44 protein-coding genes, 1 tRNA gene and 2 pseudogenes are annotated in these 57,671 nt (G+C 40.5%); 22 read left to right on the plus strand and 25 right to left on the minus strand.

What is annotated here, in order from left to right:
• Window positions 1-169 precede the first annotated feature (169 nt).
• From FTT72_RS05185 to FTT72_RS05200, 4 genes are all read right to left on the minus strand, one after another.
• Window positions 170-1,390, minus strand: coding sequence for an OmpP1/FadL family transporter (locus tag FTT72_RS05185; RefSeq protein WP_180177974.1), 1,221 nt, complete (start codon window positions 1,388-1,390; stop codon window positions 170-172).
• Window positions 1,391-1,695: 305 nt separating this feature from the next.
• Window positions 1,696-2,955: an OmpP1/FadL family transporter gene (locus FTT72_RS05190; RefSeq protein WP_180004314.1), complete on the minus strand. Its 1,260-nt coding sequence runs from the start codon at window positions 2,953-2,955 to the stop codon at window positions 1,696-1,698.
• A gap of 538 nt (window positions 2,956-3,493) precedes the next feature.
• Window positions 3,494-3,566, minus strand: a tRNA-Arg gene (locus FTT72_RS05195).
• Between the two features lie 73 nt (window positions 3,567-3,639).
• Window positions 3,640-5,028, minus strand: coding sequence for an amino acid permease (locus tag FTT72_RS05200; protein ID WP_078189974.1), 1,389 nt, complete (start codon window positions 5,026-5,028; stop codon window positions 3,640-3,642).
• A 330-nt stretch (window positions 5,029-5,358) separates the two neighbouring features.
• On the opposite strand from FTT72_RS05200, the gene prpF reads away from it, so the two are divergent.
• From prpF to FTT72_RS05215, 3 genes are all read left to right on the plus strand, one after another.
• Entirely contained in the window at window positions 5,359-6,549 is a 1,191-nt protein-coding gene (gene prpF / locus FTT72_RS05205) for a 2-methylaconitate cis-trans isomerase PrpF (protein ID WP_180004315.1), read from the plus strand.
• A gap of 206 nt (window positions 6,550-6,755) precedes the next feature.
• Window positions 6,756-7,733, plus strand: a complete 978-nt coding sequence (locus tag FTT72_RS05210) for a GGDEF domain-containing protein (RefSeq protein WP_180177975.1) — start codon at window positions 6,756-6,758, stop codon at window positions 7,731-7,733.
• A 130-nt stretch (window positions 7,734-7,863) separates the two neighbouring features.
• Window positions 7,864-8,772: a polyprenyl synthetase family protein gene (locus FTT72_RS05215; RefSeq protein ID WP_078193048.1), complete on the plus strand. Its 909-nt coding sequence runs from the start codon at window positions 7,864-7,866 to the stop codon at window positions 8,770-8,772.
• A 196-nt stretch (window positions 8,773-8,968) separates the two neighbouring features.
• Here FTT72_RS05215 and putP read toward each other — a convergent pair whose 3' ends face one another.
• The 5 genes and pseudogenes from putP to FTT72_RS05240 all read right to left on the minus strand — a co-directional run bounded on the left by putP (window position 8,969) and on the right by FTT72_RS05240 (window position 13,740).
• A complete protein-coding gene (putP, locus tag FTT72_RS05220) occupies window positions 8,969-10,459 on the minus strand; it encodes a sodium/proline symporter PutP (protein ID WP_180177976.1) in 1,491 nt (496 codons plus the stop codon).
• A 211-nt stretch (window positions 10,460-10,670) separates the two neighbouring features.
• On the minus strand, window positions 10,671-11,525 hold the full coding sequence (locus FTT72_RS05225; RefSeq protein ID WP_078189969.1) for an SPFH domain-containing protein: 855 nt from the start codon (window positions 11,523-11,525) through the stop codon (window positions 10,671-10,673).
• 16 nt (window positions 11,526-11,541) lie between these two features.
• Window positions 11,542-12,021, minus strand: coding sequence for an NfeD family protein (locus FTT72_RS05230; RefSeq protein WP_078189968.1), 480 nt, complete (start codon window positions 12,019-12,021; stop codon window positions 11,542-11,544).
• A gap of 99 nt (window positions 12,022-12,120) precedes the next feature.
• A complete protein-coding gene (locus FTT72_RS05235; protein WP_180024072.1) occupies window positions 12,121-13,044 on the minus strand; it encodes a patatin-like phospholipase family protein in 924 nt (307 codons plus the stop codon).
• A 61-nt stretch (window positions 13,045-13,105) separates the two neighbouring features.
• Window positions 13,106-13,740, minus strand: a pseudogene (locus FTT72_RS05240) (1-acyl-sn-glycerol-3-phosphate acyltransferase).
• Between the two features lie 167 nt (window positions 13,741-13,907).
• On the opposite strand from FTT72_RS05240, the gene FTT72_RS05245 reads away from it, so the two are divergent.
• The 5 genes from FTT72_RS05245 to FTT72_RS05265 all read left to right on the plus strand — a co-directional run bounded on the left by FTT72_RS05245 (window position 13,908) and on the right by FTT72_RS05265 (window position 20,310).
• On the plus strand, window positions 13,908-15,194 hold the full coding sequence (locus FTT72_RS05245) for an MFS transporter (protein ID WP_180065314.1): 1,287 nt from the start codon (window positions 13,908-13,910) through the stop codon (window positions 15,192-15,194).
• Between the two features lie 127 nt (window positions 15,195-15,321).
• Complete coding sequence (locus FTT72_RS05250; protein WP_180177977.1) at window positions 15,322-16,482, plus strand: porin; 1,161 nt, start codon at window positions 15,322-15,324, stop codon at window positions 16,480-16,482.
• A gap of 140 nt (window positions 16,483-16,622) precedes the next feature.
• Window positions 16,623-18,293 (plus strand): phosphoethanolamine transferase, encoded by a 1,671-nt coding sequence (locus FTT72_RS05255; protein WP_180177978.1) that lies wholly within the window; start codon window positions 16,623-16,625, stop codon window positions 18,291-18,293.
• Between the two features lie 3 nt (window positions 18,294-18,296).
• Window positions 18,297-18,965: a response regulator transcription factor gene (locus FTT72_RS05260; RefSeq protein WP_078189962.1), complete on the plus strand. Its 669-nt coding sequence runs from the start codon at window positions 18,297-18,299 to the stop codon at window positions 18,963-18,965.
• 19 nt (window positions 18,966-18,984) lie between these two features.
• The gene (locus tag FTT72_RS05265) at window positions 18,985-20,310 is read left to right on the plus strand and encodes an ATP-binding protein (protein WP_180177979.1); all 1,326 of its coding nucleotides are present in this window, start codon (window positions 18,985-18,987) and stop codon (window positions 20,308-20,310) included.
• A gap of 30 nt (window positions 20,311-20,340) precedes the next feature.
• Here the strand turns inward: FTT72_RS05265 and FTT72_RS05270 are convergent, their stop codons facing one another.
• Window positions 20,341-21,048: a phosphatase PAP2 family protein gene (locus FTT72_RS05270; RefSeq protein WP_180022305.1), complete on the minus strand. Its 708-nt coding sequence runs from the start codon at window positions 21,046-21,048 to the stop codon at window positions 20,341-20,343.
• Window positions 21,049-21,220: 172 nt separating this feature from the next.
• Between FTT72_RS05270 and FTT72_RS05275 the strand changes: the two are divergent.
• Window positions 21,221-21,919 (plus strand): annotated as a pseudogene (locus FTT72_RS05275) (HAD family hydrolase).
• A 75-nt stretch (window positions 21,920-21,994) separates the two neighbouring features.
• Here the strand turns inward: FTT72_RS05275 and FTT72_RS05280 are convergent.
• Window positions 21,995-23,182 (minus strand): ammonium transporter, encoded by a 1,188-nt coding sequence (locus FTT72_RS05280; RefSeq protein ID WP_180177980.1) that lies wholly within the window; start codon window positions 23,180-23,182, stop codon window positions 21,995-21,997.
• Between the two features lie 591 nt (window positions 23,183-23,773).
• Here FTT72_RS05280 and FTT72_RS05285 point away from each other — a divergent pair.
• From FTT72_RS05285 to FTT72_RS05295, 3 genes are all read left to right on the plus strand, one after another.
• Window positions 23,774-23,896 carry a DUF559 domain-containing protein gene (locus FTT72_RS05285; protein ID WP_180177981.1) on the plus strand — a complete coding sequence of 41 codons (123 nt, stop codon included), beginning with the start codon at window positions 23,774-23,776 and terminating at the stop codon, window positions 23,894-23,896.
• 96 nt (window positions 23,897-23,992) lie between these two features.
• Window positions 23,993-24,352: an endonuclease domain-containing protein gene (locus FTT72_RS05290; protein ID WP_180177982.1), complete on the plus strand. Its 360-nt coding sequence runs from the start codon at window positions 23,993-23,995 to the stop codon at window positions 24,350-24,352.
• A gap of 89 nt (window positions 24,353-24,441) precedes the next feature.
• A complete protein-coding gene (locus FTT72_RS05295) occupies window positions 24,442-25,695 on the plus strand; it encodes an RES domain-containing protein (protein WP_257233401.1) in 1,254 nt (417 codons plus the stop codon).
• Window positions 25,696-25,841: 146 nt separating this feature from the next.
• Here FTT72_RS05295 and metH read toward each other — a convergent pair whose 3' ends face one another.
• Window positions 25,842-29,531, minus strand: a complete 3,690-nt coding sequence (metH, locus tag FTT72_RS05300; RefSeq protein ID WP_180177984.1) for a methionine synthase — start codon at window positions 29,529-29,531, stop codon at window positions 25,842-25,844.
• Between the two features lie 479 nt (window positions 29,532-30,010).
• Here metH and FTT72_RS05305 point away from each other — a divergent pair, with 479 nt between their 5' ends.
• Window positions 30,011-31,630, plus strand: a complete 1,620-nt coding sequence (locus FTT72_RS05305; RefSeq protein ID WP_180035527.1) for an inorganic phosphate transporter — start codon at window positions 30,011-30,013, stop codon at window positions 31,628-31,630.
• 165 nt (window positions 31,631-31,795) lie between these two features.
• On the opposite strand, the gene FTT72_RS05310 is transcribed toward FTT72_RS05305, so the two are convergent.
• The 3 genes from FTT72_RS05310 to FTT72_RS05320 all read right to left on the minus strand — a co-directional run bounded on the left by FTT72_RS05310 (window position 31,796) and on the right by FTT72_RS05320 (window position 34,608).
• Entirely contained in the window at window positions 31,796-33,346 is a 1,551-nt protein-coding gene (locus FTT72_RS05310) for a hypothetical protein (protein WP_180177985.1), read from the minus strand.
• Between the two features lie 219 nt (window positions 33,347-33,565).
• Window positions 33,566-33,745 carry a hypothetical protein gene (locus tag FTT72_RS05315; RefSeq protein ID WP_180005268.1) on the minus strand — a complete coding sequence of 60 codons (180 nt, stop codon included), beginning with the start codon at window positions 33,743-33,745 and terminating at the stop codon, window positions 33,566-33,568.
• Between the two features lie 245 nt (window positions 33,746-33,990).
• Window positions 33,991-34,608, minus strand: a complete 618-nt coding sequence (locus tag FTT72_RS05320; protein WP_111884441.1) for a rhomboid family intramembrane serine protease — start codon at window positions 34,606-34,608, stop codon at window positions 33,991-33,993.
• 158 nt (window positions 34,609-34,766) lie between these two features.
• Here FTT72_RS05320 and nfuA point away from each other — a divergent pair, with 158 nt between their 5' ends.
• Window positions 34,767-35,405, plus strand: coding sequence for a Fe-S biogenesis protein NfuA (nfuA, locus tag FTT72_RS05325; RefSeq protein ID WP_180164106.1), 639 nt, complete (start codon window positions 34,767-34,769; stop codon window positions 35,403-35,405).
• Between the two features lie 232 nt (window positions 35,406-35,637).
• Window positions 35,638-37,833, plus strand: a complete 2,196-nt coding sequence (locus tag FTT72_RS05330; protein WP_180177986.1) for a TonB-dependent siderophore receptor — start codon at window positions 35,638-35,640, stop codon at window positions 37,831-37,833.
• A gap of 37 nt (window positions 37,834-37,870) precedes the next feature.
• On the opposite strand, the gene FTT72_RS05335 is transcribed toward FTT72_RS05330, so the two are convergent.
• Together FTT72_RS05335 and FTT72_RS05340 are read right to left on the minus strand one after the other, a co-directional pair.
• The gene (locus FTT72_RS05335; protein WP_180010102.1) at window positions 37,871-38,878 is read right to left on the minus strand and encodes a hypothetical protein; all 1,008 of its coding nucleotides are present in this window, start codon (window positions 38,876-38,878) and stop codon (window positions 37,871-37,873) included.
• Between the two features lie 46 nt (window positions 38,879-38,924).
• Window positions 38,925-39,965 carry an alpha/beta fold hydrolase gene (locus tag FTT72_RS05340; RefSeq protein WP_373686889.1) on the minus strand — a complete coding sequence of 347 codons (1,041 nt, stop codon included), beginning with the start codon at window positions 39,963-39,965 and terminating at the stop codon, window positions 38,925-38,927.
• A 334-nt stretch (window positions 39,966-40,299) separates the two neighbouring features.
• Between FTT72_RS05340 and FTT72_RS05345 the strand changes: the two genes are divergently transcribed.
• On the plus strand, window positions 40,300-40,914 hold the full coding sequence (locus FTT72_RS05345; RefSeq protein WP_078189941.1) for a carbonic anhydrase: 615 nt from the start codon (window positions 40,300-40,302) through the stop codon (window positions 40,912-40,914).
• A gap of 83 nt (window positions 40,915-40,997) precedes the next feature.
• Here FTT72_RS05345 and FTT72_RS05350 read toward each other — a convergent pair whose 3' ends face one another.
• A complete protein-coding gene (locus tag FTT72_RS05350; protein WP_180055371.1) occupies window positions 40,998-41,627 on the minus strand; it encodes an arylesterase in 630 nt (209 codons plus the stop codon).
• 11 nt (window positions 41,628-41,638) lie between these two features.
• On the opposite strand from FTT72_RS05350, the gene FTT72_RS05355 reads away from it, so the two are divergent.
• Window positions 41,639-42,370, plus strand: coding sequence for an ABC transporter ATP-binding protein (locus tag FTT72_RS05355; protein WP_180177987.1), 732 nt, complete (start codon window positions 41,639-41,641; stop codon window positions 42,368-42,370).
• The gene (locus FTT72_RS05360; RefSeq protein ID WP_180177988.1) at window positions 42,367-44,868 is read left to right on the plus strand and encodes an ABC transporter permease; all 2,502 of its coding nucleotides are present in this window, start codon (window positions 42,367-42,369) and stop codon (window positions 44,866-44,868) included. Before FTT72_RS05355 ends, FTT72_RS05360 begins: the two co-directional genes overlap by 4 nt.
• Before the next feature lie 129 nt (window positions 44,869-44,997).
• Here the strand turns inward: FTT72_RS05360 and FTT72_RS05365 are convergent, their stop codons facing one another.
• Entirely contained in the window at window positions 44,998-45,822 is an 825-nt protein-coding gene (locus FTT72_RS05365; protein ID WP_180177989.1) for a rhomboid family intramembrane serine protease, read from the minus strand.
• 78 nt (window positions 45,823-45,900) lie between these two features.
• Here FTT72_RS05365 and mtgA point away from each other — a divergent pair, with 78 nt between their 5' ends.
• Together mtgA and ppk1 are read left to right on the plus strand one after the other, a co-directional pair.
• Entirely contained in the window at window positions 45,901-46,578 is a 678-nt protein-coding gene (gene mtgA / locus FTT72_RS05370; RefSeq protein ID WP_078193019.1) for a monofunctional biosynthetic peptidoglycan transglycosylase, read from the plus strand.
• Between the two features lie 147 nt (window positions 46,579-46,725).
• Window positions 46,726-48,807: a polyphosphate kinase 1 gene (gene ppk1, locus FTT72_RS05375; protein WP_078189935.1), complete on the plus strand. Its 2,082-nt coding sequence runs from the start codon at window positions 46,726-46,728 to the stop codon at window positions 48,805-48,807.
• Window positions 48,808-48,894: 87 nt separating this feature from the next.
• On the opposite strand, the gene FTT72_RS05380 is transcribed toward ppk1, so the two are convergent.
• From FTT72_RS05380 to rubA, 5 genes are all read right to left on the minus strand, one after another.
• The gene (locus FTT72_RS05380; protein WP_078189934.1) at window positions 48,895-49,506 is read right to left on the minus strand and encodes a response regulator transcription factor; all 612 of its coding nucleotides are present in this window, start codon (window positions 49,504-49,506) and stop codon (window positions 48,895-48,897) included.
• A gap of 1,052 nt (window positions 49,507-50,558) precedes the next feature.
• Complete coding sequence (gene oxyR, locus FTT72_RS05385) at window positions 50,559-51,464, minus strand: LysR family transcriptional regulator OxyR (protein ID WP_180007453.1); 906 nt, start codon at window positions 51,462-51,464, stop codon at window positions 50,559-50,561.
• Window positions 51,465-51,475: 11 nt separating this feature from the next.
• Window positions 51,476-52,414: an alpha/beta fold hydrolase gene (locus tag FTT72_RS05390; RefSeq protein ID WP_218947575.1), complete on the minus strand. Its 939-nt coding sequence runs from the start codon at window positions 52,412-52,414 to the stop codon at window positions 51,476-51,478.
• A 58-nt stretch (window positions 52,415-52,472) separates the two neighbouring features.
• The gene (locus FTT72_RS05395) at window positions 52,473-53,651 is read right to left on the minus strand and encodes an NAD(P)/FAD-dependent oxidoreductase (RefSeq protein WP_180111533.1); all 1,179 of its coding nucleotides are present in this window, start codon (window positions 53,649-53,651) and stop codon (window positions 52,473-52,475) included.
• Between the two features lie 77 nt (window positions 53,652-53,728).
• Window positions 53,729-53,893 (minus strand): rubredoxin RubA, encoded by a 165-nt coding sequence (gene rubA / locus FTT72_RS05400; RefSeq protein ID WP_005179369.1) that lies wholly within the window; start codon window positions 53,891-53,893, stop codon window positions 53,729-53,731.
• Between the two features lie 527 nt (window positions 53,894-54,420).
• On the opposite strand from rubA, the gene FTT72_RS05405 reads away from it, so the two are divergent.
• Window positions 54,421-54,966 (plus strand): adenine phosphoribosyltransferase, encoded by a 546-nt coding sequence (locus tag FTT72_RS05405; RefSeq protein WP_078189930.1) that lies wholly within the window; start codon window positions 54,421-54,423, stop codon window positions 54,964-54,966.
• A 99-nt stretch (window positions 54,967-55,065) separates the two neighbouring features.
• Here FTT72_RS05405 and FTT72_RS05410 read toward each other — a convergent pair whose 3' ends face one another.
• The gene (locus FTT72_RS05410; protein ID WP_180177990.1) at window positions 55,066-55,572 is read right to left on the minus strand and encodes a YqiA/YcfP family alpha/beta fold hydrolase; all 507 of its coding nucleotides are present in this window, start codon (window positions 55,570-55,572) and stop codon (window positions 55,066-55,068) included.
• A gap of 461 nt (window positions 55,573-56,033) precedes the next feature.
• On the opposite strand from FTT72_RS05410, the gene lysS reads away from it, so the two are divergent.
• Window positions 56,034-57,560, plus strand: coding sequence for a lysine--tRNA ligase (gene lysS / locus FTT72_RS05415; protein WP_180020646.1), 1,527 nt, complete (start codon window positions 56,034-56,036; stop codon window positions 57,558-57,560).
• Window positions 57,561-57,671: the final 111 nt, after the last annotated feature.

Genomic DNA, 57,671 nt, shown 5'->3' on the forward strand with positions numbered 1-57,671 from the left:
GAATAATTCAAGTGAATTTGTTTGAAAGAAGAACTTTAAAAGCTTTATTTTCACCCGATAAAATACCCATAAAACAAGAGGAAGCTCAAATGAGCTTCCTCTTGTGAAAAATTGTGGGACAGCAGTGACCAAAGGGTGCCTTTTTTTATTAGAGAAAACTCTTTATTGCTTAGAAACGGTAGCCGATTTTTAGGCCATAACCCATGGCATGGTTGTTTTCAAAGCTACCTTTTACTTCACCACCTGTTTGTGCTTGTGCATCTCCTAGCCAGAAGTATTTAACCCCAGCCTGGATAAAATAGTTTTCTGCAGGGCTGTATTGGCCGCCTAGACCGACACTCCAATAACCTTCAGTTGGACCCAAGGTGGTTACCGGGTTTCCTGCACCAGAGTCATAACCTACAGCAGCAGAGCCTGACCATTTAACGTTAAATTTATGACCTAAACCCACATTTGCAGACCATTGATCATCTGAATAATCGACAAGATTCTGCTGTTTTCCGGTGAGTGCGCCAGTTAGCTGAGATAAATAAGCAGGTTTTACTGCAAACTGATCCCAATGTACCCAGCGAATATTAGCAAAGGCTAAGGTATTTTTTGCAATGCCTGACTGTAAGTCAATGTTGACTGATTGTGGTGTAGTAATTTCCACTTTATGGTAAGTTGGAATTACTGGTTTACCCAATAATGTGCCAGTTAATCCAGGAATATATAAAGCCCCATCTGTACCAAAACCGAAGGTTTCTGTGGTATCTAATTCATGTTTAATTTCAGAGCGATAAGTCACAGCAGCTTTTAAGGCAATTTCAGGAATAGAATATGCAAAACCAGCTAACCAACCGTAAGCTTCACTTTCTTTAAGGTCAATATCATAACCGCCAAGAACTCGCGGGCCTTTATAAGCTGTACCACGTAGGGAGACTTTCGCCTTTACGCTTTGATAGACAGGTCCGGCATAAACATTCCAGTTCTCATTTGGCTGATACCCTATAAGTGCTGTAATGCTATTGGTTTTTACTTCAACAGAAGTGCCCTCCAATACACCAGTATTGGTATTTACTGTAGCAAAAGCATTAGATTCAGGCGCATATTGAGCGTCAGCTCCAAATGGCTGGTCATAAAGTAAACCCATAGATATTTTATCAGTTGCCTGAATTTTTATAGCAGCAGTAGGGAAGTAGTAATCTTCAGCCATATCGCTGACTTTATTGCCGGGATTGTCTTTACCTTGAACTTCTGGATCTAAAACAGAAATACCCGCTTCCGCATAGTTACCAGGTTGTAAAAAAGCCTGAATAGACTGGCCTGAACGGTCTAGACCCGCTGCAAATAATGATGCTGTTGGTAAAGCGGTAAGTAAAATTGCGTAGCTAAGGTGATTTAAGCGCATACTTTTCCCTGTTTGTAACTTTTGATGTTATTTCAATGTGTGGAAAGTAACATAAATAGAAAAACAGTAAATAAGAGTTGCTACTCTAAAATTGAACTAGGGAAGTTAAAAAATGAGCATGACTAGAGTATTTATTCTAGTGATTGATAATTATCTTTATGATTTTTAAATGAAAAATTAGAGTAAAAAGCTTAGTTTTTGATAAATGTTTTAGTAAATTTAAATGTTTATTGTTTGATCAAACAAGATAGGGAAAGAATAAAAAGTTAGGGCCATAGCGAACTATGGCCCGAATCATATTTAAATTAGAAGCGGTAACCGATTTTTAAACCGTATGCCCAAGCATCGTTATCTTCAAATGATGCTACTGATTCATTTGTACCAAACATTGATGCAGGTTGTGCTTCAGCATCACCTAACATGAAGTATTTAACACCACCTGCGATAAAGTAGTTAGGCGCTGGGCTGAATTGTAAACCTAAGCCAACGTTCCAGTAGCCTTCAGTAGGACCAAGTGTTGATACAGGGTTGCCTGCACCAGAATCCCAACCTACAGAAACGTTACCAGCCCATTGTTCACTCAATTTACGACCTATACCAACTGTAGCATTGATTTGATCGTCAGAATAAGCAACAAGGTCAAATCCACCAACAGGACCACGACCAAGGGCACCTAATGTTTCAGATGCTTTACCAAAAGCGGTTGGGCGAATTGCAAAATTTGACCAATCTACCCAACGTACATTTGCAAATGCGACAGTGTCGGCCATGATACCAGTTTGAAAATCAAGGTTAACAGACTGCGGTGTGGTGATCTTAGTGTCAGCACGCGTTGAAAAAGCACCGCCTAGTAGAGCACTGCTTCCAGTTTCAGTGGTTGCAGCTTCGTGATCAATCTCAGAACGGTAAGTAATAGATGCTTTTAAAGCAATTTCTGGGATTTGGTACGCTACTCCTGCTAACCAACCAACGGCACTATCTTCTTTCATATTTGCATTATATAAACCGAGAGCTTGGTTTGCTCCATATGCAATACCGCGTAGTTGAACATCACCTTTTACTGTTTGATAAACACCACCGCCGTATATGTTAAAATTTTCAATTGGTTGAAAACCTAATATCATCGAGATATTTTGAGTGTTAACTTCGACTTCCGTTGTTTCGCCCATTAATTGGAATGCGCCAGGGTTACCTGCAACTGGTAGTGTTTGATCTGTTGCACTATATTTAGCTTCTGCACCAAAAGGTTGATCATATAGTAAACCAAAAGAAAAATTATCAGTTAGCTGTAATTTTAATGCTGCGTGTGGAAAATAGTAATCACCCGCCATGTCATCTAGTGATGTATTAGCAAGAGCTCCTAATGTTGGGTTGCTAGCAGGTGCAGTGCTGTTCATCTTCCCTGAAACATTCGGATCTAAAACCGAAATACCTGCTTCAAAATAGTTCCCTGGTTGTAAAAATGCAGAAATAGATTGTCCTGAACGATCTAGTGCTGCTGCAAAAGCACCTGTCATTGGAACTGAAGCAAGAATCATGGCTGTAGCTAAAGTTTTTAATTTCATTCTTCGTCATTCCTTGAGATACGAATTTGATTTTTATGGTTACTGCATATATTCGTTATGGAAAACTTCTTAATACTCTTAGGCTTAATTGTTACTCCATGTGACAAAAATAGCACAATTAAAATAAGAGTAAATGCTCTAGATTGAAAAATATGGCTAAAAGTTGCTATTTTTAGAGTAAAAGTACTAATTAGTATATATAACATTTTGATTATTATTTAATATTTTCATTTAGCGCATTATTTTCTAAACCTAGAAAAAAATTGAAAAAATTTTGATATGTGCAGTCATAAATTGATTTTTTGGCCTTATGGACCATACTATGTGTCGTTTTTTGCATTGAGAGGTAGGTGGCTAGCACATTTTAAAGCGCTATTTAACTGTTCTTAAAAATAGTCTTTGAACAGTAATCTTTGTAAAAACAATAACTAAGTTAAAAACTGTAATTGATGGGTTTTTAGTGTGAAAGGTTCTTTCTTTATATTTATTGGTATATGGGGGATTACAAATACAGGGAGGAGGGATATCTCAGAAATTGTGCGCTCTGCGGGACTCGAACCCACGTCGGTCGCTTAGGAGGCAACTGCTCTATCCAGTTAAGCTAAGAGCGCAAGACGGAGGCTAATGTACTCCTATTTTAGCTAAAAAAAAAGTTATTGCCGAAACAATAACTTTTTAAATTACTTAGTCTTTATGAACTTCATTGGGGTCAATGTCGCTCAAATCTTTAGGATTAAGATAGTTAAACATTAATAACATGACTGTAATCCAAACAGGGATCATTAGAACAGATTCCATAAAGCCCTGAGTCCACATAATAAAGAGAACTAAAGCAATAAAGATCAGAACGATGTAGTTGCTGACTGGTGCCCAAAGTGCAGGATAAGACGTTGTAAAATTCAAAATACGTTTTGCACGACGGAACTGTAAGTGAGTCATGGTAATCATCGCCCAGTTAAGGACAAGTGCACCAACCACCACATACATTAAGTGACCCAGCGCATCTTCAGGTACGAAGTAGTTTAAGAGTACGCAACCGAAAATCAGGACTGCAGAAAGTAATACCGCTGGAATTGGCACGCCACTTTTGTTGGTTTTTGCGAAAACTTTTGGTGCATTACCTTGCTTCGCCAAGCTGTAAAGCATACGGCTATTGGCATACATACCGCTGTTATAAACAGACAGTGCTGCAGTTAAAATAATGAAGTTCAGTAAATGTGCAGCCCAATCAATACCCAGTTGGCTAAAGATCATCACAAATGGACTTTTGTCTAAACCACCTAGTTCAAGCTGATTCCATGGCACAAGTGATAATAGAATAGTCAAAGAACCCACGTAGAAAATCAAAATACGAAAAACAACTTGGTTAATCGCTTTAGGAATAGTTTCTTTTGGATTTTCAGCTTCCGCTGCCGCCATACCAATCAGTTCAATACCACCGAAGGCGAACATCAAGAAAGCCAGCATGAAGAATAAGCCTTCAAAACCATTTGGGAAGAAGCCGCCCTGACTCCATAAGTTGGTAAATGATGCGGTTGAGTTGGCATCTGCAGTCAGTAGCAAATACAAACCAAATACGATCATCGAAATAACTGCAGTGACTTTAATAATCGACAGCCAAAACTCAGATTCACCATAAAACTTCACATTACCTAAGTTTACTAAAGTAATGATCACGAAGAAAAACAGTACAGATGCCCACGCTGGAATATGAGGCCACCAATAATTGATGTATTTCGCAACAGCGGTGAGTTCTGTCATTGCCACTAAAATATAGAGAATCCAGTAGTTCCAACCTGTTAAGAAACCTGGAAATTTCCCCCAATATTTATATGCAAAATGGCTAAATGAACCCGCTACAGGCTCATGGACGATCATTTCACCCAACTGACGCATAATTAGAAAGGCGATCAGACCGCCAATGGCGTAGCCGAGAATGATGGATGGTCCAGCAGATTGAATCACATGCGCTGAGCCCAAGAATAAGCCTGTACCAATTGCACCACCCATGGCAATCAATTGAATATGACGATTCTTTAAGCCACGCTTGAGTTCGGAGGAATTGGTAGTCAAGTTACTCTTCCCGAGAATGGTTTAATTTTGGTAATTGTAATGTATAGAGAATGAATAGCCTAGTAGCTCAAAATTTATGAAAAATATTTATAGGTTTAATAACCTATTTTTCGTTTTAAATGCTGAATTAAAAATTTATGAATCAATAGATTAATTTTATTTTAATTGAAATTCTGATGCTTGGCTTTATATGGAAAAGGTATCGAATGTTGTTTTTTTATACTTAAGTCATGTGATTGTTAAAACTTCAATTAAACATTGTATGATGCAAAAGCGCAGAAAAGAACGCTCTGCCAAAACACAATGATAAAGATTAAGGATTCAATAAAAATGAGTTTTGCTCCCCAAATTAAAATTGCAGCGACTTATATGCGTGGTGGTACAAGTAAAGGTGTATTTTTCAAGCTAGATGATTTGCCCCTTGCAGCACAACAAGCTGGAAAAGTTCGCGACCAACTTTTATTACGTGTGATTGGCAGTCCAGATCCTTATGGCAAACAAATTGATGGGATGGGTGGAGCGACTTCAAGTACCAGTAAAACCGTGATTTTGGCAAAAAGTTCACAGCCTGAGCATGATGTAGACTATCTATTTGGACAAGTGTCGATAGATAAAGCATTTGTCGACTGGAGTGGTAACTGCGGAAACTTAACGGCAGCGGTTGGTGCATTTGCCATTTCAAATGGTTTGGTTGAGGCATCACGTATTCCTGAAAATGGTTTGTGTACGGTTCGCATTTGGCAAGCCAATATTCAAAAAACCATTATTGCGCATGTACCTATTACTGATGGTGCAGTACAAGAAACCGGTGATTTTGAACTAGATGGTGTGACCTTCCCAGCAGCCGAAGTTCAAATTGAATTTTTAGACCCCGCAGATGATGGTGAAGATGGCGGCGCTATGTTCCCTACAGGGAATTTGGTCGATACCTTAACCGTACCCGATGAAGGCAGTTTCCCTGCAACATTCATTAATGCAGGTATTCCAACAATTTTCTTAAATGCAGAAGATATTGGTTATGTCGGCACTGAACTGCAAGATGCGATCAACGGTGATGCTAAGGCATTGGCCCGTTTTGAAAAAATCCGTGCTTATGGTGCGCAGCAAATGGGTTTGATTTCAGATATTGCTGAAGCAGAGCAACGTCAACATACACCAAAGATTGCATTTGTTTCAAAACCGAAAGCTTATACATCTTCGAGTTCTAAACAAATTTCAGAACACGATACGGACTTATTGGTTCGTGCCTTGTCGATGGGGAAACTGCATCATGCCATGATGGGCACAGCGGCAGTTGCCATTGGTACAGCAGCTGCGATACCGGGGACACTTGTGAACTTAGCCGCGGGTGGTGGGGAGCGAGAAGCCGTGCGTTTCGGACATCCATCTGGGACGTTACGTGTAGGTGCGCAAGCGATTTATGAAAATGGTCAGTGGGTCGTTAAAAAAGCCGTAATGAGCCGAAGTGCGCGTGTCTTAATGGAAGGCTGGGTGCGCATACCTGCGGATAGTTTAGATTAAGCATTTAACATCTCATTTGAAATCAGCCTCTGCTTTGCAGGGGCTTTTTTTTGCCTTTATCTTTTATATGAATAAGCAAATCATGAATTGGTATATATTTTTATATAATATGAACTGCATTTAATATTAGAAAGTTTCTGTGATTTATGTCAGATTAATTTTGTTAGCATTTTGCGTAGCTTTGCCCTGAAAAAAGTAGCGAAACCATGCTTAAAAAAGACTTAATAAAATCGGAAATACCTACTGAACAATTGGCTGTATTAGAAGCGTTGCCAATGCCTGCTGCGTTATTTTCTGCGACAGCTGAGCTGATATGCGCCAATCAAATATTTAAACATCGATTTCAGTCAGACTTACAAGAGATCGTATTAAATCACGTGTCTGTGATGCAGCAAAAAACCAAAGCCACAAGTTCTGAGTTTGATTTACGCTGTTTAGAGAACGATAGCATTGAACCCTTTATGTATAGTGAAAATGAACGGCATTATTGGTTCACGCTCAAACCAAAGTTTCAACAAAGTGGCGATTTGGAACATGTACTGTTGTGCTGTGCGGACATTACAAATTTAAAGCAATTCGAATTATCGCTGTTGAAACATAACCAACAACTCGAACAACAAGTTTATTTTGATTATCTGACAGGGATAAAAAATCGACGTGGATTTGATTTAGACCTTTCTCAGTGGCAAAAAAGCTTCGCGGTTGAACAAGCCGATGAAATATGTTTGATGATGCTCGACTTAGACAATTTTAAGCAAATCAATGATAGCTACGGTCATGCGTTTGGCGATGAAGTTTTAAGAAAAAGTGCGCAGCTTTTAAGGGTGCAAATTAGTCAACACGCAGATGCACAAATATATCGCATGGGTGGGGAAGAGTTTGCAATGATTTTGCCACGCACGGCTATATCGACTGCATGTTCGATTGCACAACAATGTTGTGAGCAAATCTATGCTTCTTCGATGAATTATGCGGATAAGGCTCTACAACTGAGTATCTCATGCGGAGTGGCCTTGTGGGATGGAACAGAGTCATTTTTTGAAACATTGGCACGTGCCGATCAGGCTTTGTATCAAGCCAAGAAAGGCTCGAAAAATTGTACCTGTTTTAATGATGGACAAAATGTGGCGCTATTTGAGGAAACGACATTTAAAAAACCATCAGACTGTAGGAAAAACACATAGATTTAGGCCGTAACATAGAGAAAGATTTGAGAAAGCAGTATGATGCAACAGGTCAAAATTGACAGAAAACATTAGCAGTCGATTTGCTAATGAACGAAGCAGTTAAATATTTAAAGTATTTGAGGTGAATGTGTCTTCTTTAACAGACGTTTCCACACATGCCCTGACAGAAGCGCAGCAGCGTATTCAGCAGGATTTACTGACAGCGCTTGATGCATTTTCAATTCCAGAACCCTTAAAAGGGGCGGTGTATCATGCTGTGATGTTGGGTGGAAAACGCGTTCGACCGGCACTTTGTTATGCAACAGCAGCGTTAAAACCCAATACCAATTTTGCAGCCGTACGCCGTGCTGCTGTGGCGATTGAATTTATTCATTGCTATTCATTGGCACACGATGATTTGCCGTGTATGGACAACGATTTACTCCGTCGTGGTCAACCAACTTGTCATGTGGCTTTTGGTGAAGATACGGCTTTACTTGCTGGCGATATTTTACAATCGATGGCTTTTGAAGTTTTAGGCAGCCGTCTCTTTGATCAAGGCCCAGCCGTTGAAGCGCCGATCATCTTGAAGCAAATGCAAATTTTAGCGACTGCAACTTCAAAAATGGTCAATGGACAAGTTCTAGACTTACAAGCGGAAGGCAAGCATGTCAGTCAGGATGAACTGGAAAATATTCATCGAAATAAAACCGGCGCTTTAATTTCTGCCGCAATCATGATGGCGGCAGTGACAATATTTAATGGCACAGATCAAGCCATTCCTAAACTCCGTGAATTTGGTCTTGCGATTGGTTTAGCCTTTCAGGTGCAAGATGATATTTTAGATATTATTGCTGACACTGAAGCATTGGGTAAAACTGCAGGTAAAGATCAACAAGTGGATAAATCCACATACCCTGCGTTGATGGGTCTCGAGCAAGCGCAAGCTTATGCAGAAGAATTACATGCTCAAGCGCTTCAAGCTTTGGATTATTTTGCAGAAGATGCGGCAGAATTACACAAGATCACGCAGTTTTTATTAAAACGTCAAAGTTAATATGACGCAGTAAAAGACCTCAGCCCACACATGTAACATGTTGTGGGCTTTTTTATATTTTGTATATTTGGAACAGAAGTCAATAAACCATCTACGGAATAGCTAAATGGATGAAATGATAAAAACAAAAAAGGACGCTAGGCGTCCTTTTTTGCAGATATTAAAAATTAGAGCTTAAATTTAAGTGCTATTGGTCTTAAATACTTTCTTTATAGATACGATCTGCTTCTTCAAATTTTTCAGTGACTTCAGCAGATGGTGCTTTGCCCATTAAGCTCACAATGATGATTGCAAGTAGTGAGCAGATGAAGCCCGGAATAATTTCATAAACGCCTGTATCGCCCCAGAGGTTTTTCCATAGAATGACCATGACTGCTCCAACCACCATACCGGCTAAAGCACCGTTCAATGTCATACGTTTCCAGAACAATGACATGATAATCAGTGGGCCAAATGCAGCACCAAAGCCTGCCCATGCATATGCGACGAGACCAAGAACTTTAGAGTCTGGATTACCCGCCATATAGATCGCAAGCAACGCAATCATTAACACCATAATACGGCCGACCCAAACCAATTCTTTTTGTGAAGCATTTTTGCGTAAGAATGATTTATAAAAGTCTTCAGTTAATGTACTTGAGCAGACTAAAAGCTGACAGCTGAGGGTACTCATGATTGCAGCTAAAATCGCAGCCAATACGATACCTGCAACCCATGGGTTAAATAGAATTTTAGTCAATTCCATAAAGACCGTTTCAGGGTTTGCTGTAACGACACCTGCCAGTTCTGGATGCTGTTGGAAATAAGCAATACCGAAGAAGCCTGCTGCAACTGCGCCACCGAGGCAGAGCGTCATCCATGTCATACCAATACGACGTGCATTGGGAATCGATTTAACAGAATCTGCTGCCATGAAGCGGACTAAGATATGCGGTTGACCAAAATAGCCTAAGCCCCATGCTAATAAAGATATGATTGCGACAAAACTTAAGTCTGCAAATACATCCATGGCTTGAGGGCGTGCTGCTTCTAGTGCCAGAGTGAACTGGGTTAAATCAGAAAACGACAACATGACCACGATAGGTGTCAGCAGCAAGGCAAAAATCATAAAGCCCGCTTGAATGGTATCGGTCCAACTCACAGCAAGAAAGCCACCAATAAACACATAGCTCACCGTTGCAATGGCACTGATCCAAAGCGCAGTGCTATATGACATACCAAACATACTTTCAAATAATCGAGCGCCTGCAACCATGCCTGAAGCACAGTAAATTGCGAAGAAAATCAAAATAATAACAGCAGATACGATACGTAAGATTTTCTTTTGATCGTTAAAACGATTTGAGAAATAGTCAGGTAGGGTCAAGGCATTATTTTGAACTTCGGTATGTACACGAAGACGACCTGCCACAAGTAGCCAGTTGAGCCAAGCACCGATGATCAGACCAATTGCAATCCACATTTCAGATAAACCTGAAAGGTAAATCGCCCCCGGAAGACCCATGAGCAACCAACCACTCATATCCGATGCACCTGCAGAAAGGGCAGTGACAAAGCTCCCTAATCGGCGGCCACCTAAAATGTAGTCAGAAAAGTTACTGGTCGCACGGTATGCAAGTAAACCGATCACGACCATGGCGACAATATAAAAGAGAAAGGTAATTAGGGTGGGATTCAGGGAGCTCATACGGTATCCGCTTTGGCGTTGGACAATTGCGTTTAATTAGGGGACTCAATGGGATTTGCCTAAGCCAAGTAGGTGAAATCGAACGATAAGTCCTAAAACGTCAAAAAAATAACGTGAAATTTAAACATAAATTCACAAACTTTGCCTTCTTTTTTGTTTTGGGCATAAAAATGGGCCGTATGTCACGACCCATTTTTATTAATGTGAAGATTTAGTTATTACGTCCCATCACACCACGAATCGTATTCAGTACATCCGCAGGTAATACCACAGTTTTGGCATTATTAGATTTAGCCATATCTTGCATGGCTTTGACGTATTGTTCACCCAGTAAGTACGCAACTGGAATTTCTTTATCGCCGACGGCTGAACTCACCATTTCAATTGCACGTTGAGAAGACTCTGCCAGTACCACTTGAGCTTCTGCATCACGACGAGAAGCTTCTAAACGACCATCCGCTTCCAAAATAGCCGCTTGTTTTTCACCGTCTGCCTTGGTCACTGTCGCACGACGTTGACGTTCAGCGGCCGCTTGCTCTTCCATTGCCGCTTGCATGGTATGAGAAGGTTTAATATCTTGAATTTCTACAGTTTTAAGCGTAATACCCCAGTCAGAGATATCATCAGAAATTGCGGCTTTAAGTTTAGCCTTAATATGATCACGCGATGAAAGTGCATCATCGAGGTCCATTTCACCGACAATAGAACGTAAAGAGGTTTGAACTAAGTTTTGGATTGCCCATGTGTAGTTTTCAATACCGTAAACTGCTTTTTCAGGCGTTGTTAAATTGATATAAGCCACAGCATTCATCAGCAGTACCGCATTGTCACGTGTGATCACTTCCTGAGAAGGAATATCTAAGACGATATCTTTGGTTGTGACTTTATAAGCCACTTCATCAACATACGGAATCACAAAGTTCAGTCCCGGATTGAGCGTGGTATGGTATTTACCTAAACGCTGAACAATCCATTTATAACCTTGGGGAACAATACGGACACCTTTAAAAATGGTGACGGCTACAAAAACTAAGAGCGCTAAAAAAACAATAGAAACACCAGACATGTCATTTCTCACTTATTTATGGATTGTCAGTGGGGTGGTTGCTGCTGTGCAGTTGGACGACTAAATCATTACCTAAAATATCGGTCACGCGAACACGGTCGCCGACTTGAAGTGCATCTTGGGTACGGCAATGCCATTCATCTGAACCTAAAACAGGCATTGGGAAGCGAACTTTAACGCTGCCATGATTGAGCTGGGTTTGAATCACCATACCCACTTGGCCAATCGTCGCTTCACGGGACAGACCTGCTTTGGTTTTATCAATGGATAAAGGCTTAATAAATTTGAACCACAAAAATGTGCAGAGCACGGCAAAAATAATCCAAACCACAATTTGGACATTAAAGTCCATGGATGGAAAGATCCAATATAAGATCCCAACCAAAATTGCAGAAACGCCAAACCATAGCGCAGCAAAAGACGGCAAAATCAGTTCAAAAAGCATCAAAGCGACGCCCAATACAAACCAGTGCCAAGGTTCTAAAATAAATTCCATACATCTACTCTTATATAATGGTGAATTGATATAGATGAACCAGTATCTATATCAATGTAGCAGATGTATAACTCAATGAATATAAAAAAAATCGTTGAATTATATTTTCGCTTTTGGTGCTGGTTTAAAGGCCGCAGGAGACTGTTTAAAGTTATCGATCGCCTTAATAATGCTATTCACTTTGAGCTGTGCGGCTTTTTCACCTTCTAAAATCGTTGCATTGCTCGACTTTAAATCGAGTGTACCAATATGTCCTACTTTAGGTTGAATCACGAAATTGGCATTTTTCAGTTCTTCATTAATACTTTGTTGTCCCATGATGTTAATGGTTTGATCGAGTAAACCAAACATGCTTACGGCTTTGCTACCGTCAGGACGCGCAGAGATATCAACTGCAATCACAATATCTGCACCCATATCACGTGCCGTTTTCACTGGAATCGGGCTGACTAAACCCCCATCGACATATTTCACCCCTGCAATGGTTGCAGGTACAAATACATTTGGAATGCTGCACGATGCACGTACCGCTTGGCCTGCATTACCACGGTTAAATTCAGTTTTACTGCCATTATCCAAACGGGTGGCTACGGCAGCAAAGCGCTTTGGAAATTGTTCAATTGATTTATTGCCGACGTTTTTATTAACAAAGTCTTGCAGTTTTTGCCCTTGAATAATGCCTTGGCTATTTAAGGTTAAGTCACGAATATCGGACTCTTTAAAGTTCAGAGCCAATTGCTGCATTTGATAAGGCGTTTTACCGCTGGCATATAAGCTGCCGACAAAACTACCCGCACTGGTCCCAGTCACAATCTTAGGTTTAATACCGTGCGATTCAAGCACTTTAAGCACACCAATATGAGCAAAACCTTTGGCACCGCCACCACCGAGCGCAATCGCGATCACCGGTTCACGTGCTTTGGCTGGTGTAGGTGTCGTGGTCGCAGGCGTTTTGGTTGCAGAATCACAGCCAGTGAGTGCCAATACAAAGAGGCTAGGAATCAGGTATTGCAAAAGTTTCATGGGTGAAATCTGATGGTTAAATATACAAAGTGCACATCACATCAAAAAAATAGCCATTTGACTAGGGCTTTTTCCAGTGCTTTTGTAACGGCAAGGCCAACCATTCGGGATTTTTCGGGGAAAATTTGCCATCATAAATCTTCAAAATTTTTTCAAGATCAGTTTCAAAATCTCCACTAGGTTCAAAAACACCCAAGCAATGAATGGTTTTCTTTGCATAATCAAAGCTAAACATCACAATAGGTATCTGTGCTTCATAGGCAATATAGTAAAAACCACTGCGGATTTTATCGGCTTTTTTTCGTGTTCCCTCAGGTGCCATTCCAATCCAAATTTGATCTGTCGCTTGGACAATCTCAGTAATTTCACGCGTCAGTCCATGTGGATTTTCACGCTGCACAGGGATCACGCCGACCCAATCCAAAAGTGGTTTTAAGGGGGTATCAAAAAGGGTGTTTTTACCAAAATGGTTATTTTTATCCCGATTCCAAGCAAGGCGAGAAAACCATGCCATGCATCTATATTAGAAGTATGCGGAGAAATGATCGCCACAGCTTTGGCAAGGTTGGGAAATTCGCCGTCAAATTTCCAACCTTGTGCCAAAAAAAGTTTTTTAAAAATAGCGCGGCTCAGAGTGGAACCACGTGATGGGACTTGATCGGGCAAAACCGGAAATAATTGAGTCTTTTGATTCATTGCATATTCTTATATAAGTGAAATCCATTTTCGACGTGATGTACTTTAAAAATACGGCATCAGCATTGACCTTATCTTAGGTCGATGATTTTTTTAGATCATTGGCAAAATAGCCGCATTTTGACTACTCTAAATGTAACTTCAGCGCATTCAACATTTAGGAACTTATGATCCAGCTTCGTCAGCTCTATCTTTTACTGTTTTCCTTATATTGGGCGCAAGGGTTACCTGTCGGTTTTATGACACATGCTTTACCGGTGATTTTAAGAGCGCAAGGTGTGTCTTTGGCGCATATTGGTGGCTTTGGATTACTCATGCTGCCATGGTCGATCAAAGTTTTTTGGGCACCGTGGATTGATCGACATGGTTCAAGGTCCAAAGGGCACTATCGGAGTTGGATTATTCCAATGCAGTTGTTGTCCGTGGTGGTCTTGGTCTTCCTGTCTTTTTTGCCGATCCAAAGCTTGAATGAACCGATGTATCTGCTGCTGTTTTTTGTGGCTTTACTCAGTATGAATTTGGTCGGTGCGACTCAAGATGTCGCAACCGATGGCTTGGCTGTCAATATTTTAAAAACTGACCAACAGCACTGGGGCAATACCTTTCAGGTGATTGGTTCAAGACTCGGTTTTATCGTCGGTGGTGGTGCTGTGCTTTGGGCCTTGGATTGGTTGGATTGGCAAGCCACATTTCTGTTTTTAGCGGCATTGGTATTCATCAATACCATCCCTATTTTTCTCTATCGAGAACCTTTAAAGCCACAGCTCAACATAATTTCCTCTCAAGAGAATGATAACAACCATAAGCATACTTCAGCCTTGTTCTACGCTATTCGCCAGTATTTGACTTATTTTTCTCAAACTAAAACCCTCACACTGTGGCTCATGATCTTATTGAGTTTTAAGCTTGCAGATGGGCTGGCAGGACCCTTACTTAAGCCGCTGATGGTCGATTTAGGATTGAGTTTTAGTCAAATCGGTCTGTATGTCACCATGTTAGGTGCGGTGGCTGCTTTAATTGGGGCGGGGCTTGCAGGTCTAAGCTTGAAGTATATTTCTCGGGCGCAGGCTTTGGTTTTCTATTCGGTATTGAAAATATTCAGCTTATTAGCCTATGCATGGCTGGCTTTACAGTTCGAGGCTAAACGGCAGGTTCATGAATGGCTGATCTATGGGATCAATGCTGCCGAAGACATGATTTCAGCCATGCTGCTCGTGATCATGCTGACTTTGGTGATGCAATATAGTCGTAAAGCATTTGCAGCAACGGACTTTACATTTCAGGTTGCCATTATGGCGACGGTGAGTGGGGGGCTGTATAGCATCAGTGGCATAGTGGCCGATCAGTTGGGTTATAGCACTTATTTATTTTGGATCACAGGTTTGGCTGCATTGAGCTTAGTCCCGATTCTATTTTGGGGAAAAGCATCAAAAAATGACCAAAATCACTTCTAAATCATGATTTTGGTTGTTTTTTATCAGCTAAAGCACTAAAAGAGCAATGCAAATATTATTTTAATAATTTTGTAATATGTTTCGCGTGTGTAATATCTGTTACAAAATAATTTAAGGAAAATTTTTGATGAAAACTAAGTTAGCAGCGGCTATCGCATTGAGCCTTTTGGCTGGGTCAACCTTTGCAGCACCAACCTTCTACGGTGAAATTGATGCGTCAGTTGATTATTTACCTGAAGATAATAAAACGGGTGTTTCAGATAAAGATGTCGTTGAAATCAGTTCAAACAGTTCTTTCTTGGGTTTAAAGGGCGATGAAAAACTGACTGACCGTTTAAGCGCAGTTTATGCAATTGAATGGGCATTTAACTCAGACGGCGAAGGCGACGACTGGTCTAAGCGTAACCGCTTCGTTGGTTTGAAAGATGCGAAACTTGGTACATTGAAAGTTGGTGCACACGATACCCCATTAAAACAATTGTCTAGTCCGGTTGATACATTCAACAACTACGTGGGTAACCGTGCTGATGTTACAGGCATCATGACTGGCGAAAACCGTGTAGATAACGTTGTTGTCTATGAATCACCAGCATTTAAAATTGCTGAAGGTGCAATTAAAGTTAATGCATTGCTTGCAACAGGTGAATCTTCAGGAATCAAGAGCGACAAAGGTGTAGTAAAAACTGCAGGTCGTGGTCTTGGCGATGCTTGGTCGGCGTCTGTTGTCTATGACAGCCCCGTTGTTGTCGCAGGTTTAGCCTATGACAAAGCCATTCCATCGAACTTTGGTGGCGTAGGGACGCTAAATAGTGGTACATATACCGTGAATGATAAAGTTGTTTCAAATTCTGAAATAACTGGAACCAAAGTTTTTGCGGCAGCCAATACCGTTCGTGCGATCGGTCGTGTAAATCTTGAAGGTGGTTTAGCACTGAAAGCTTTATATCAAACGTCTGAAGTAGAAAAAACACCATATTCAAGCAAAGAAGACACAAACACGAATGCAGAGAATGCAGCAAATATTGATGATGCTCAAGGTTGGTTAGTCGGCGCAGAATACAATCTACCTTCTGCAAAAGCTTGGACAGTCAAAGCACAATATAGTCAAAATACCACGACTTATAAAGCAGGTGAGGATTACGAAGCTCAGCAATTCATTGCAGGTGCGGATTATGCATTTAGCAAACAAGTGAAAGCATATGGCTATGCGGGTTACTTGGCACTTGAACAAGGTCCAGATGAAAGCGAACAACCTGTATTGGGTACAGGTCTAGAATTTAAATTCTAAAACTTTGATTTAAGTTGTTCAAAAGGCGATGTTTTACATCGCCTTTTTTGATTTTTCTTGTTTGGTTTTGATCAGTTTTAAGTGATTTTTAAGTTTGAATTTTTAGATTAGGGCATCAAAGATCAATAATTGATGCCAATATGCTTCAGGTCATAGCTAAAATACAGCAAAAAATTCCAAGACTTAGTTTAAGTCAATTTAACCTCGTGCTTGCCTTATGGCTTGGGGTGGTTTTGAACCTCGCGTTTTATCAGCAAATCCAGCAGCTCACACCTTATACGGGGCTGAAGGCCGGACTATTTTTAGCGGCAACCGTACTGGTGGTAGTGGCACTTTATAATGTGCTGATGCAACTCCTGCAATGGCGATGGAATTCAAAACTTTTGGCGAGTGTTTTGCTGATCATTGGTGGCTTGAGTGCTTATTTCGTCAATAGTTTAGGCGTGACCATTACATCTGACCAAGTGCAGAACATGATGCAAACAGATGTAAAGGAAGTGCAGGATTTAATCTCGCCACAATTTTTTATCTGGGGCTTTGGACTGGTTATTTTGCCAGTGCTATTGATCTGGCTTTTGCCACTGCATAAAGAAGCCCTAAGCACGGTCGTAGCCAAAAAGGGTCTACATATAGTGCTATCGCTCATCCTTTTGGGTGCTTTGCTGTTTGTTTATTTTGTCGATTATGCTGCGATCTTTCGTGAGCATCGTGACTTAAAAGGCATGCTCTCACCACAAAACAGTATCGCTTCGACATTTTCCTATTATCACAAAAAAGCACCGAAACAGAATTTGCCATTGCTGAACTATGGTGAAGATGCACATATGGTTGAAAACGTAAGCGCCAAAAGCTTACCAAAATTGATGGTCTTAGTGGTTGGTGAAACTGCGCGCGCGGAAAGTTTTTCACTCAATGGTTATGCTAAAAATACCAATCCTGAACTCAGTCAGCAAAATATTATCAATTTTAGCCAAGTCAGCTCATGTGGCACCGCAACCGCTGTGTCTGTTCCTTGTATGTTCTCGGGTATGCCGAGAACCGAATATGATGAACAGCTTGCAAGTCATCGCGAAGGTTTACTCGATATTGCACAGCGTGCAGGCTATAAGGTGACGTGGCTAGATAATAATTCAGGCTGTAAGGGCACATGCACACGTGTTGAAAAATATGAATTTCCTGAAGCGCTGAAGAAAAAGTGGTGTGATGCCGATGGCGAATGTCATGATGAAATCTTAGTGGATGGTTTGAAGGTATATTTGGCTTCGATCCCCAAAGCAGATCCAACTCCCCGTTTGATTGTATTACACCAAATGGGCAGTCATGGCCCTGCTTATTTCAAACGAAGTACCGCAGCGTTTCAAAAATTTAAGCCAACCTGTAATAGCAATGCCATACAGGGATGTAGCTCTATAGAATTAATAAATAGTTATGACAACAGTATTATTTATACCGACCATGTGCTGAGTGAATTGATTAACACCTTAAAAGTGACTGACCACTATCAAACAGGACTGTGGTATTTGTCCGATCATGGCGAGTCGACAGGTGAGCATGGCTTATATTTACACGGTTCTCCATACGCAATTGCACCGTCACAGCAAACCCGTGTACCGATGTTGATGTGGTTTTCACCGGCGTGGCAAAAAAATAATTCAGCGCAATATACTTGTTTAATGGCACAAAAAAGCCAAAAATTAAGTCAGGATAATCTATTTCCATCGCTATTAAGTTTGCTCGATGTGCAGACTCAGGTGATTGATGAAAAAAACAATATGTTGCAACAATGTACTTCAGTACAGCGCAGGACTTAAGCCATGCACAAAATACTTATTATTGAAGATGATTTCATGATTGCCGAATCGACTAAAACTTTGTTGAACTATCAACAGTTTGAAGTCGAGTGGGTGAATAATGGTATCGATGGCTTAAAGCTCATAATGCAAGGGGGGATTGATATCGTCTTGCTGGATCTGGGTTTGCCGATGATGGATGGTATGCAAGTCCTGAAACAAATTCGTCAAATGCAGCCTAAATTGCCAGTGTTAATCATCTCGGCACGTGATCAATTACAAAATCGTGTAGATGGATTAAACCATGGGGCAGATGACTATCTGATTAAGCCTTATGAGTTTGATGAATTACTTGCACGGATTCATGCACTCCTTCGACGCACAGGGCTGAGTTCAGTCGAAGCACCACAGAAAATTTTAAAACATGGTGAATTGATTTTAGATATCGAACAGCATCTTGCACGCTATAAGGGTCAATATGTCGATTTATCTAACCGTGAATGGGCCATATTGATTCCACTGGTAACGCATCCGAATAAGATTTTTTCGAAAGCTAATTTAGAAGATAAGCTTTATGATTTTGATAGTGATATCAGCAGTAATACTATTGAAGTGTATGTGCATCATCTTAGAACAAAATTAGACAAAGATTTTATTCGCACCATTCGTGGTTTAGGTTATCGACTCGGTTAAGGCAAAGGAATTATCAACCATGCAGCAGCCTTATTCTCTGAAAAAGAGACTAATTATTTATGTTTCTGTTTTCAGTATGCTTTTGGGCTGTCTTTTGGTGTTTTCAGCTTATCGAATTGCACTTGAAGAAATTAATGAAATTTTAGATGCGCAAATGCAAAATATGGCGGAACGTGTTGCAGAGCATGATCCGCAGCCCATTCGCAGCGAATTTGATCAACATAAGCATTATCATGAAGAAGATTTATTTGTCGATGTATGGACCTATCAATCCAATGCGCATCAAACCCATCAATTAAAATTATTGGTCGCGCCTCAGCCCAAAGCCGGTTTTTATACCCACAGTACCCAACAGGATGAGTGGCATACCTATATTTTGCCACTCGCAGATCGGCAAATTCAGGTCAGTCAGCAAGAATCGGTTCGACAGCATCTTGCAGCAGAATTGGCCAGTAGTATGTTTATTCCCTATTTGGTTTTTATACCTTTTGCATTAATCGCTTTGGGATGGTTGATTCAACGCAGTTTAAATCCACTGGAAAAATTTAAAAAAGAACTGGCAAAACGGGATGCCTTTGAACTTTCTCCAATCTCTCAAATGCCTTATCCAGAGGAAATTGCGCCGACCATTATTGAAATGAACCAGTTGTTTGAACGAATTTCGTTGTCGCAGCAGGAACAGCGCCAGTTTATTGCTGACGCAGCGCATGAGTTACGGACCCCGATTACCGCACTGAATTTGCAAATGCAGATTTTGCTACAAAAATTTCCACAAGATGACGCTCTACAAAATTTGAGTAAAGGTTTAATTCGTATTCAGCATTTGGTGAGTCAATTATTGAGTTTGGCAAAACAAGATGCCTCGGTCTTTGAACTTGAGCGCAAACAACATTTTGATCTTAAGCAAGTTGCAACCAATTGCGTGGAGCAACTGGTACATTTGGCGATGCAAAAAGATATTGACCTTGGCATGGAGCAACAACAAAGCATTTCCTTATATAGTCTTGAGCCAACCGTACATTCAATCATTTTTAATTTGATTGATAATGCGATCAAATATACCCCTGCACAGGGCGTGATAAATGTCTCTGTCTTTGAACATGCGGGGCAGGCGGTTATACAGGTTGAAGATAGTGGGCCTGGCATCGACCCAGCTTTATATGAGCAAATTCGAAAACGCTTTTATCGAATTTATAATCATGAAGAAATTGGAAGTGGTTTAGGCTTGGCGATCGTGGATAAGGCCGCTGCGCATATTGGTGCACGTTTAGATTTCGCGAAAAGTGAAACGCTGGGTGGGTTGAAAGTAACGATTCAGATTCCGCTAAGACCTTTAAACTCCTAATTATTTTAATTTACTCCTTGCGAATAAAGCCTATATCCATTCAAAGTGTTTATAGGCAGTTTTGATTTTTTCTGTGGGTAGATAACGACAGCCAAATGTATAAATGACTGTGTTAAAGGCCCAAATAAACCATGCTGTCCATAGATTATGACTCAGAAAATGCGCACCCCGCATCATTTGCGCCCAGCCAAAAGCAAAGCCTAAAATCAGCCCAGCAGATAAAAAGAAGTAAGCACCGGCAGGTCGATGTATGCGATAAACAAAATATCCTGTGATTAAGGCAAAACCAGTCGCAGCATGGCCACCAGGGAAACAGTGTCCTTGGCGTGCAGAAAAATCCCAAGAAAAGCCATGGGCTGTAGCGACTGTCATATTCCAAGGGCAGGCATGCGCAGATTGTGATTTGAGCAACCCAATGACTGCCGTGCTGAGTAGAGCAACCACGAAAAAATAACCAAATTCAAACTTGCGAGCTTTCAGATGTGGATATTTAAAACTGCATATCCATGCTGCGATATAGAGAACATACACACCTATGACGATATTCTTGATATAGCGATGGTTCAGCACCGCAAGTGCCCAATCATTACGATGAGGAAAACCACCATGTAGGTCGACCCAAGGCTGAATAAAAGCTTGGTCGAGCGAACCACCGACGGGAAAAACATAAAGGAGGCCAACCATACTGAGCGTGAGCAGCAGGGCTTGTCGCAATAAAAAGGTACTGTTCGAGAGCATAAGTCGTGCGATGTGCTGAAATTATTTTGTTTGAATGCTGCTATTTGAAACCACGAAACTTAAATCAGACTTAATCGGCTATTTGAACTGTATCGATATCGATAGCGAAGAAGGTGCATAAAGCAAAACGGGCATTGTGTTAAAGTTTTTGAAAACTCAGTAATAAAGATTTATGAGCATACGTGCAGTCCTTTTTGATTTAGATAATACTTTGACTCATCGAGATCACAGCGTTCAGGCCTATACGCAGTATTTAGCCGAGTCTTATCAGTCGACGCTGGTGGAGGTAGACCTTGTACAGATTAAACGTATTATTAATCGTATAGATAATGGGGGATATCCGAAAAAAGAACTCCTTACTCATCCGAGTATTGGGGCATCTGTCGCTTATGCTCTACAAACGGAGCTGGATTGGATACATCAACCCGATTTTGATGAGCTCACACAATTTTGGTTTCAGCACTTTGGTTAGTTCGCCGTGGCGATGCCGGGAGCATTGACCTTGCTGCAGCAACTAAAACAGCAGCAGTATAAACTGGCGGTGGTGTCGAATGGTGGACATGCCACACGCCTGAATATTTTGAATGGACTAGGTTTTGCATCGTATTTTGATCAGATCATCAGCTCGGAAAGTGCAGGCATCAGTAAGCCCAAAGTTGAAATATTTCAGTACAGTTGTCGTGAGTTGGGCGTGACGGAAACCGAGTGTTTATTTATTGGTGATCATCCTGTCAATGATATTTACGGTGCGAGCCAAGCAGGGATGTCTGCTGTATTGCTTGAAGGCTTTCATACTTTAAGTGCTGAACAACAGCACAGCATTCCGAATAAAATTCAGCATTTGGATCAGGTCTTAGATTTTCTAAAATAAGGTGATTTAAACTCAAGCTTTAAGCGAAGTTTAGGGTAAAAAAAGCGGCATAAATGCCGCTTTAGATTGTGTTGTTTAGAACATGTTTTCTTCAGAGTTTGCCGAAATACGGTGAATACTTAAGTCTGCACCACGGAATTCTTCTTCTTGATCTAGGCGAATGCCCATCGTTACTTTGAGTAGACCATAAATGATGAATCCACCAGCCAATGCAATCACGATCGCGAGCAGCGTACCGATACATTGAGAGATCATTGAAATACCGCCTAAACCGCCCAACCATTTTTGTCCAAATACACCCACTGCAATACCACCGAAAGCACCACAAACACCGTGTAGTGGCCATACGCCAAGTACATCATCGACTTTGAGTTTGTTTTGAGTGTATGTAAATAGTTTGACAAAGATCAGACCTGCGATAGCGCCGATAATTAACGCACCGACAGGATGAACTACATCTGAGCCTGCACAGATTGCAACCAAACCGGCTAAGGGACCGTTATGTAAGAAACCGGGGTCATTTTTACCCATAAAGTTTGCTGCAAGCGTGCCGCCCACCATTGCCATGAGAGAGTTAATTGCAACCAGTCCTGAAATGGCATCCAAACGTTGCGCACTCATCACGTTAAAGCCAAACCAGCCGACGATTAAAATCCAAGAACCTAAGGCAAGGAATGGAATACTTGAAGGGGGGTGAGCGCTGATACGACCGTCTTTTTTATAGCGTCCATGACGTGCGCCAAGTAAAAGTACTGCAGCTAAAGCGATCCAACCGCCCATCGCATGTACCACGACCGAACCTGCAAAATCATGAAATGCTGCGCCAAATGTGCGTTCTAACCATGCTTGTAGCCCAAAATTACCATTCCATGCCATGCCTTCAAAGAATGGATAGACCAAAGCGACCAATAATAATGTGGCAATCGCTTGAGTCCGCATTTTTGCACGTTCAGCAATACCACCTGAAATAATCGCTGGAATGGCTGCGGCAAAAGTTAGCAGGAAGAAACAACGCATTAAGTTGTAGCCATGATCGGCTGCTAAAGTGTCCCCAATATGAAAAAAGTGCTGACCATAAGAGATGTAATAACCCACAAAAAAGTATGCAATTGCGGAAATAGAAAAGTCAGTCAAAATTTTACTCAGCGCATTGACCTGATTTTTATGTCGTACTGTACCCAATTCTAAAAATGCAAAGCCAGCATGCATGGCAAGAACCAAGACTGCACCAAGAAGGAGAAAGAGGAGATCTACATTTTGCATAAGGTGTTCCAGTTTAGTGCGCTAGTTCACGAAAAGAAGTTCAGTATATCGAGCGGAATAATTTCGAAAAGAGGAGTGAGAGAGGGAAATTTTGATTAAAAAAACTAAAAAATGTAGAAGACTCGATATAAAGCAAAGACTTGCATGAGTAGGACAACAATGCACTAAAATAGTGCAATGGTGATTTGCAATGACAAAATTAAATGAATGATTATTAAGTGAAAAACTATGTTTTTAGAATCTGTTTAAAAAATGAAAAACAAATTGCGCCATTTCTGAGTTAATTCAGGGCAATTCATTATTTTGTATTTTTATCTGATTGATAGATGTTAGCGCGATAATGGAACTGAAAATTGACGAATGATACATTTTTGAGAGTCTGTCTGAGCATCTTGTAGTCTTCAAAAGATGAAAGCTGGATGGCTTGCCTGAACTGAAATAATGCACATATATTAACCAATGAAATCTCTGCTGCTGCACTTTTAGATGGCGAAAAACATTCAAGGATGGGGCTGAGGTGATGGTCGTTGGATCTGACTGTATTTGATGACGTGTTCAATTTAAGAGGCACAGGAGTTTTAAGTTTAAGCTTTGAGTCAAATTGGATTGACTGTGCTGAAATTTGATAATGGGCAAGTAATGAATGAGATTGATGGAGTAGTGGAAGCCATTTATCATTATTGTCAACGAATCCCCCTAAATCCCCCTTTTTAAAGGGGGACTTTCGCGAATTAATTGAATTACGTGACAGTCCCTCCCTTTTTAAAGGGAGGTTAGGAGGGATTAAAAATATTAAAATAGAAGAATAAAATGAAACCCTACAATAAAAACTTAAAACAAGCCGCACGTGATTTACGCAATAACATGACCAATGCTGAGAAGTTGTTATGGTCACGGCTTCGCAATAAGCAAATTTTAGGTTTGCAGTTTTATCGGCAAAAGCCCATTTTAAATTTCATCGTAGATTTTTACTGTCCCGCTGCCAATTTAGTCATTGAGTGCGATGGTAGTCAGCACTATACGTCTGAAGGATTAGAGGCAGATCGGGTGAGGGATGAAGCTTTGACTCAGCTTGGGCTAAAGGTGCTGAGATTTGATAATGGAGAGGTAGTGGGACAGATTAATGATGTTGTAGTGATGATTTATAGATTTTGCTCAGGAGAATCCTGATAAATTTTTTATTCTTTGAATAGAGATTTATGTAAAATTAAGTTATTTTCTATTAATCTAATTTTTTAATAGAAAAGTTGGTCAAATTGTTGATTTGTAAAGGTTGTATAGAGAAAAAAACACCTCCATATACTTATGATAATGTAAATTTTGAAAGTCATTTTTGTGAGGTTTGTCAAGGTGAAAATCCTCATTTAGATTATGAGCTTTTTAAAAATAAGCTATTTGATGTGATATCTACTAATTATAGATTTTTGCGTGATTTGCCGTGGAGGGCAGGTTGGTTTTATGAAGCAAATGATGAAGATGGGGTGGATGAATTCTATAGTTTATTAGAGTCATTAGAGTTAGGTGAAGATTTAACGGAAAAATTAGCAGAAGATGGAAGTGAGAAATTCGGTAATGAGTTATTAGTACTTTATGATGATTCTTTAGAAGAGTATGAGGGTTGTGATAGCGAAATTGAATGGGAACATATTCAAACAAGTTTTCAGCATGAATTTAGGTTTTTTAATTCAAAATTAAAAAATTTCTTAGATCATACATTCGAATATTTACTTGATAGTGGAAATATCAAATCATCACTTATAAATAGTATAATACCTAATACGATTTTATATCGTGGCAGAAGTTTTGATAGTTTTAATATTTTAATGAAAGAAATTAATAAAGATAATTTAGCATTTGAATGTGAAGAAGAATATGAAGAAATAGCCAAAAATATTCAAGATAAATTTGGATTAGTACCGCCTTTATTGGCTAGTGACCAACGAATGACACCCTTTGGAGTATCTGCGCTATATTTATCGACAAATAAAATAGCATGTGTAGCAGAAATTAGAGCTTTAGTTGGGCAATATGTAGGTATTGCTCAATTCTCTAACAGAGCAGAGCTAAAATTGTTAAATCTAAATAAGTTAGCTGATGGCTTATCACCTCATCATTTAGATGAAAGCTATTTAGAAAAGTTGGATGTTTATGTATTCTTTAAAAAATTAATTGCGAGTGTATCAAAACCAAAGCTTGAGAGTGGAAAGTTTGATTATTTGATAAGCCAATACTTTTTTGAGTACTTAAGAGTAAAGTTTGGAAATCAGATTCATGGAATTTTTTTAAAGTCGGTACAATTACCTTCTGCTGATAATATTATTTTGTTTCCTGAAATAACTGCACAGGGTATAGATCATTCTGAGTGTATTAATAAGTGTCCAATTTATTTTAAGTGGAATAAAGATTCTATATACGGCTTAAATATTTCTAGAGTAAAGGAAATTTCTATTACAACTGAAATTGAACTTGGATCACCTCATCCAAGGCATACACAATATAGTGATTGGATTTAATCCCTCCTAACCTCCCTTTAAAAAAGGGAGGAGTTGTCACGTAATTTATTTATGTAATCAAATGACAAAGTCCCCCTTTGAAAAAGGGGGATTTAGGGGGATTAAAAAATAAAAGCCCTCACAGTGAGGGCTTTTATTAATGCAAATTATTGAACCGAATCATCCAAATTCGGTGCTAACCAACGCTTCGCCTCATCTAACGTCCAGCCTTTACGTTTTGCATAATCCTCAAGCTGATCGCCTGCGATTTTACCTACGTTAAAGTATTGGCTTTCAGGGTTTGCATAATAGAAACCGCTGACAGATGAAGGCGGCCACATTGCAAAGCTAGTGGTCAATTGCGTACCAATCTTGTCAGTAGAACCTAACCAGTCAAACAACGGCGCTTTTTCAGAATGCTCAGGGCAAGCAGGGTAGCCCGGTGCAGGACGGATGCCCACATACTTCTCTTTAATCAATTCTTCATTGCTTAAGGTTTCAGACGCTTGGTTACCCCAGAACTCTTTACGGATACGTTCATGCAAATGCTCCGCAAACGCTTCCGCAAAACGGTCACCTAAAGATTGCGCAAGAATTGCAGAGTAGTCATCGCCTTTAGCTTTGTACTCATTTGCCATTTCTTCTGCACCAAAGATGGATACCGTGAAACCGCCCAAGTAGTCTTCTGCGACACCTTTAGGCGCAATAAAGTCCGCTAATGACAAGTTTGGTTTACCTGTCACTTTACCAGACTGTTGACGAATGTGATGGAAGGTATGCGTAACCGATTGACCATCTTCGCTATACACTTCAACCGAATCCGCTGCAGAACGGTTAGCAGGGTAAATACCAAACACAGCACGAGCATCAAAACGTTTGTTGTCGATGATGTCTTTTAGCATGGTCTGTGCTTGTTCATACAAGTCAGTTGCTGCTTCACCTACAACTTCATCCGTTAAGATAGCAGGGAATTTACCTGCCAAACTCCAAGAAATGAAGAACGGTGTCCAGTCAAAGTACTCAACTAATGTTTCCAATGGATAATTGGTCAGCGTTTGCGTACCAATAAAGTTTGGCTTCACAGGCGCATTGGCAGCAAAGTCAATTTTTAAGCCATTTTCTACAGATTCAGCATATGTCAGCTTGGCAGCTTTTGGCTGTTTATTGGCAATACGCTCACGGACTTTTTCATATTCAGCACGTGTGTCTTCAACAAATTTAGGCTTCATTTCTTTAGAAAGTAAAGTTGTTGCTACACCCACAGCTCGTGAAGCATCGGCAACATAAATGACTGCATCATTTGAATATTGCGGATCAATTTTCACTGCCGTATGCGCTTTAGAAGTGGTTGCACCGCCAATCATCAATGGAACATTAAAGCCTTTGCGCTGCATTTCTTTCGCAACAAAAACCATTTCATCCAGTGACGGCGTAATCAGGCCAGATAGACCAATAATGTCGACTTTCTCATCAATGGCAGTTTGCAGAATCTTCTCGCAAGGCACCATCACGCCAAGGTCGATGATGTCATAGCCGTTACAGCCCAACACCACGCCCACGATATTTTTACCGATGTCGTGCACGTCGCCCTTCACCGTTGCCATTAGGACTTTACCCTTAGATTGGCCAGCTGTTTTTTCCGCTTCAATGAACGGATTCAGCCAAGCTACAGCCTGTTTCATGACACGTGCAGATTTCACGACTTGCGGCAGGAACATTTTGCCCGAACCGAACAAATCGCCCACCACGTTCATGCCGTCCATCAGCGGGCCTTCAATCACATCTAAAGGACGAGCTGATTTTAAACGCGCTTCTTCAGTATCTTCATCAATGAACGTTGTGATACCTTTCACCAAAGCATGCTCAAGACGTTTTTCAACTGGAAGCTCACGCCATTCCAAGTTTTCCACTTGTTTTTGCGCAGCACCTTGACCACGGTATTTTTCAGCAACTTCAAGCAGCTTTTCTGTAGCTTCTTGATGGCTTTCACCTTGGTTTTGGTTCAAGATCACATCTTCAACCGCAGCTTTCAGTTCAGCATCAATTTCATCATAAATCGCCATTTGACCTGCGTTGACGATACCCATAGTCATGCCTTGCTGAATGGCATGGTATAAGAACACTGAGTGAATCGCTTCACGTACAGGCTCGTTACCGCGGAAAGAGAACGATACGTTAGACACACCGCCAGAAATCATGGCATGCGGCAAGTTTTGCTTAATCCAGCCAGTCGCTTCAATGAAGTCCACAGCATAGTTGTTGTGTTCTTCGATACCTGTTGCCACTGCAAACACGTTCGGGTCAAAAATGATGTCTTCAGCAGGGAAGCCAACTTCATTCACTAACACGTCATAAGAGCGCTTACAGATTTCTTTTTTACGTGCAGCTGTATCGGCCTGACCATTTTCGTCAAAGGCCATCACAATCACGGCAGCCCCATACTGACGGCACAAACGCGCTTTTGCAACGAACTCGTCATAGCCTTCTTTTAAGGAAATCGAGTTAACAACCGCTTTACCTTGTACACATTTTAAGCCCGCTTCAATGATTTCCCATTTAGATGAGTCAATCATGATCGGCACACGTGAAATTTCAGGTTCAGAGGCTACAAGATTAAGGAAGTGCACCATTGCGCCTTCTGAATCCAGCATGCCTTCATCCATGTTGATGTCGATAATCTGAGCACCGGCTTCAACTTGCTGCTGTGCAACTTCTAAAGCTTCGGCAAAGTTTTCTTCACGGATTAAGCGTAAGAATTTTTTAGAACCTGTTACGTTGGTACGTTCACCCACGTTCACAAAAAGTGATTCTTCAGTGATGTTAAATGGCTCTAAACCACTTAAACGACACGCAGGTTTAGTCTCTGGCACTTGGCGCGGGGCAATGTCTTTTACGGCATTGGCAATAGCACGGATGTGATCCGGCGTTGTACCGCAGCAGCCGCCCGTGATGTTAATCAAGCCACTTTCTGCAAATTCTTTAATAAAGGCAGCGGTTTGTTCAGGGGTTTCATCATAACCGCCGAAGGCATTTGGTAAGCCAGCGTTCGGATGGGCTGAAACAAAAGTATCGGCAACGTCAGCAATGGTTTTTACATGCGGACGCATGGCATCTGCACCTAGGGCACAGTTAAAGCCAATCGACAATAAGTCACCATGACGCACAGAGTTCCAGAACGCTTCAGCAGTTTGGCCAGTTAAAGTACGGCCAGAGGCATCGGTTATCGTGCCTGAAATCATCAATGGCAATTCATAGCCAAGCTGATTAAACACTTCTTTCACTGCAAAAATGGCAGCTTTACAGTTTAAGGTATCGAATACAGTTTCAATGAGTAGAATATCCGCACCGCCTTCAATCAGGGCATGCGCAGCTTGAATATAGTTTTCTTTTAACTCATCAAAAGTAATGTTACGAAATGCTGGGTCATTTACATTTGGCGAGATCGAGCAAGTACGTGAAGTCGGGCCAAGCACTCCTGCTACAAAACGCGGTTTTTCAGGCGTTGAGTATTTTTCACAAGCTGCTTTGGCAATACGCGCTGCTTCACGGTTGATCTCTGATACCAAATCTTCCATGTGGTAGTCAGACATTGAAACTTTTGTGCCGTTAAAGCTGTTGGTTTCAATAATGTCTGCACCAGCATCGAGATAGGCTTCATGAATGCCTTGAATGATTTGCGGCTGAGTCAACACCAATAGGTCATTATTGCCTTTGAGGTCAGATGCCCAATCTGCAAAACGCTCACCACGGTAGTCAGCTTCTTCGAGTTTATGACGCTGAATCATGGTGCCCATTGCACCGTCGATAATCAGAATCCGTTGAGCGAGCAGCTCTTTTAGGGTGGCAAGCGTGGACATAAATAACCCCAATCCGATGGAATATAAAATCGGCAAATATATTAACAGAATTCATTGCAGTTTTATTGATATTCAATCATCTTCACAGTGCGCAATTATTAGCTTGTTGAATTAATGAGCAATATTGCAACTTGCTAATTTCATATTCCAATTTCATATAAATGTATGGAAAGCTTCATGAATTTGTCATATTGCTCAGGCAAGATTAAAAAACATCCAGCAGGGCTATGCAAAATGACAAAAAAACATGACAGATGAAATATAAGTTGAAATATTGGGTTTCAAAGAAAATAAAGTTTAAATACGCAGATTAAATAACTGATTTACTTTATGAAAGTAGAGTAGGGAAGTCGGTTTTTAACACTTAAAAAAAACAAATAAAGCATGAAAAATTGCTTTATATGACACCGCTTTGTCATATAATTGTCATAATTAAATTGAACAATATGGGGATTTTAAAATCCTCTATTCCTGCCTGCATGAATTCTAAACAAACTCCCGTAGATTCAGCGCACACGTCGACTCCTCAAAAGTCCACGAATGTTCATGTGCCTACACCGAAATTCTTTATGCCGGTATTTTTAACGGTGATTATTTCAACGTTGATTTATATTGGTTTTCAGGTGACTGCCGATTTAGCGCATGTTCCGCCTTTAAGTCTTTATTCAATGATTTTATTGGGCACAGCCTTATTCATCGCACTTGGCTTTGAATTTGTAAATGGTTTCCATGACACTGCAAATGCAGTAGCAACAGTGATTTATACCAATGCTTTGTCAGCACCGGTTGCGGTAATGTGGGCGGGTTTCTGTAACTTCCTAGGCGTAATGGTTGCCAGTGGTGCAGTCGCTTACGGCATTATTGCTTTATTACCTGTTGAATTGATTATGAATGTCGGTTCAGGTGCAGGTTTTGCCATGGTTTTCGCTATGCTGATCGCAGCGATTTTGTGGAATTTAGGAACTTGGTTCTTAGGCATCCCGGCGTCTAGTTCGCATACTTTGATTGGTTCTATTCTTGGCGTTGGCATCATGAACTACCTGTTAAATGCAGGCGGTGGTGCGAGCGGTGTAGATATGGAGCAGGTGCTTAAAGTCGGTAAGGCGTTATTGTTCTCGCCACTGATTGGTTTTGCATTTGCCGCTTTAGTTTTCTTGTTGGTGAAGCGTATTTTCCGCAAACAGCTTGAATTGTTTCAACCACCAGAAGGCAATAAGCCACCACCACCACTGATTCGTGCAATTTTGATCTTTACCTGTACAGGTGTAAGTTTTGCGCACGGTTCAAATGATGGTCAAAAAGGTATGGGTCTGATCATGCTGATTTTGATCGGATGTGTGCCATTGGCTTATTCACTGAATAAGAACTTAGATAATCAACATATTCAATCTTTCCATCAGTTATCTGCTCAAACTGCGACGGCGATCTACGCAGAGCATAAGGATATTCCTGATGCACAAGCACGTGATGTACTCACCAAATACATTCAAACCAAAGAAGTCAGCCCAGAAGTTGTGCCAGCTTTAGCAAGTTTGACCGATCATTTAGGTGAGCGAGTTGCACAGTATGGCGACTTAAAAGATATTCCTGAACAAGAAGTATCTTCGATTCGTAATGATATGTACTTAAGTACCACTGCTTTTAAACGTCTAGATAAAGCTGAACAACTACCAGCAATGGCAGAAGCTGAACAAAAGACTGTGAAAGAATATCGTAGTCACTTAGATTCGTTCTTACAGTACATTCCAACATGGGTAAAAGTCGCTGTTGCATTGGCACTGGGTCTTGGCACCATGGTGGGCTGGAAACGTATTGTTGTGACTGTCGGTGAACGTATTGGTAAAAACCACATGACCTATGGTCAGGGCATGTCTGCCGAGCTTGTTGCTATGTCAACGATTGCTGCTGCGGATGGTTTTGGTATGCCTGTATCGACCACACACGTATTGAACTCTGCGGTTGCAGGTACCATGGTCGCGAATAAATCGGGTCTGAACTTTGCAACAGTGAAGACCATTCTATCGGCTTGGGTCTTCACTTTACCTGCAACGATCTGTCTATCAGGCTGCTTGTACTGGTTATTCTTGAAAGTGTTCTAAGCAACTCAAATTCCAGATATAAAAAAACGCTGCTTCGGCAGCGTTTTCTTATGGCTTTATCTCAGACATCACCGATTTTAATGGGATGACTGAGAGCTGAATTAGAACAATCAAACTAGCGAGTTGAAGCTTTGCAAAGTTCAACACTTATTTGAACCAATGCAGTTACGCTTTTTTAAACAGTCCCAATACTTTTTTCACGGGCAATTTCTCTTCAGCAAAACCATACAGCGCTGCAAAAGGTAAGGCAGTACGCGCCAAATAAGCCACACGCCATAAGCCACCATGGTTGGCACCATGCATCATGAGTTCTAATGGGTGGTCTAGCGCCGTTTCAGGGTTAGCAACCGATTGAGGGTTTCTCAAGTCGTGAATCCATAAAGCCGCCATGAGTGCATTGGTGGTTTCAGGTTGGAAGGATTCCACATCAAATAAACTCGCACCATTAAATGCGGCTTTTAATAATGGATTCTTCGTCACTGAGCGGGTCGTGGTGGATGGCGCAATATTGATACTAACCCGCTGACCATTTTGACGTGCGACAGTTGCGCGCCATTGTTGGATACGTTTTGCGAGTGCGTAGTTTGGACCTTGTTCCACCACCAGACAGTCAGCAATACCATAGGATTTTCCATTGTCTGCTGTGGTGGTTTGCTCATTATTTTGCTTAAAGAAATGCTGACCTGTGACTTTGGCAATACTTTGTGTCAATAGTTTTTGTGCAGAAGCACGGTTTTGGAATTTGGCTTGCGCTGCCGTAACAATCTCTTCTGGAACCGCATAGACATCGGTCGGAGTACACATAAACATCAAGCTGGTGTCGGCTTTTTGTTGGCTGACATAGGCCATGATGCTGTCCATTGCCATTGCAACACGAACATGCTTTTCACCATCTAAATAGGCAATTGCAGCCAGATCTAGTTGATGTTCACTTTGTGCAAGCCATTGTGCAATTTCAGGAATGTGTGTCAGTAAATTGGCGCCCAATTTGTGTTTTAGTTCTTGAATGGGTGTGTCTTCATGCACAGCGTCGAGACTTGGTGCATATAAAGTGGCATTACCGGATTGAACCGTGCTTAAGATTCGATCCCAAACACGTTCATTATTGAGGTCGATTGCCACAATATTGGCTTTCCATTTTGTTAACCACGTCAGAGGGCCAGCTTCGGAGGCAGCACCAAAAAGCACCATAGTCCGATCTGACAAATCGAACCATTCTGGGTGTGCAATGGCTTCACGTAATGCGTCGGCATGACTGGCTTCAATGATGCCAGCATCTTGCCATTTTTGAATCTGAGCCAGTAAAGCCTCACCTTGAAGTTTTTGACCATGATAGGGCACATACCACTCAGGCGCTGCGTCACTTTCACCTTTTAATTTCACGGTATGCAGCGGATGTGCAGTCAAAGCTACTGCATCTTTGAGCGTATACTTTTCTTGATTACGATAAAACTCAAAGACGTGATGCGCTTTATTTAAACCTTGCTCAGCAATGTTGATCGCAGCTTCAGATGATTGAATTCCTTGTTCAACCAAGGCTTTAAAATATTCAGGATATTTTTTACGCCAGTTTTTTTCTTGTTTTGCACGTACAGAAGAGTGATGGTCAACTGCAGCTAAGGCTTCAGCGATAATTTCACGACCAGTTTTAGATGTACTCGGCTTTTGGTTTGAAGCCGAAATGGGAAATTGAAGACCTTCAGTTGAACTCGACATGCAAAATATCTCAGCTAATTTTGTCATTAATATACAGATGTATACATTATCTATGCCAAATTAAAAAATAGGGTGGCATAAAGTGCCAGATTTATATGATTTGTCATGTGCTTTTGTGAACTTTCGTAGAATATACAGCTTCAAATTTTATTGCTGGAATTGAAAAAGCCTTCGGTTTGAAGGCTTAAAAGAAGAGGGCATGAAATCAGCAACGGCAAATCAACAACGGCCTTTTTTAGCCTGTCCGGGCGGGCAAAAGTCGCCATGTCGATCTGGGTAATTGTAAGGATAGTGATTACGATCTGGGTCGACCACGATACTGCCTTCACGAGTGTGAACGGCACAAGCACTCAACACGCAGGTCAACAGCAAACTTGAGAACATCAGGACTATTTTCATTGGAATTTTCCCTTTTTTATTCTGTGTCATTTCAGTTTAAATCAGGGCATGGGTAGATAGCGTTTCAATCTGCTGTGAAATTGTATAGCTCGATATTCAAAGTGCGGTGTTGTAGATATGGGAAATTGGCTAAAGAAAAGATCAATGGTCATGAGGTTAAACTCGGCGCAATAAAAAAGCCTAAACTGAAACGGTTTAGGCTGTCATTTTACTGGTTAAATCAGACTGATTTTTTAGACTTAACGTTAGAAAGGAACGTTTAATAACTGACTTAAGAAATGTGGAATGAGTTTCGGTTCAAGAATAATCGTCATGATTACACCATACGCTGCGCCCCAAAGGTGTGCGCTGTGGTTAATGTTGCTGTTGCCACGTTTACCTGACCAAATACTATAAGCCACATAAAGCACGGCAAAAATAATTGCAGGAACAGGAATAAAGAATACAAAAATCAGTTTCCACGGTTCAAACAAGATATACGCAAAAAGTACCGCAGATACCGCCCCAGAAGCCCCTAAACTTGCCCAATGGGTATCATGCTTATGTTTTAAATAACTCGGAATAATCGCAGCGATCAAACCGCCCAAGTAAAACAGCACAAAGCCCATGTCGAAAAAATATTGGCGATAAAAACTTTCAATCACGCTACCAAAGAAAAATAAGGTAATCATGTTGAATAATAGGTGCGCGCCATCTGCATGAATAAAACCATGGCTAATAAATCGGTCATACTCGCCACGACTGAGGGCAGGCGGCCAAAATAACAAACGATTCATCACTTTCTGATTTGAAAATGCAATCAGTGAAATCACCACCGTAATCAGGATAATGGTCACGGTGTGGTTAAAGGGTAGGCCCAACATATATGACTATTCTACTTGTTAAAATTTATGCTCAATAATGCCATTAAATCTGCCTAAAGCGTGAACTTTCAGAATAATTCCGACAATTTTAGTTGATTTTTTTCTAATGCCCCGCATCTTAAGTTAAAATAGCGACTTCAGCTTGAGGAAATATTGTAATGTCGACTGAGAACAAGAGCACAGCAGTTGCTGAAGAAATTCCAAACCTATTGATCACACCAAATGCCCAAGAGTATTTGAAAGATCTTTTGGATAAACAAAATACACCGGGCATTGGTGTACGTGTTTTTGTGGAAAATCCGGGTACGCCACGTGCTGAATGTTGTATGGCTTACAGTGCACCAGAAGAAGTTGTGCCTACAGACTATAAACAAGACTATCCAGATTTCCCTGCATTTATTGACACACCGTCTATTCCATATCTTTTGGATGCGGTGATTGACTATAACAAAGACCGTTTTGGTGGTCAGTTAACTTTCCGTGCACCAAACTCAAAAGTGCCACGTGTGGGTCCAGATGCCTCTGTAGAAGAGCGAATCACTTATGTTCTACAGTCAGAAATTAATCCTGGCCTTGCCGGTCATGGTGGTAACTGTGCATTGGTAGAAGTGGTTGAAGATGCAGAGCATGGTTTAACTGCAGTGCTTAAATTCGGTGGTGGTTGCCAAGGTTGTTCTTCAATCGATTTAACCCTGAAACAAGGTGTTGAAACAACATTGAAGCAGCATGTACCTGAATTAATGCGCGTTGTTGACCAAACGGATCACAGTAATACTGAAGGTGCTTATTTCAAATAAGTTCAGTATTGTTATAAAAAAGCCGCAATGATGCGGCTTTTTTATTGTCTAAATCAAATAAAACGAAGATTTTTAAATGGTTTCTGAGGTTTTTACAGCGAGATGATAAGCGATATCACAAATATAAATGAGAATGATTATTAAAATTAGTTGCAATATTGTTCGTGGTAGTTACAATGTGCAACACAATATTCAAGATTTCTCCATAAATACGTTCATTTGGAAGCACTCAATGACCAAACAACTATTAAAATCAACGCTTACACTTTCAATACTCTGTGCATTGGTAAGTTTGTCGCATGCAGAAGATGTGCAAACTGAAGCAACAGACGAATCCGTAACGAAGATGGAAACCATTGTTGTTACTGCAGCAGAACAGGTTAAACAATCATTAGGTGCTTCAAAAATTACGGCAGAAGATTTAGAAAAAATACCGGTTGTTAATGATATTTCAGAGTATGTGCGCCGTATGCCGGGTGTGAATTTGACTGGTAACAGTGCCACCGGGCAACGTGGTAATAACCGTCAGATTGATATCCGTGGTATGGGGCCTGAAAACACGTTGATCTTAATTGATGGCAAGCCTGTAAATTCGAGAAACTCAGTACGTTATGGCTGGCGCGGTGAGCGTGATACACGTGGTGATTCGAACTGGGTACCTGCGGATGCCATTGAATCGATTGAAGTGCTGCGTGGTCCAGCAGCAGCGCGTTATGGTTCAGGTGCGATGGGTGGTGTGGTCAATATTAAAACCAAGAAAGTGACCAACGACGTGCATGGCTCTGTGGAAGTTTTTACCAATCAACCTGAAGACGCTAAAGAGGGCGCAAGTCACCGTGAAAGCTTTAACTTAAGCGGGCCAATTCTCAAAGATGTCCTTTCATATCGTTTATACGGTAGTTATAACAAAACCGATTCAGATGCTGCGGATATTAATGCATTAATGGACAATGGCGCGCGTATGGCGGGTCGAGAAGGCGTTGAAAATAAAGATATCGCAGGGCGCTTGGCTTGGCAGTTGAACGATCAACAAGTCTTGATGTTTGACGCAAGTGTTGGCCGCCAAGGCAACCGTTTTGCGGGTGACAGTCAAAACAGTGTATTTGATCCAGCCGATCCGAACAAGGCGCCCATTTTATCCGCTTTAATTGGTGAAGAAACCAATACCATTTATCGTGATACTTTTGCATTAACTCATGAAGGTACTTGGGGGTGGGGTGACAGTAAACTCATAGCGCAATATGACAAAACCAAAAATAAGCGCTTACCTGAAGGTACAGGTGGTAGTACAGAGGGGCAGATTAATAATCTTGAAAATAAACAAACGTCACATCTAGAAACCATTCGCTTTAATGCAGAAGCCAATCTGCCGTTCCAATGGTATGTTCCACAGGTATTAACTTTAGGCACTGAGTGGGTTGAAGATGACTTTACCGATACGGTTAATACACAAGCTGGCGCAGGCGGTTTTGGTGATGCGCTGACTTCAGGTGACCGTTCACAAATGGATTCACGGATTGCGTCGGCCTATATTGAAAATAATATGAATTGGGGCGAAAGCACCGATGTTGTTTTGGCACTGCGTTATGATAATCATAGTAAATCGGGAGATAGCTGGAGTCCAAGTCTCAATATTACGCAAAAACTTGGTGACTATTGGACACTAAAAGGTGGTGTAGCTAAGGCGTATAAAGCACCCAATATGTACCAAAATGCGGAAGGTTATCTGTTAAGCACTCGCGGTAATGGCTGTCCAATTGGGCTGAGCCAATGTTTATTACAAGGTAATGGCGATCTCAAACCTGAAACTTCAGTGAATAAAGAATTAGGTGTGCAGTTTGAAAAAGACATCGTAAATGCAAGCTTTGCATGGTTCCGTAATGATTATAAAAATAAGATCGTTGCAGGGGATACACGTCTAGAAGAACTAGAAGTAAATGGAACAACATATAATGTATTGCGTTGGATGAATACGCCAGAAGCCTTGGTGGAAGGTGTTGAAGGAAGTATTTCTTTGGACTGGGGTGATATCACGTGGACCAATAACGTCACCTATATGATCAACTCTGAAGATAAACGTACTGGCAATCCACTTTCAGTGATTCCAAATTACACCATAAACTCTATTTTGAACTACAACATCACGGATCGATTAGACAGTAACTTTGTCTATACCCAATATGGTCGTCAAAAACCACGTCAATATGCAGAAACTAGTCTTGAAAGCAAAAATGGCTTGGCGATGGATAGCGTGAAAAGTTATGGCATTGCAGGCATTAACTTTGGTTATAAATTTAATGCGGACTTGAGTGCTCGTATCGGTGTGAATAACCTATTTGATGAGCAAAAACTGCGTGATAAAACGGTCAACCAAACATATAACGAGCCGGGTCGAGCTTACTATGCAAGTTTGAAATACCAATTCTAAGTATTTCCAAAAGAAAAGCCGCTTCACGCGGCTTTTTTTATGCTTGGATATTTAAAATTTTCAGTGCTTCACTTGAGTAGTAGAATTGTTCTAAATAGAGACGTGAACGCTCACGCAAATAACCCGACTCAATCATTTGTTGAACGATAGGATTGAGTAAATTTTGAAGTTCATGCTGAATCAGTGCTTCATCAATATTTAAATCACGCAGCAATAAATCAAAAGGGCGTTCTGCATTGCGCACGTACCAAGCGTATACGCCATCATGCACTTGCTGTTTCATATACTCAGACTGTCGCATAAAGTCCCAAATTTCATGACCCATAGCGACGGTTTGCGGCAAGTCCTGAACTTCAACATAGTTCTTTAATACCGAAACTGGCAGCGCTTTAATTTTATGCCACAAATTGGCCTGAAAATGGTACAGCTTATGATCATCAAAGTGCTGATTTAACACGGTTTCACTCATTTGACTGAGCTTTAAAATATTCTTTTGCAAATATTTACTGACTGCATTATCTAAATTGGTATCTGTGACGTTTTCCAGTACCGATTTCCCCATTTTCATAAATCGTGAAACACCGGGTACAGATTTTGCAATCACCGAATTATCTAAATAATCTTGTATCGCATGTTGAATCAATTGACTGATCATGGCTGAAAATGCAGGATTGTTGACCATGGTATGAATTAAACGCTGACGATGTCCCTGTTTACTTGCCACATACTGTGCAATTTTATCGATGGTCAACACAGGAATGATTTCGGCAATCGTAGTGCTGTCATTTGCAGGGTGAATCAGTGCAAATTTGATATGTTCAGCAATTTGCTCAATTAGAAATTGACTTGCAGGGGTATTTAAAATTTGTTTCTGCAACAAGGCATTGATTTGATCAAAACTCCAAATTTGCTGCAAAGATTGTTTACGAAACCATTGATAAAAATGGGTGAATTCAGTGGCTACGGTATCATTGTGTGAAAAGCTCTGATCTAAAAAGTTCAGTTGAGCGTCAATCAACTGCTCAATCATCGGGTTTTTCTGCATACTTTCCCTGAAGCCCCAGTGATGGGTATCTAAAAATGGCGAATGCTCAGTTTAACTGAATCAGTTTATCTACCAAAGGATTTTTAAACTTTTGACTTTTCGCAAGGAAAGGTAAGTAATGGTCTGCAACTTGTTGTTCGGCTTCTAAGATTGGCATATGACCGACGTTATTTAAAATCACTGGGGTTTCTGCACGTTTCAGTAAAGACTTGAGTTCGCCAGCCACTTCAACATTAAAGATTTTATCTTGTTTGCCCCAAAGGATCAGGGTTGGTGCTTCCACCGTTCGTGTTAATCGAGCAAAAGTTTCAGGGGTGTAGATTCGATTGAGCGTGACGACTTGATCGATCATTTTACTGGTGAAGGGCGCACGCGCAATTAAGATATTTTCCTGCGCTTCTTTAAGCTGTGTTGGAACATTGGGCGGATTTTGCATGAGTTTATGCATAACATCATCTAAATCCCCCGGTTTTGAAACGATTAAATTTTTAAGTTTATACGGGTCGCGGGTATAACTGGTATTGGCCTGTTTATAAATGCCCGCGCTGTTGAGTAAAAATAAGCTTTGGGTGTCAAAAGGATATTGAGAGGCATATACCGTGGCAATGGAACCACCCAGCGAGTGACCTGCGACATTCAGTTTATCTTCAATATCTATTTTAAGGACAAACTGGCGTAGTTGTTCCGTGACATTCGGCACTGAGACATCAAAATCGACCGGCACATGTGTATCGCCATTGGCCGGAAGGTCGGGGATGATCACGTGATAGTTCGGTGTTAAATAATGCGCAACACGGTTCCAATTATCACGTGTGCCACCTAAACCATGAATCAGCAAGATGGTCGGTTTAGAGCGTTGACCGCCTTCGCTATAACTCCAATTCACATTGCCGACTTGAACACTATGTGTGACTAAACCTGCCGCTTTACGCTCTTGGCTCAAATAATTTTGCACGATAGAGGGTACGGCAAAGTTTTTGCTGATGGGAGACGGATTTGCAGCCAAAGTGTTGTTGGCAGTAAACGTCATACAGCAAATTGTTGCTAGCTTGAAAAAGCCAAAAATGCGTGAATGATGTCCTTTCATTGACGTTTACCCCAGTTAAATCGAATCGATATATTTTTTAGATCATTTATATGACTATTATCAGAATGGGCTGAAATAGTAAAAGCGTATATTTATGAAATATATTGTAAATTAAAAATGACCTTTGTCATCCATTGCTTTTTTGACGTGGTTAAACTTGCGTTTTAATAATGTGAACCATTACAGAAAAAATAATTTTTTTTGATGAATGTGGAGTAGCATTTTCTATCAAGATGCATCGTCGTAGAAAAAATTCACAGCAATTGTTTTTGCAAGTGACAATCGATTCGACTGGGATTAAAATATTGCAACTTCGGATAAGGGTAATTAGAACATGCTAGCAGCAGCAGAAGCTTTAGATCGTTTAAAGAAAGGGAATCAACGTTTTGTAAACGGTGAAACGAATCACCCGAAGCTTTTGACGCATCAACAACGTGCTGAAATGGCCGAAAGCCAAGAACCTTTTGCGATTATTTTAGGGTGTTCAGACTCACGTGTTCCTGCTGAAATGGTATTTGACCAAGGCTTAGGCGATTTATTCGTGATTCGTGTTGCAGGTAATATTGTGGCACCGTCTCAAGTCGGTAGCGTGGAATTTGCAGCAGAAAGCTTCGGTTGTCCTGTTGTAATTGTATTGGGCCATACACACTGTGGCGCGATTCATTCTACGATTGAAGCTTTAACTAACCCTGCGACACCACCATCAGCTAACTTGATGTCGATTGTGAATCGCGTTCGTCCATCTGTAGAAATACTTATGCAAACTGAATTGAAAGATGATCTTGAAAAACTTTCAATGCATGCAGTACGTTCAAACGTTTTTGCATCAGTAAATCAACTTCGTCATGGTTCAGCAGTCCTCGAAAACTTAATTGCGCAAGGCAAATTAAAAGTGGTGGGCGCTGAGTATTCACTCGAAACGGGTGAAGTGAGCTTCTACGATTTCTAAGCAAATTACAGTAAAGACAAGATTTAAAAAAAGGCGCTCAAATGAAGCGCCTTTTTTAACGAATCCATTTTCACCCACTAAATTTATAAGTTTGCTTTAATCAATGGATAAGCATTATTCAGCAAAATTGGTTGCGCTTTGGCATTCGGGTGAATCTGATCTTGTTGCATCAAGTTTTTATGTCCCGCAACCCCTTGCATAAAGAAAGGCAATAATTTGACTTTGTACTGTTGGCTCAACACTTGATAGTTATTTTCAAAAGCTTGGCTATATGCCTTGCCATAATTCGGTGGAATTTTCATTCCAAATAAAATGACTTTCGATTTGGCCTGTTGGCTTTTTTGAATCAGCTGCGCTAAATTTTTTTGAATTTGTGCAGGGGGTTGTCCGCGTAAACCATCATTACCACCTAACTCAATCACCACAAGGTCTGGACGATGAGTTTGCAACAGTTTAGGCAGTCGTGCCAAAGCACCACTGGTGGTTTCACCGCTGACACTTGCATTGACCACTTTATGTTGTTTCGGATACTGTTGGTCTAGACGTTTTTGTAATAAGTGGACCCAACCTTGCTGCACTGAAACACCATAACCTGCACTTAAGCTATCGCCCAAAATCATGATGGTTTTGGCAGAGAGCAGCATCGGGCAGAACATCAGTGCAATAGCCAGCAAGTAACTCAATAGACGATTATTTTGAATGCGATTTTGCATATAGGGAAGATATGACCCAACTCACGACAGATGTTGACATCATGCCACAGGCGATTATTTCTGCACAGCAATTGACACAAAAGATACAACTTCCACAAAAACAGTTATCGATCTTTGAACAACTCGATCTTGAAATATTTGCAGGGGAACAAGTTGCGATCACTGGTCGTTCGGGTTCAGGTAAATCCACCTTGTTGGGGATTTTGGCGACCTTAGATCAGGCCAGTTCGGGACAATTACGGGTCTGTGGTCAGGACATTCATCTATTAAATGAAGAACAGCGTGCTCAAGTCCGTTTGGCCCATATTGGTTTTGTCTTTCAGTCTTTCCAGTTGTTGCCACATTTAACGGCACTGGAAAATGTCATGCTACCGCTACGGTTACAAGCAAATTTTCAGGTCAAAGCTGCCCAAGAAAAAGCATTAAAACTGTTAGCAAAGGTCGGACTAGAACGCCAAGCGCATCAAGCCCCTAAAGTTTTATCGGGTGGTGAGCAGCAACGGGTTGCGATTGCCCGTGCTTTGGTGAGTGAACCCGATCTGATCTTTGCAGATGAACCGACAGGTAATTTAGACAGTGCAACGGCACAGGAAATTGAACAACTGTTATTTCAGTTAAATCGTGAAATGGGAACCACTTTGGTATTGGTGACGCATGATGCCGATTTGGCCCGTCAATGTCAGCGCCACTTTGAATTGGTCAATGGTCAATTGATTGAGCATCGAACAGGAGATGCTGCATGAATCTTTTGGCATTATTTCGACCACTCTTACAGCTGAGTTTTAAAACCACGGGTGTGTATTTATTATTGATCGCACTAACCTTGGCGATCAGTGCCACCACTGCTTTAAAGTTTAGCAATGTACAAATTCAAAATGCTGTAGCGCTACAAGCTGCTGAAATGTTGGCAGCAGATTTGGCGCTGACAGCCAATGAACCAATTCCACAAGAGTGGCAACAACAAGCCAAAGCACAGCAATTAAAACATTCGAATGTCACGCTATTTAGCAGTATGGCACACACCGATCAGCAATTTGTCATGGTCAATGTCAAAGCCGTTGATGCTGCATTTCCATTACGAGGTGAACTTGAAACAGAGCCGAAACTAAACCGGTCCATACAAGCAGGTGAGGTCTGGTTAAGTCCGCGTGCCATGGATTTATTGGGTGTAAAGGTTGGAGATCAGATCAATATTGCCGATGCTGCTTTTCAAGTCAGTGCCAAAATCATTCATGATACCAATCAAGAGCTTGGCTTCAGTGGTTTTTCACCGACGGTTATGATTGCGCAATCTGAGGTGGCGAGAACCAATGCTATCCAAGTCGGGAGTCGGATTGAATATCGCCTGTTAATGGCAGGAGATGCACAAAATACCCAGCGCTTTGAAAAACTGTATAAGCAGAAATTTGGCGATCAAACAGAAAGTGGTGCTGCCAATTCAGATCAAGAGCAGGTTCAGGATGCGGCTCAAAGCAGTTTGAAATTGAGAAATGCCAGTGAAGGCAATACCCGATTGATGAAGCCGATTGCAAACCTAGAAACGTTTTTACAACTGTCCAATATTTTAACCATCCTACTTTGTGGCATCGCCATCGCATTAACCAGCCAGCGCTATGTACAACAAAATCAGGATGCCATTGCACTGATGCGCTGTATTGGATCGACCAAACAGCAAATATTAAGTGCTTATCTGGCTTTACTTTTGGTTGTACTCGGGCTCTCAATCCTGTTTGGAAGTATGATTGGTCTGGGATTGGGCTATGGCTTATTGCAACTCATGCTACAGCTGATTCCTAATTTACAATTAGAGTTTTCAGCCCTGTCTATGCTACTTGGTCCGCTTCCAATTGCAATATTCACCAGTGCGATTGTGTTATTAGGATTTGTTCTTCCAAGTCTTTGGCAATTATTAGGGACACCGCCGGCACGTGTGATACGACAACAAGAGCGTTCTGTACGTTCCATGCTTTGGATGCTCAGTTTCGGCACACTTAGTTTGGTGGTGTTTTGTGTGGTTTTAACTGAAAATTTACAGCTCACCTTATGGCTGATTTGCGCCATTATCTTCCTGTGTGTTGGCCTATATATGATGGTCTGGCTCAGTTTGAAAGCCTTGAAAAGTTGGGGAACGAAAATCTCAGCGTATATACGCACACCGTATCAAACGGCATTTCAAATTACCGCATTGGCATTGGGGCTAAGTCTGATCACGGTTTTAGCGGTATTGCGTACAGATTTACTGGAACGTTGGCAACAACAATTACCACAAGGGACACCTAACCAATTTGTCTATGGATTACCGCCATTTGAGTTGCAGGATTTTAATCAACAACTCAAGCTGCATGGTTGGCAAGGGACGCCGATGTACCCGAATATTCGTGGACGATTAGTTGCAAAAAATGATCTCCCTTTTTCGGATGCTTTAATTAAAAGCAATAATTCATTACGCCGTGAATTGAATCTCACACAGGCTGCAACTTTTCCAAAAGATAATCAAATCATCGCGGGCAATCAGCAGTTTCAACAGGTCAATGAAGTATCGGTAGAAGTGAAAACCGCACAAGAGCTCGGTATTCAAATTGGAGATCGACTGAGTTTTAGCCTTCCTGAAGGGATTTTGCAAGCCAAGGTGATCAACCTTCGCAGTGTAGAGTGGGAAAGCTTTAGTCCAAACTTCTTCTTTATTTTTTCTCCCCAAACTATGGATGAAAATGCAGGCAGTTATTTGGGGAGTTTCTATGTTCCACCGCAAGATAAAAGTCAGTTAATTGATCTGATTCAGCAGTTTTCGAATACCGTGTTTATTGATGTTAGTCTAATTTTGGATGAGATCAAACGCATCGTCAGTGTATTGGTTCAGATTATTACTATCTTGGCGCTATTGGTCAGTATTTCAGGCATTTTGGTCTTGATCGCATGTTTGAACTTATTTATGGATGAACGCAAAAAAGAAGTGGCATTACTGCGTTCCTTTGGCAGTTCCAAGCAAAAGCTAAAGTCGATGCTCAGTTTGGAAGTTGGTTTGATGGGGCTAATTTCAGGTGTCGTGGCGTGTATTTTTGCCGAAGTAATCAGTGCGATTGTCAGTTATAAAATGGAACTGGTCATCCAACTACATGCAGAAATTTGGTTGATCCTCCCATTGGTAATGACCTTAGTCTGTACATTGATCGGACGTTATCGCTTAAGTTATCTTTGCGACATCCCACCCTTAGAAAGTTTGCGTGAACTAAATAGTTAAGCGTGGAGAAGGTTAACGGTTGAGCTAATTAAAAGTGGAGCAAGAACCTAGTGCGTAGTTTGGATTTAGACAAGATTTGACGTGTTTTCAACATGTCTGTGTTGATAGCCACTGGGTTCATTCCACTATTTAATGTGCTGTGAGCGATTGCTTCATCAGCAGGATAAAGTGTTCCCAAAGCGGTAAAATCGGTTGGATTAATTGTTGGCAATGCAGATAAAACAGATAGCATCCGACAGTTGCGGCGATTAGACCGATCATTTGAATGATTAGGGATTGATGTACTTTTTGTCCTAAATACCAAATAAAAGCCAACGCAGCCCCCATCAACATGCCGCCAATATGCGCGGCATTGTTAATCCCACTAATCATAAAGCCCATCGCGAGGTTAATCCCCATCACCATCAATAAGGTTTTTTTATCCAGATAAAATTGCTGTTTAGGTAACATGGGGAGCAGCGAAATAATCGTCAGCGCTGCACCGAGACCCATCACTGCACCCGATGCGCCTGCACCAATACTCGGAAAAAGTTGCTGATTGGCTGCACCTTCGGCCAATAATGCATAACTGTCTTGAATGGTTAAATAACCACTCAATAAACTTCCCATCAGTCCGGCTAAAACATACAGGCCGAGGAAGTAGAAACGACCTAACATTTGCTCGGCAACACTGCCAAAAATATACAAAGCCCACATATTCAACATCAGGTGAATCAGGCCAAAATGAAAAAACATACTGCTGTATAAGCGGATGGGTTCCTCTAAAAAGGTTAAAGGTGCATAATCAGCACCCCAACGCAAAGCATCCAGTGTGTCGGGTTGGCTAACGTTCATTCCATGCAACACTTGCCAGCCAAAGAGTCCAATATTGATGGTAATTAAGAGTGCTGTGATCCACCACAGTTGGATTTGCAGTTTGGGGGTTGATACAGCAGGAGGGCTGAGTTCAGACATGCTATTCTTGTACTGTGTCAAAATATTTAAAAATAAGCTTAACATGAAAAAACAGAATTTCTGGAGTAACACACTGACATGAAAGCCTTTATTGTTCGTACATTGTTAATTCTTGTCAGTCTTGTGCTTTTGGTGCAGCTTTGGATCTTTGGTAGTCTGGTGTGGTGGCGTACGCATCCTGTGGAATCGACGATGATGATGCGTTTAGATTATTGGTCTGAGCCCTCCAAACCGATTAAACACGAATGGCGTGATTACGACCAAATCAGTGATTATGTCAAACATGCTGTTGTTGCCGCTGAAGATGGCAAGTTTTTACAACACAAAGGTTTTGATTGGGAAGGCATGCAAAATGCCTTAGAGCGCAATAAAGATAAAGGCAAAGTAGTCGCAGGTGGGTCTACCATTTCTCAGCAATTGGCAAAAAACTTATTTTTATATAATAAGCGTTCATTTATCCGAAAAGGACAGGAAGCCGTTGCAACATGGATGATGGAACGCATGTGGACGAAGCAGCGCATTTTAGAGGTATATCTCAACTCGGTTGAGTTTGGGGACAACATCTATGGCGTAGAAGCTGCAACACAGCACTATTTTGGTAAAAGTTCACGGAGTTTGAGTCGAGAACAAGCAGCGTTTATTGCGGCTATTTTACCTAATCCAAAATATTATGATGAAAATCGACAAGATCGTAAGCTAAATTATCGTAAGCGCATGATCCAAAAATATATGCGTTATAGCCATATCCCAGATTAAGAACGATCTAAACACTCGTCAAATGGCATGGCAGTGATTTGAATTACAACAAAAAGCTCATATTAATGGGCTTTTTTTATGAAATTGTCACAAATTTGAAGCATACTAAACTGAGTACAGCACACATTTTTTTAATATGGGTTTGAAATGAATACCGCAGCTGAAGTCGCGCAAGTACCAACTGAATATACTTATAATGATCGTTATATCAATCGAGAGTTATCGATTCTCGACTTTCATCTGCGTGTACTCGAACAAGCGGTTGATCCGATACACCCCTTACTTGAACGTATGAATTTCTTGCTGATCTTTTCGCGCAACTTAGATGAATTTTTTGAGATTCGTGTTGCGGGAATGATGGAACAGCTAGACTTAGGCAATGAAAGCCGTAGTCCAGATGGTTTGACACCGAAGCAAGTTTTAGATGAAATTTCTGCGACAGCGCATGCGGCAATTGAGCGCCAGTATCGTATTTTAAATCAAGAAATTTTACCCAAACTGCGTGAAGAAGATATTTGCTTCTTGCGTCGTGGTGAGTTAACCCCTGCACAGTCGGCATGGGTAAAAAAATATTTCCAAGAACAAGTTGCTCCAGTCTTAACGCCAATTAGCTTAGATCCCGCACATCCATTCCCTCGCTTGGTGAATAAGTCGCTGAACTTTATTGTGACTCTAGAAGGGAAGGATGCGTTTGGTCGTCAGATTGACTTAGCCGTTGTACCTGCACCACGTTCGTTGCCACGTGTCGTTCGGCTTCCTGATGAATTAACCGGTGGCAAAGAGCATCATGTGATGCTATCGGCAATTATTCATGAACATGTCTCTGACTTGTTCCCCGGCATGACGGCGACGGGTTGCTACCAATTCCGCGTGACGCGTAATGCCGATTTGGCTTTGAATGAAGATGTTGAAGATTTGGCTAAAGCCCTGAAAGGTGAGTTGAATTCACGTCGTTTTGGTCGTGCTGTTCGCTTGGAAGTGACAGAAAATTGTCCGCAGCATATTTATGAATATTTGCTTGATGAGTTTGATTTAGAAGAAGAGCAACTCTATAAAGTAGATGGGCCAGTTAACCTTGCACGTTTACTGTCAAACTTTAAACGTCCACATTTACGTTATGACGCACATATTCCGGTTATTCCGAAAGTACTCAAGAAGTCTGAAAACATCTTTAGTGCGATGCAAAAGCAAGATATTTTGCTGCACCATCCCTTTGAATCATTCGCACCGGTAATTAATTTACTGCGCGAAGCTGCACGTGATCCGCAAGTTTTGGCCATTAAACAAACGCTTTATCGAAGTGGTGCAGACTCTGAAATTGTGCAAGTTTTAGCAGAAGCTGCACGTAATGGCAAAGAAGTCACCGCAGTAATTGAGCTTCGTGCACGATTTGATGAAGAATCAAATATTGCTGTAGCCAATGTATTACAAGAAGCGGGTGCAGTGGTGGTGTATGGCATCGTGGGCTATAAGACCCATGCCAAAATGATTTTGGTGGTACGCCGTGAAAATAATAAATTGGTGCGTTATGTACATTTAGGTACGGGTAACTATCACGCGGGCAATGCGCGTATCTACACCGATTATGGTCTGTTAACTACCGATAAAGAACTCTGTGAGGATGTACATCGTATTTTCCAAGAGCTGACTGGTATGGGAAAAATGGCGAAGTTGAAAAAACTGCTGCATGCGCCATTTACCTTACATGCTCAACTGATTAATTATATTGATAATGAAATTGCTAATGCTAAAGCAGGTAAGCCTGCGCAAATCATTGTCAAGGTTAATGCATTAACTGAAGTTCAGTTGATCAATAAACTGTATGAAGCGTCACAAGCGGGTGTACAGATTGATTTAATTATTCGTTCTATTTGTTGTTTGCGTCCGGGATTACCGGGGCTGTCTGAAAATATTCGCGTACGTTCTATTGTTGGCCGTTTCTTAGAACATACCCGAGTATATTATTTCAGTAATAATGGCGATGCTCGGATTTACTGTTCAAGTGCAGACTGGATGGATCGTAATTTATTTAACCGTGTGGAAGCTTGTTTCCCAATTGAGGATCCCGCCTTGAAAAAGCGTATTTATCAATTAGGTTTAGTGAATTATCTAAAAGATAATCAGCAAGCTTGGTTACTCCAAAGTGATGGACGTTGGATTCGTACCCATGTTCAAGAGGGAGAGGAGGCACATAATTCACAGCATGTGCTTTTAGATGCATTTAAATAGATGTGGGTTATAAATAAAGGGAGCAGATGCTCCCTTTGGTATTTTTTAAGTATAGATTTATTTTTGAATACTTTATCTCAGCTAAATTTAGCTGTAGCTACAAATTTTTCTATAGATATTTTTGACAAAACCATCAATTTGATACGTTGAAAGTTTTAATTCATTGACCATCTGCTCTTGAGTCGCACTATGGCTGACCATATCCAAAATTTGATATTCAGCTGGATTTAGACTGAGTTGTTTCGGCGCTGCATTTTGCGGACTAAAAGTTTCACTCAATAAAAATTTAGCAAAAGTTGGGTGCAGGGCAGCACCACCTCTTAAAATGGTTTTCAGCTGGTTATAAGTGTCTTCAATTGGTTGTTGAATCAACATATAGGCAGTTGCACCTAACTGAATCGCATGTAAAGTTAAATCGGCAGACTGTTCATTGACTAAAATAATGAGATTGCTCGAAGGATAGATTTTCTTAATTTTATGTATGAATGAGATATCAGACTGTTGCGTGACCACTAAAAAGATTAAATTTGGCAATTGATTGAAAATTTGTTGTTCTGCATCTGCTAAATTTTCTGAAAATGTAATGAGGTCTTCAGGATAACCGAGGTCTCCTAAGATGTTAAACAGCACTGTTTTTGAAGTCATTGATTGATGATCAATGATCAAAACGGGTACTGGTAATAAAAATTCACTCATCATACATTTCGCTCATTTATTATTTTTAATCAAATTGCATTTCCATAATGTGCATGGAAGTGAATTAGAAAAATATACCTAGAAGTAGTGATTTATACATCAAAGTATAATTAAGTTATTGTGATATAATAGAATTTAATTAATGTATGGTTTTTTGTGTTTTTCATTATGTTGAATGCAAAGATTTATAGTTTTTTGTTTTTAATTTTAGATTTATTGGTTAAATAACAATTAAATTTGTATTCGGATTGAAAAAAATAATCGAAATGTGAATACCGTATTTTGACAACGGATAAATTGGACTGTTTCCGATATGAATTTATTTCTATCTATTGCTTAGTTATTTTAAATATAAAGCGTAGTAAATATTTAAAATAATGTGATTGATTTTTAGTCAACATTTATTCTATAGGACCTTATTTTCAATTCGCCTACTTTATCTAAAATACCTGAAACTAGTGATTTTAACGAAGGTTATATTTTAATAAGATGTATTTATCTTCTTACTTATCTGGCTAGTGTGAAGATATTATCGAGGCGATGAATTGAGATATACATCAAGTCATATATTACCTTATCAGGCTACCTATTTGGGTTAGCCTTTTCTTTTTTCTAGATGTTGTATTTCATTTTTTAACTGATGTTATATAGTAACATCAGAAGCGCGATTTGATTTAAATAAAAACCGATATGCGTAAGGCCATCCGCAAGTGTTTGAGACAGGATGACTTCTAATCAAAAATGTTTTTGCGATACTTTGAATAAGTAGACGCTAGTGAACGAGTTTTGCGGTGAGGAGCATTGCTCTGCAAGATGGTTTTCTTACGAAGCGCACTTCTCATTTTGCCGAATGAAGAAACAACGTTTCGTAAGAGTACCTCCAGCCGAAAACTAATCTCTTTATTCAATCCCTAGATGTAAGATTCCATCGAATAGATTTAAAAATGCGAAATTACTTTTACGTGAGTAACATCAGTTTTTAAATTAATATTAACTTCTGCACAATAAAAAAGAGAGCCATGTGCTCTCTTTGATATTCACGGATTGATTATTGATTAGTGTAGATTATTGGTGATTTTCTGCAAGATTTGAAGCAATACATCAAATTCACTTTGAAGCGGCGTACTCTTACGCGTCACCAATGCCAATGTGCGTGTAGGGCTTGCTTCAATTTCTTTCACAGCCAAATCTTCATTGGCTTTGATCATATTGGTATGAACTGCAATTTCAGGCAATAAGGTAAAGCCTAAATCTGCGGAAACCATTTCAACCAAAGTTGGCAATGAGCTTGCTTTTAAACGATGGTCGTTTTTACGTTCACCAATCGGGCAAGCACTCAAAGCATGATCACGTAAGCAATGGCCTTCTTCAAGCAACATTAAACGAGATAAATCTAGGTCGTCTAAAGATTTCGCTTGAGCTGCATTTTGGTCAGCTTTGTTGTACACCAAGAACAATTTTTCTTTGTTTACTTCTGCAACTTTCAAGCTACGTGTATCGAAAGGAAGAGCAAGTAATACGATATCTAGATTACCGTGCTCGAGTTTCTCAACAATTTTTTCACTTTGTGCTTCATGTAAATGCAATTGAATTTTTGGTAGTTGCTTATGCACTTCTTCTAATAATGGTGCAAGTAAAAATGGCGCAATAGTAGGAATGACCCCTAGATGTAAATCACCCGTTAGAGGTTCGCTCATTTCACGACTTAAACGCATTAGGTCTTGCGCATCTGCCAATAGAACTCGAGCTCTTCCGACAACTTGTTCACCAAGAGGAGTTAAACGCACGTTTTGACGGTCGCGTTCTACCAATACGCCACCTAGTAAACGCTCAAGTTCCATGATCCCGCCAGACAAAGTAGACTGGGTGACAAAAGAACGACGCGCAGCTTCAGTAAAGTGTAGCGTTTCTGACAGTGTTACTAGATATGACAGCTGTCTTAAGGATGGTAATGCAGCCATAGTGTCCTAATTTATGATTTAAAGTGATCAGCAAACAAACCGCTAAGATATGGAATAAAATGCGGTGGGATATCATGCCCCATTCCATCAATTAATTCAAATTTAGCACCTGAAATAGCCTTTGCAACGGCCTTACCATGGCTTGGCGGCAGCAAACGGTCACGAGCTCCATGAACCACAATGGTTTTATGCTGAATTTGTTTATCCAACTGCAGCAGGGAACCTGTACATAATATTGCTAAAAACTGTTGAAGTACACCCGCTGGGTAATAACTCCGCTTATAGAGTTTACGTGCAGTTTGTATCACTTCAAGCTGATTAATATAGCCTGGAGAGCCTATAATATTAAAAACTTTCAGGCTATGGTTAATAATGCCATCTTCATCGTTAGATTCAGGTTTTTCAATTAGACTAAATAACTGCTTTGGAAATGGCGGTGGAAGTAAGGGTTGGATGTTACTGGTAAAAAGTAAGCTTAAGTTGTGAACTTTGTCTGGATAGCGTGCTGCCACGATTTGAGCAATCATGCCGCCCATCGAAGCGCCTAAAATATGGACTTTATCCAGTCCCATACGATCAATTAACAGTGCAACATCGTCTGCCATATCGTAGAGGTCATAGGGCGCACCTTGGTTCTCTAGACCTAAGGCAAAACGTCCCATCAATTTAAAGGTATTGAGACGTGGACCTGGGTTACGAATTTTACTCGACAGACCAATATCACGATTATCAAAGCGAATAACACGGTAACCTTGATCTATCAGGGACTTACAAAAGAAATCGGGCCAATACAACATTTGTGCGCCGAGTCCCATAATCAGTAGGATTGCAGGATCTTCAGGATGACCACCCACCTCGACATGAAGTTCAATGCCATTGCCTAACTCTACGCGAGTTTCATGCATAAAAGAGGCATAAGGTGAAATATTAAACTGAAGGGCACTATTCATTGTTATTTTCCTTTAAAAAGGACGTCTATTATTATCAGGACGTCCTTGTATTTAAACCTTAAACTGAAGCAGGAATCAAGTCCGGAACCTGCTTAGTCAAAGTTAAGCGTTGCTTCCCAGCAGTTGCACCGAGCAGTACAAATCCACGTAATACGCCATCTTGATCGATGGCACGGGCAATCATGCCATCTTCAAGCTCTTCTGTTTCCCATTGGGTTTCTACATCAATTGGCGCAGGAAGGACAGTTAAAGGTGCAGCAGGTGTTTTCACGGCTACAGGCATGGCTGGATAATGCACAGCGGTATGCTCACCATTGAGGGTTTTTGCCAAAGCACGTGCTTGTTGCATGATTGGCATCACGTATGGCAGAAGGGTACCATTAACTTCAGCACAGTCACCGACAGCATAGATATCTGCCAAGTTGGTTTCTAAGCCTTTATTGGTTAATACACCACGACTGGTGTGAATGCCGGCTTGTTTTGCCAAGTTAATCTCAGGCTGTAGGCCAATCGCAGACAACACAACATCTGCCACTAAGCTTTGACCATTGGCAAGGCTCACTTGATAGTCACCATTTTCAATACGTGACACTTTGTCGACTGTTGTGCCTAAAACGAATTGAATGCCCGTTTCTTCTAAATTACTTTGGAATTTAGCGGCCACATGAGACGGCAGTAGACGACCTAAAGGTTGCGGAGCTAAATCGACCACCGATACTTTCGCCCCAGTGTTTTGAAGGTCATTGGCAAATTCACAGCCAATCAAGCCTGCACCTAAAATCACCACACGCTTATCTTCACGTGCTGCAAGTTGTTTACGGAATGCTTTGTAGTGATCTAAATTGTTGACGACATGAATGTCTTCGCTGCCATCACCCGAAATAGCTAAGCGAATTGGATTTGCGCCGACTGCTAAAACGAGTTTTGAATATAGTTGTGTTTGAGTTCCATTTTGGCTTTCAATAGTAAGCTCATGTTTTGCTGCATCAATGGATTTAACCCAACTCTTATTGATGATTTGCATATTGAGTTGAGCCGACATTTTTTCGGCATCCCCTAGAGGGATTTGCTCAGGAGTTTTATTACCAACGAGCGCATTGGATAATGTCGGTTTAGCGTAGTTAATGGCATCATCTGCACAGATCATAATAAGTTCTAGTTCAGGATTTAACTTACGAAATTCACGCGCAACGGCATATCCCGCCATACCAGAACCAATAATGACAATAGGGTGCATACTCAACTCCAAACACATTTCATATTTTTTAAAGACAAAAAAAAGACCATAACGATGATGGTCTTAGATTCTATTTATTAGATTTCAACCATTTCAAAATCTACTTTTGAGACGCCACAATCTGGGCAAGTCCAATCATCTGGGATATCTTCCCATTTAGTTCCTGCCACGATACCGTCTTGTGGCCAGCCTTCTGCTTCGTCATAAATCCATCCACAAACGATGCACTGATACTTTTTCATTCCATTCTCCAAAAACTGACACAAAATTAAGTCAGTAAATACTTCATAACTGTATAAGTTTATTCCTTAAGGTTAAATCGCCTTATACAGTAGACTGTTATGTTAAATTTTTACGCAGTTCTAACGATAAAGTAAAGTGGCTAAGAGTTTAATGAGTGAAATTAAAAGCAGAATGGCAGTGAGGGACAATAAATATCATCAAAACCCCAGATCTGGGAAAAATTGTCTGACAATATTTATGCCTATTGAAAGCTATATTGGAATTCATTTCCGTGAATTGGGTTCTAAATACCGCTTTTTCTATATTCATAGACTAAAGTCTTGCAGAAAAAAACTCTAAAATCTTTTATTTTATGATTAGGAAAATATATATTTGATATTTTTTAAATAAATACAATATTAATAATCAATAACTTATGTAAATTTGCTGTATCTTAAATATGCATTTTAGTCGGGGGTTAGCTGTTCTTTTCTCTCAAATCGCGTTAAAATTCACACATTCCTTCCTTAATTTATTTTCTCCTATTATGAGTAATTCTACTGCTGCGGCATTGTGGTCTAACATTCGTACTGTCCAAGATTTCCCAAAACCAGGAATTTGCTTCTTTGACCTTACGCCGTTATTTATGAATAACATCGAATCGTTAACTGATGCCCTAATTGCAAGTATTCCAGCTGAGCAATTGGCAGAAGTAGATAGCTTTATTGCAGTTGAAGCGCGTGGTTTTGTTTTGGCAAGCTTACTTGCTCAGCGTACAGGCAAAGGTTTGGTGTTGGTACGTAAAGCCGGAAAATTACCACCACCTGTTGTCGGTGTTGGTTATAGCCTTGAATACGGTTTAGATCGTCTTGAAATGTCAGCTGAAATCGAATCACAAAAAGTAATTATTGTGGATGACGTATTGGCGACGGGCGGTACGCTTCGTGCAGTGAAACAATTGGCTGAAAAATGTAAACACCAAGTTTTAGGCGCAAGCATTTTCTTAGATTTGCCTGACTTGCATAAAGATTTAGGTTTAAATATTTGGTCTGTTTTAGATGATAAAACACGTCCTGAAGCAGATGCAGCTTAAGCGTCAGTTTTAAAATGTAAAAAGCCTTGTCTAAGACAAGGCTTTTTTATGTCTGATAAAAGCGACATTGCTGCTTAAGGTTAATATTAATATTATGATTTATTTTTTTAAGTAATTTAATTCGAGATGTTGGATTAAATCATTAATATTTTCAGGGCATTGTAGACGATGGTGTCCGCCATCCATGACTTGAAGCTGCATATAGTCTTCGAGTTGTTTTTCTGCCTCATACATATCCAAGATTTCATCGCCACGTTCGATATATGCAATTTGTGGAATATCGTGATCCAAATCCATTTCATTAATTGCAGGGTAGTCGTCACGAAAGTCTGGATGCAGACTCGGGTTAGCAATCACACAAGGAATGCGATGAAACAGCGACATTTTCAAAGCCCAGTATGCCCCGAGACTATGACCGACGATGATATCGGGCTTAATGGTTTCAATACTCTCGTGGTAAAAGTCCGCAACAGTTTGAAAATTTAAGTTGCGATAGTCCACTTCAATGCAGAATTTTTGTTTTGCATTGATGGCATGGAACTTCGTAGATTCACGGGAAGAATCCAATCCATGTAAAAACAGAATTTTCGATAAGCAGGAAGTCATTGTTTTTCTACACACTGTTTTCAAACATTTTTGGATGTGTTGAATATTTTATTTTTCAACAATTTTATGACTTCATTGTAGAGAGAATTGTCAAAAAGAGAATTTAGCTTTTGGTCTAATTTATAGGCATTTAAAAGACTTTAGTCTTAAAGAAAATAGAGTAAAAGGTTGAATTAAGCTATTGAGATATATTTCAATATATTGATGTTTATGGATATTTTAAAGTATGTGGTTGTCATTTAGATGTCGCTAAATATTGGCTTACTGAGTTTAAATATTTAACTTTTATCTCGTGCATATCTGAAAGGTATGAATTAAGCAAACCTGAAGGTATAGCTGTCAAAACAACTTACTTTGATAAATTTCAACTTATTGAAAAAATGCGCACATTGCTTACTGCTCAATTCAAAGGAAATCTGCTATGCTATGCAACTTCCGTTTTTTAACTATTTGAGACAGAGATGACGCAACATAACGCTCAATCGACTTCTGAACAAGCCATTTCCGAAAACGATTTAATTGCACAGCGTCATGCCAAGTTAGAGCACATCAAAGAGCACGCCAAGGAAACAGGTGTTAGCCCGTGGCCTAACACATTTAAGCGTGAACACTATGCACAAGACCTACAAGATCAATTCGCTGAAAAATCAAAAGAAGAAATTGAAGCAGGCGAAAAGGTTTATGTAAAAGTTGCTGGTCGTGTGATGTTGAACCGTGGTTCATTCATCGTAATCCAAGATATGACTGGTCGTATCCAGCTTTATGTACCACGTAAAGAGTTGGATGCTGATGTTCTTGCAACAATTAAAGCACTCGATTTGGGCGATATTATTGCCATTAAAGGTTATATTGGTCGTTCTGGTAAAGGTGACCTTTATGTTCATATTGAACATTTTGAGCTTTTAACCAAATCACTCCGTCCACTTCCAGACAAATTCCATGGTTTGACTGATACTGAAGTTAAATACCGTAAGCGTTATTTAGACCTCATCATGAACGAAGAAACACGTAAAACTTTTGAAATTCGTGCAAAAGTGGTGTCAGGTATTCGTTCATATTTGAGCAATGAGCGTTTCATGGAAGTTGAAACACCAATGATGCATGTGATTCCGGGTGGTGCATCTGCGCGTCCATTCGAAACTCACCACAACGCATTAGATATGCCTTTATTTTTACGTATTGCGCCTGAGCTTTACTTAAAACGTTTGGTCGTTGGTGGTTTTGAGCGCGTGTTCGAAATTAACCGTAACTTCCGTAACGAGGGTGTATCAACACGTCATAATCCAGAATTCACCATGATTGAATTCTACCAAGCATATGCAGACTACAAAGACCTGATGGCTTTGACAGAAAATATGCTTGAAAAATTGGCCATTGACATATTAGGTTCGACTGATGTGCCTTATGGTGATGAAGTGTATAGCTTCAAAGGTCCATTCAAGAAAATTTCGATGTTTGATGCGATTCTTGAACATAACCCAACGTTCACTGCTGAAAATGTATCTGATCGTGAGTTCCTTGCAAACTTTGTTAAAAATGAACTGAAAGAGCAAGTAAAACCTGGTTTTGGTTTAGGCAAACTTCAAACCATCGTATTTGAAGAAACTGTTGAAACGGAACTTCGTCAACCGACATTCATCACAGAATACCCAGCGGAAACTTCACCATTGGCACGTCGTAATGATGAAAATCCACATATTACCGATCGTTTTGAATTCTTCATCGGTGGTCGTGAGTTGGCAAATGGTTTCTCAGAGTTAAATGATCCGATTGACCAAGCTGAACGTTTCCAAGCCCAAGTTGCCGAAAAAGATGCAGGTGATGATGAAGCAATGCATTACGATGCAGACTTCATTGAAGCATTGGAATACGGCTTACCTCCTACAGCGGGTGAGGGTATTGGTATTGACCGTTTGGTGATGTTATTTGCCAATGCTGCAAGTATTCGTGAAGTGATCTTGTTCCCACATATGCGTCATAAAAACTAATCATAAAAACTAATTAAGTTTTGAAATGAAAAACCCGCTTAATGCGGGTTTTTTATTTTGTGCTTTTATTGAGCATTTTAATCGAAATGATAAAAAATTAGGGTAGATACA

The sequence above is a fragment of the Acinetobacter sp. YH01005 genome, assembly GCF_013420465.1.
Lineage (GTDB): Bacteria > Pseudomonadota > Gammaproteobacteria > Pseudomonadales > Moraxellaceae > Acinetobacter > Acinetobacter amyesii.

Coding starts and splice junctions, on each gene's coding strand:
- FTT72_RS05185 (WP_180177974.1), bottom strand. CDS start 1,390: ATGCGCTTAAATCACCTTAGCTACGCAATTTTACTTACCGCTTTACCA.
- FTT72_RS05190 (WP_180004314.1), bottom strand. CDS start 2,955: ATGAAATTAAAAACTTTAGCTACAGCCATGATTCTTGCTTCAGTTCCA.
- prpF (WP_180004315.1), top strand. CDS start 5,359: ATGAGTTTTGCTCCCCAAATTAAAATTGCAGCGACTTATATGCGTGGT.
- FTT72_RS05210 (WP_180177975.1), top strand. CDS start 6,756: ATGCTTAAAAAAGACTTAATAAAATCGGAAATACCTACTGAACAATTG.
- putP (WP_180177976.1), bottom strand. CDS start 10,459: ATGAGCTCCCTGAATCCCACCCTAATTACCTTTCTCTTTTATATTGTC.
- FTT72_RS05225 (WP_078189969.1), bottom strand. CDS start 11,525: ATGTCTGGTGTTTCTATTGTTTTTTTAGCGCTCTTAGTTTTTGTAGCC.
- FTT72_RS05230 (WP_078189968.1), bottom strand. CDS start 12,021: ATGGAATTTATTTTAGAACCTTGGCACTGGTTTGTATTGGGCGTCGCT.
- FTT72_RS05235 (WP_180024072.1), bottom strand. CDS start 13,044: ATGAAACTTTTGCAATACCTGATTCCTAGCCTCTTTGTATTGGCACTC.
- FTT72_RS05245 (WP_180065314.1), top strand. CDS start 13,908: ATGATCCAGCTTCGTCAGCTCTATCTTTTACTGTTTTCCTTATATTGG.
- FTT72_RS05250 (WP_180177977.1), top strand. CDS start 15,322: ATGAAAACTAAGTTAGCAGCGGCTATCGCATTGAGCCTTTTGGCTGGG.
- FTT72_RS05255 (WP_180177978.1), top strand. CDS start 16,623: ATGCTTCAGGTCATAGCTAAAATACAGCAAAAAATTCCAAGACTTAGT.
- FTT72_RS05260 (WP_078189962.1), top strand. CDS start 18,297: ATGCACAAAATACTTATTATTGAAGATGATTTCATGATTGCCGAATCG.
- FTT72_RS05265 (WP_180177979.1), top strand. CDS start 18,985: ATGCAGCAGCCTTATTCTCTGAAAAAGAGACTAATTATTTATGTTTCT.
- FTT72_RS05270 (WP_180022305.1), bottom strand. CDS start 21,048: ATGCTCTCGAACAGTACCTTTTTATTGCGACAAGCCCTGCTGCTCACG.
- FTT72_RS05280 (WP_180177980.1), bottom strand. CDS start 23,182: ATGCAAAATGTAGATCTCCTCTTTCTCCTTCTTGGTGCAGTCTTGGTT.
- FTT72_RS05290 (WP_180177982.1), top strand. CDS start 23,993: ATGAAACCCTACAATAAAAACTTAAAACAAGCCGCACGTGATTTACGC.
- metH (WP_180177984.1), bottom strand. CDS start 29,531: ATGTCCACGCTTGCCACCCTAAAAGAGCTGCTCGCTCAACGGATTCTG.
- FTT72_RS05305 (WP_180035527.1), top strand. CDS start 30,011: ATGAATTCTAAACAAACTCCCGTAGATTCAGCGCACACGTCGACTCCT.
- FTT72_RS05310 (WP_180177985.1), bottom strand. CDS start 33,346: ATGTCGAGTTCAACTGAAGGTCTTCAATTTCCCATTTCGGCTTCAAAC.
- FTT72_RS05315 (WP_180005268.1), bottom strand. CDS start 33,745: ATGAAAATAGTCCTGATGTTCTCAAGTTTGCTGTTGACCTGCGTGTTG.
- FTT72_RS05320 (WP_111884441.1), bottom strand. CDS start 34,608: ATGTTGGGCCTACCCTTTAACCACACCGTGACCATTATCCTGATTACG.
- nfuA (WP_180164106.1), top strand. CDS start 34,767: ATGTCGACTGAGAACAAGAGCACAGCAGTTGCTGAAGAAATTCCAAAC.
- FTT72_RS05330 (WP_180177986.1), top strand. CDS start 35,638: ATGACCAAACAACTATTAAAATCAACGCTTACACTTTCAATACTCTGT.
- FTT72_RS05335 (WP_180010102.1), bottom strand. CDS start 38,878: ATGCAGAAAAACCCGATGATTGAGCAGTTGATTGACGCTCAACTGAAC.
- FTT72_RS05340 (WP_373686889.1), bottom strand. CDS start 39,965: ATGAAAGGACATCATTCACGCATTTTTGGCTTTTTCAAGCTAGCAACA.
- FTT72_RS05345 (WP_078189941.1), top strand. CDS start 40,300: ATGCTAGCAGCAGCAGAAGCTTTAGATCGTTTAAAGAAAGGGAATCAA.
- FTT72_RS05350 (WP_180055371.1), bottom strand. CDS start 41,627: ATGCAAAATCGCATTCAAAATAATCGTCTATTGAGTTACTTGCTGGCT.
- FTT72_RS05355 (WP_180177987.1), top strand. CDS start 41,639: ATGACCCAACTCACGACAGATGTTGACATCATGCCACAGGCGATTATT.
- FTT72_RS05360 (WP_180177988.1), top strand. CDS start 42,367: ATGAATCTTTTGGCATTATTTCGACCACTCTTACAGCTGAGTTTTAAA.
- FTT72_RS05365 (WP_180177989.1), bottom strand. CDS start 45,822: ATGTCTGAACTCAGCCCTCCTGCTGTATCAACCCCCAAACTGCAAATC.
- mtgA (WP_078193019.1), top strand. CDS start 45,901: ATGAAAGCCTTTATTGTTCGTACATTGTTAATTCTTGTCAGTCTTGTG.
- ppk1 (WP_078189935.1), top strand. CDS start 46,726: ATGAATACCGCAGCTGAAGTCGCGCAAGTACCAACTGAATATACTTAT.
- FTT72_RS05380 (WP_078189934.1), bottom strand. CDS start 49,506: ATGATGAGTGAATTTTTATTACCAGTACCCGTTTTGATCATTGATCAT.
- oxyR (WP_180007453.1), bottom strand. CDS start 51,464: ATGGCTGCATTACCATCCTTAAGACAGCTGTCATATCTAGTAACACTG.
- FTT72_RS05390 (WP_218947575.1), bottom strand. CDS start 52,414: ATGAATAGTGCCCTTCAGTTTAATATTTCACCTTATGCCTCTTTTATG.
- FTT72_RS05395 (WP_180111533.1), bottom strand. CDS start 53,651: ATGCACCCTATTGTCATTATTGGTTCTGGTATGGCGGGATATGCCGTT.
- rubA (WP_005179369.1), bottom strand. CDS start 53,893: ATGAAAAAGTATCAGTGCATCGTTTGTGGATGGATTTATGACGAAGCA.
- FTT72_RS05405 (WP_078189930.1), top strand. CDS start 54,421: ATGAGTAATTCTACTGCTGCGGCATTGTGGTCTAACATTCGTACTGTC.
- FTT72_RS05410 (WP_180177990.1), bottom strand. CDS start 55,572: ATGACTTCCTGCTTATCGAAAATTCTGTTTTTACATGGATTGGATTCT.
- lysS (WP_180020646.1), top strand. CDS start 56,034: ATGACGCAACATAACGCTCAATCGACTTCTGAACAAGCCATTTCCGAA.